We start from the raw sequence: 57,671 nt of genomic DNA, 5'->3' as shown, positions 1-57,671 counted from the left end.
CGTTCCGCTTTCTGATACCTTCTTCGCAATAGTTCGCCGCTGGGTAAACAAGAAACCGATATTTGCCCCAGACAAAGGGCATTTGCACCATCGTCTGCGCGACCTTGGCTTCAGCCACCGTCGTACCGTACTTATCATTTGGGGAGTAGCTGCTATATTCGGCGGACTCGCAATCGTGCAATCGGCTGTCGTACAGTCGAGTGCGGCGAACTGGATCACTTTTGCCGTCATATGTATGCTAATGTTTTTCTTGCAGATCGGAGCAGAAATAACCGGTATCGTGGACAAAACACGCAGGCCGCTTATTAATTTCCTAGCTCGAATGAGACTTAGACTCAAGCTGGATGCTGAATCCCGTTCCAAATAAATAAGAGCTCTGAATCCTTTAACGGAATCAGGGCTCTTTTTTTGTTGAAAATCGGTCAAATAGCTAAAAAATTGGGAGCCAAAAGCCGATAACAACTGTACAGAACTTTTCTGCGGTCAGAGCGCCTAACTGCAATTGCATCAGAGCTGACTAAAGAGGAAAAGGGAGGAAGGTTTATTCAAAGGTAAGCCGCATAGTCGTCAGGCCATTTATCATTCAAATACCCATGCTCGTCATATACATAAAGGAGGAACATTGTTTTGAAAAGATTACTATCATTAGCGCTAACGCTGGCACTGTTGATTACATTGTTGCCGCCGTTCGGAGCTTCACAAACGGTAACAGCTGCAACAGGAAGCTTCAGCTTTCCGACCGAGAAGGATTTATCTACAGAAGCTAGGGTAACGACGGATCCTCGATTAACGTTAAACGGATCGATTACGGGAGTGGACCCTTCGTCTGTTTCGTATAGCGTTACTCAAATTATTAATAACAAAGGCAATGATGATCCTTCTGATGATCAAATTGGCTCTAAGCGCGAGAATATTACGAGTAATATTTATATCAATGGCTATTCAATTCAGGTATATAACGTTGAGCTGTTCCCCGGTTTGAACCGCATTACTTTCAGAGGAGTTCAAGGCGGCGGTGAAGTGACCAATTCGATTTACATCGAATATCACAACGGGCCGGTATTTTATGATTTGGTTGCACAGCTTGACGGCAATAAATTTAATATTGAAGAAGCAGGCACTACGGTTGTTCACTCTGCAACATCAGCAGGTCGCCAATCTGCGGATATCAGTATTACGGGTTTTGCTCCTAACGCGCAGCAAGTGACGATGGACGTTAACGGGAGTAGTAAAACTTATTCCGTAAACAGTTCCAATAATTATCAATTTGCAGCATCACCGATCACTCTTCAAAAGGGTAAAAACCTTGTTACGATTAAAGTGAAAAATGCCAACCAAACGGTGGAAACAACTCGTGAGGTAGCCTTTTATAATGGAGAAGTCACCTTCTATGATGTAAACTTGAACGGTACGGCTAACTCAGTAGCTACGTCAGAGCCGCTCGAATACAATCCCAATCTATTAGTATCGGATACGACATCTACGACGATAACCGGTAAAATCATCGTTCCTAACTATTTGAAGGATGATTCCGTTCCAGTGGATGGGATTCTTGAGCCGCATCCGAATCCCAAGCTACCTATTCCGATTAAGTACACCATTACGGCTAATGGCATCAGCTTTTCGCAGCCTACTGCTCCTTCGCCAGTAGCAACACCAGTCGGTACGTACACTGGAAACGAAGCGTTTTTTATTTATGAGTTTGCAACGGCTATCGGTGCGAATCATCCGTTAGTTTTTGATAAGGATTACAATATCCAAATCACGGCGAAAAATGCCAAAAAAGACGCACAGGGTCAGCCGGCAGATGAGGGCACAGGTTATATGGGTTTCTCGTTGAAGGATGCTGGTAAGAAATTTATTGAGAACATTAACTACCTAAGCGGCTATCGCACCGGTAATGGAGAAGCTCTGACAGGAACTCCGCTTGAAGGCGTTAATCTTTACACCGTGCCATTTGCTATGGAGGTTCTTGTTGGTAATGCTAAATTGACCGAAACAGGAAATTTGGTATCTGTAAAGGATATTAAAAATGTTTCTGGTACATCTGCAACAGGCTTTGATTTAACTAGCGCTAGTAATATTGAAAATGTTTCATCCAGCCTCGTTAATAAGTTCGTAAATGTTAACGGCAAGGTGTACAAACGTGAGATCATAATTTTTAAAAAGCTTCCTTTCGAAGGTACGCAGACGGTTACGCTGGACGTTGGCGGAGTTACTAAGCAGGTTAAGTTTACGATGCTGTTTGGTCCTTATGTAAGCTATACGAGCGTATTTGATAACATGACAGTTTACGACGATACTAATAAGCTTAAGGCCGATCGTATTTCTGATGCAATTAGGGGTACATTGAGCGATTTCAAAGGTATTCTTAACAATATCAATAATACCTCTGAAATTCGTTACGATTTTAACGGTTCTGGTGCACAGACAGTATTCTTTTATATAAATAATACGCCGATTAAACTTACACAGGGAGATAGTGGTGTAACAAGCTTTACGATTAATAATACGACTGCTGAACGCACCAAGGCTTTTGATTCTTTATTCAGCGGCGAGAATGAAATTAAATTCGTGTTCCAGGGCAGCAAAAATTCCTATGAGAAAAAAATAAAGTTATACTTGATCCCGACGAATATCCCTGTGATACCGGTTGAGGGAACAAAGATCTATCCTTATGGCGCGCAATATAGCGAGCCTGTTCCGAATGATCCTAACTTCGTGAGCCGCGGCAGCGTCTATACAACGAACGAAGCATTCATGAACGTGTATGGAACATTTGACTTTATCGACTTTAATGCATCTGGTACTTCTGATGCGGATATTGTCAACAATATCGGTATCAAGATCGGAGATATGAAGAATCCAGACAATGGTTTGACACATCCGAGTAAATATATCCTCAAGATCGAGGGAGCTAATCTGAAAAGTCCGATCACTTGGGATTTAAGCAAAAAGCTGTATATTATGCGAGGGACTACGGTCCTCGGGTCTGTAAATAACGGGGCAACCGATGAGGGCAATCTTGCTGTACGCTACGATATTTTGACTAAAACATTTTCTTTCATTTTGCTGGGACAACAATTAAACCCCGATGGAAGCTCAAGCGTGTATACCTTTACGGTGTTCAATAATGGTGAAACAGGACCTAAAGCTTCATACCGCCTAGAAGTGGATCCAACTTCGCTTCCTTACAAGGTGCTTCGTCCGTTTTTGCCAGAAAAAAGCATTGTGAACCAAAACTATATTGAGGTCATTATTGATGCGCCCGGGGCGCAATCTATCATCATCAATAAACAGAATGCTGAGAAAATTGATTTTGATTCCGATAATAACCCTGCAACTCCTGAAGTGTTTTATAAAAATTCCTACCGGGTATTCGTTAACAACCTTAAAGTAGGTAAAAATAAAATAGATTTCATTATTTCAAGTGCGAACGATAAAGTGCAAAGCAGCATAGAAGTCACTTATGCACCGACGAACATCCCTGGAGCTCAATATCTTCAAGCGATGGCAAGCAGCCATAAGATTTTTGATGGCGCGCTTAATTTGAAGTTTGAAAAAGGGACAACGCTAGTCAGAACCGATTTTAACGTGCCTGCAAATTTGAAAAACCAAGTATTCACTGGTCATAATTTATTGTTTGCCATTGCAAACTCCGAGGATGGCGTAGTTGACCGCCGTGAGATTGAACCACCGCCACCTAACTTCAATATTATTTTGGAGAGCTTCGGGACAAGGTTTAGGCTTTCATATCCTACTCGCTTCACAAAAGCTAGTCCGGTTTATTGGATTGATGCAGGTTTGGCAGATGATCCTGCTACGGGTGCATACGATCCTTTGAAAATGGGTGTAGACCCTTATCAATTCCCGAACGCTAAGGGCGCTGGAGGAACAAAGATTCCTACTTATGATGATCGCCCTGACAATCGCGAGTTGGTAACTTCTAAGACGGGAACCTTGACGCTTGGCTTCGATCCGAACATGAAGGACAGCATTGGAACGATTATCACCGTTTATCGATATGATGTTAAAGCAAAGTATTGGGAAAATATTGGCGGTAAAGTAGATGTGAAGAAAAACACAATTACGGTTCCGTTCAATAAATTTGGTTATTATGTAGTTGGTAAAATGGTTTATTCCTATACAGATATGACGTCACATCCGTATGCTAGAAACTTCCTTGAAGCGATTTATGCCAAAGGAATTATGAATGCAGCTGGGTTTGATGATTTTGGTTCCAATATTTATATTTCTCGCGGTGAATTTGCAAGAATGATGGTTAAGGCGCTAGATATTCCGCTAAACTATGAGCTTAGCAAGCCGCATTTTGATGATGTACCGGCTATCGTTAATCCAGATGCATTATGGGATTATAGATATGTAGAGACAGCAGCGAGAGAAGGTATCATACGAGGCACGGGTCCACGTACGTTCCAGCCGAGCGCTGCTCTGACTAGGGAAGAGGCATCTGTTATTATTGCAAGAGCACTGGACATGAAACTAGCTACTGATTCCTCGAAGATCGATAAAGATCTTGAGAAAACATTTAAAGATGCTGGCAACGTCAATTTCTATGCGAAAAGTTCTGTGCTTGCTATTGCAAAGAAAAAATATATTCTCGGATCTCCTGTAGATCCAAGCAATCCAAAAGGTGGTTCAGTGTTTGAACCGCGTTCGAATTTGTTGCGCTCTGATGCTGCGATTATCGTAGCTCGAATTTTGGCGGATTTAGGTAAGCTTCCTAAGATCGGTTAAAAGTATAAGTTAGAAAAATCTGGTCGCAGGATTTTTTCTGCGGCCAGTTTTTTTACGGCATTAAAGCATTTGCCTCGAGAGAGAAAGTTTATCCATGGAAAATGTTTAGCATCGACGAGCTCTATGAAAACAAGCTATACTAACAAAGCAGGGAGTAGATTACAGTTAGATGTACATAATTAAGAAAAAACGAAAAAAGAAAAAACTTTTAAAGTTTTTTTAAGAACATCGCAACTTTTCATTGTCACGTGCGTTTAAATACATGACGTTGTAACAAACACATGATTTGATGCGCGAGACCTACTCATGCTGGAAACAAATTGGAATGAATTCTCAACTTCCTCTTTACGGTACGACCTGCCCATTGTATAATGTTAAAGTGGTGCCGTGACTCTAGCAATGTTCTCGCATTTTTTACAAGTTTCTACGACATGATTTTACAAATGGGTTTATCATGATTGTAGACATCATTTATATCAAATCTGTGCTCAACTCTGGAAAGGGGGTGAATCGGCTATGAGGGAAAAGAGCAATTCACTATTTAAACAAAACTCTCAACAACCGCACGTATTTAGAGGAGGAGAAATAAAGGTTATGAAGAAAAAAATAGCAGCATTTGTGCTAGCTACAGCGCTAGTACTACCAATTTCCGTTCCAGCTTTTGCTGCAACACCATCTGATGTTGTTGGCAAACCGGTACAATCAGCAGTTGAAGAACTAACTGCACTAGGAATCATTGCAGGTTATGAAGATGGTACATTCAAACCAGACAACACAATTACTCGCGCTGAACTTGCGAAAGTAATCGTTATCGGTTCCGGTAACGAAGGTGCAGCTAAATTGATGCAAAATGTTAAACCTACGTTCAAAGATGTTAAAGCGAACGTTTGGTACACAGGCTACATCAACGCAGCTGCAACTAAAGGTTTCATCTTGGGTGACGCTGGTACTAAGAACTTCCGTCCAAGTGATGCAGTTAAGTTTGAAGAAGTTGTTGCCGTATTGGTTCGTTCCCTTGGTTACCAAGAGAAAAAACTATCAGGCGTATGGCCTTATAACTACCTTTTGAAAGCAGAAGACATTGGCTTGTTCAACAACGTTGATCTTAACGTTGGCGCTAAAGCAGTTCGTGGCGTTGTAGCACAAATGACTTCTAACACTCTTAACGCTAAACTAGTTTCGTACAATGTTGATGGTAACGAAGTACTTTCGAACAGCGCATTGATTTCGAAACTTGGTAACACATCTTCAGCTGAGCTTCTTGCAGCTTCTGTTGTTGACGGCAAAGTTAAACTTCGCTGGACTCAGAAAAACACTGCAGGCAACGACGAGTTGAAAACTGATACTATCGCTACAGCTTCTAACTTTATCGTTACTGGCGGTAAATCACTAGTTGATTTGCTTGGTCACAACGTAACAGTTGTTAAAAACAAAGACGGTAAAATTGTTGCAATCACTGATGCACAAGACACTGCTGCTACTTTGACTGGTACTTTGGAAGCTGACCAAGTTGCTGGTTCCGTAAAAATCAAAGTAGGTTCAGATGTTAAAACGAAAGCTACTGTTGCTAGCACAGTTTACTTCGTAAACGGTCAAGAAACAGCACTTTCAACTGCAAGCACAGGCGACACTGTAACATTATACTTGGTTAACGATCAAGTTCGTGTTGCAACTGCTGAAAAATGGTCAATCAAAGATGCTCTTGTAACTTCGGTTGAAGAGAAAACTGCTTACCGTGATGCTCGTGTTAACACGAACCAAACTAGCGCATTCATCAATGATTCCACATCTGTAACTATTGACGGTAAAGTAGCTAAAGTTACTGACCTGAAAAAAGACGATGTAATCAGCGTTGTTTCCAAATCCGGTAACGTTGCTATCAAAGTTGTTGTAGTTCGCAACACGGCTACAGGCAAACTTGAATTTGTAGGTTCTTCAAATGGTACTGCTAAATACACTGTTGCTGGTAAAGTGTATGAAAAAACAGCTAATGCTGTAAATGGTGATATTGCTACATTGATCGCTACAAACGTTGGTAAAGAGTTTACTCTTCTACTTAATGCAGATGGCAAAATCGTTAAAGCGACTGCTCCAGAAGCAGCGGTTAACAAACCATTCGTAGTGGTTCTTGAAGCTAAACCAGCTCAACAACTTGAGAATGAAGAATTTATCCAAAAAACAAAAGTAACTTACTTCGACGTGAAAGCTAACAAAAACGAAGTGAAGTACACTGATTTTGCTCTTCTTGCAAAATTCCAAGCAGTTCAGGATCAATTGGTTGAGTTGGTATTCAATGATTCCAAGCTTACTGACGTTACTGCTAAAACAAATGTAAAAGATGCTGGTTACAATGTATCTAAAGTGTCTGCTACTGAAATCGTACTTGATACTCCTAGTGCTGCGAATCCAACAAAATACATCATCAATGCAAACACTGTTGTAATCGATGCTACTAAGCTTGGTGCAACTGATCTTGCTGATCGTAAATTGGTTGTTGGCACACTTGCACAAGTTACAAGAGCTGATAAAGTTTATGTAAATGCTAGCGGTGCAACTGCTAACTACATCATTTTGAAAACTGATACAGATGCAAATGCAGAAGCAGGTCCAGCAATCTACGGCTTGTTCGTATCAGCTGACAAACAATCTTCTGCTACTACTTCTACGTACACTGTAACATTGAACGTAAATAATCAAAATGTTACAACTGAAGTAATTGGCGCAGCGTTCAATAACCTGAATGACAATAACATTAATGGCGCTCTTAAAAACAAAATCGTTAAATTGGTTGATCTTGAAAACACAAGCAAACTATATGACACTGCAACTGTTGTAGGAACTGCACTTGAAACAATTACTATTGCTAACAACCAAAATGACAACACATTTGGAAGCGACAATGGTAACTACATCCTTACTCCTAACACTGTTGTATACGTAATATCTACAGATGGTACTATCTACACAGGTACCTACACAGATGTTAAGGATCAAAAGGGTACAATTGGCAGCTCGACATCAACAGCTTCTAGCGTGACTGTTGCTACTACTGGTAGCAAATATGACGGAGATTTCAATGAAGCTGCTGTAATCGTAATTAAAAGAAAATAGTAATCATGTTCGCATGATGAAAGAAGGCTGAGAGCTCGTCTCTCAGCCTTTTTTTTGTTCATACATCGTTCATATTAAAAGGTTATATTTTAATTAGGTATATTCATTTTACTTACGAAAGGAGAATATGAAGGAATTTATATTTAAGCGAAACTTATTGGTAAATGTTTGCGTCTAGATATGTATACCAAAAGATACGGAGTGAAATGAAAATGCAGAAGAGTTTTAAAAGAATGTCTATGATACTATCGTTCTTTCTTGCATTAGTGGTACTGGTAAGCGCAGTACCTGTATCAAAGCCAGTTGAGGCAGCAACGGCTTCCAATGTTTTTAAGAAGGTAAGTATTACAAAGTCATCCTATATTCAATTAACAGACGCGAATTTAATTCCAAGTGCAACCGGAGCAACTGCTAGCTTTACTTTTACCATTTATAATGGCGACAGCAGCGCAATTAACTTGGTCGATTATTGGGCCCGATTAAAGACAACGGGAGGAACAAAATATACGTTGACCTTACTTGAAGCCGACAAAAAAAAGAAGGCTTTACCAAAAACAACAACAACTTTAACTTATTATAGTGAAGTTGGATCAAAAGTTACATTGGATCAACTCGTTGTAAATATTATAAAATTTGATTTTAGCGTTTCTGGATATGAAAAAACGATTGGGCAGTATACTTTTCCAAAAGGATACTCTAACTTTGTTAAAGCAGGTGGCTATCAAGGTGTGCTAGTTAATAACTCTTTAGTCAACTTGCGCATTGATCAAATTAATATAACAAAGTCTGCAAAAAACTATAATGTAAATTTGACTTATGTAGCACGAAATACAGGGAAATTCGGTGTACCATTACCGCAATATAACTATTATGCCCAAACGCCTAAAGGCTTATATAAGCTGGCTTTAAGAAATAAAACAGATGAAACACTGACATTAGAACCATCCGTGCTTAATGCGGTTCAGCTAACAGGATCCATCCCTTTGTCTGTTGCGACAACTGGCTGGAAGCTTATAGTTACTAATAATGTTGGCGTTGAAACAAATAAAGTTGAAATACCGGTTGTCGTGTTTGATATTCCATTCAAAGTAACTACAACAACGTCTACTTCAACCAAAACAACATTTACGAATGATGATGGTACATATGAAGTGGAATTAAATGCCGTACAGAGATTTCCTTGGAATAATGATGACAATATCATTGCTGATTTAATTGTGAGAAACAATGGATCTGTGTATTTACCATTACCTGAATTATCAGGTTTGCTCCTTGTTGATGACAATATTAAGCTAAATGGCAAAGCGATTAAGAAAGTCGGCGACATTGGATTAGCCCCAGGCGCATCTACAACGATTAGTTATGTTGGATCGATTCCGTACAACTATTCATGGAAGAAGTTTAAACTGAAACTATCACAAAAAACGGGAGAAACAGTTACGGAAATTGGAGAGCTTACAAAATCAACGATCGTACCCGTTAAGCAAGTAGATTTAGGTTCTGTATTTGTTCAGCAAAATAATGGGGCTCCGTATAATGCTCTTGTTACTGATGTTAAAACATATAGTGGAGACAAAGCGGATATGTTCGCTGTATTCGTTGAGTTGACAAATAAACAAAAAAGAATTGGATCACTTCCATTACTGGCAGGGTACTTTAAAACTACAGATGGAAATCTTTATGAAGCCAAATTCACGAAAGCAACGAACACGATTAAATCAGAAAGTAAAGATCAGCTCATCGTATGGACAGAATTACCGCAAAATGTAGATCGCTCAGGTATTCAGCTTTTAATGGGTGAAGCATTTGACGATAATGGTTTATTGCAAGGAACTGCAACCGCAAAGGGATTCTTGCGAGCGGCGCAATTTACTTTGCCAGAAGAAAAGTCAGCTAGCAGCAGCTTTACGGGGTTGAAGGTTGGACCATATACCGTAGATATGAATTTCTTTAATGTATGGATGAACGGTACGAGAATGGATATCAAGGTTGGAGGTAATGTTCAAAAGGATGTTAATTTTGATGGATACACACAATCACAATTGGTATTTGAAATTGAACATGAGGAAACAAAACAGGTTCTTATTTCACAAGTGATAGATCTTGAAGGAAAAGCTGAAAAAAGCGTGAAGTGGAAAGTTGGAGCGAATTACAGTGATCCTGATAAAGAAATGGGAGACACATTGCTTTGGGAAAATTATCAATTAAATATCTATGAGACTTTTAACGGCAATAGAAAGAAATTAGCTACAATGCCTATTTCATTCTCATCATCAATTAACTGGCTAGACGGAAAGCACTAAACTTATAAAAAAACTGGTTTCTCCTACTTAAATCTAGTATCTTTATAGGAGATGAGAGATAGAGAGGAGACTTCCAAAAGTGAAGAAAAAGGTAATACGCGGTTTAGTTGCAGTTGTTTTAGTAGGAGCAGGCGTGTGGGTCGGCGTAAACTTTGCATCACCGCTTGAAGCGGAATCAAATGCGCTGACTCCGGGCTCTGTAGAAGATCCTGTTGTCACCAAAAGCTATGTGGATGAACAACTCGCCAAGTTAGGCGGTGGCACTCCTGGAGGCGGTACGACGACGCCTGTCGCGGACACCGCGCTGGAAGTTGTCACAGTGCCAGCTGGCAAGACGCTAATGGCTGGCCAAGGCACAGAGGTCATTGTACGTGTAGGCAAGGCAATTGCCTATAGCTCTGACGCAAGCGGTATAGCTGATCTAACTGGCGGTACGGATTTAACTAAAGGGAAAGCTGTTCCAACCAACCATTTATTGCTTTTCCCACGTGAGGGCCGCGGCATATTGCCAGATCCTAATCAAAAGAATGGTTTGACGGTATTGGTTAAAGGGAAATACAGCTTGCAATAATATGGATGGATGTTCAACATTTTACCCGAAATGACAATAGATTATACGCTTCAAAGAAGATGAAAGGATGCACAATACAATTGTGTTCCTACATTCTTTGGAGGTGTCATTTATGAGTCGTTCGAATAAAGTAGTAGTACCGACAAGTAAAGCAGCATTAAATCAACTGAAATATGAAATTGCTGCAGAATTTGGTTTAACCTCAGGCGGCTATGCAAGCGAAGGAGCGGACACTGAATTTGCTGGCGAACTAGGGGCATCCTCTGGTTCCGGAGGCCACAGCGTACACTGGTCAGCCTTATCGACGAGGCAAGCTGGTTCAGTGGGCGGAGAGATCACCAAAAGGCTGATAGCTCAAGCAGAATCAGTGCTTGGCGGTTATCAATAATTATTGGAAATTCCGGCGTCCATTGACACAAAGCGACATTTTCGGTATCATACTGTTTTAGAAGAGTTGTAAAACAACCTTTTCCTACGGGAAAAGGTTCATTTTTTGTGTAGAATGTCCGCACTTATTAATATTAAGGTTGTAGGAGGTTGATACGGATGTCGGTTAAAGGACGCCATTTGTTTACATCAGAATCAGTTACTGAAGGCCATCCGGATAAGATTTGTGATCAAATATCCGATGCTGTCTTAGATGCATTTCTAGAAGCAGATCCATACGCGCGTGTAGCTTGTGAGGTTTCTGTAGCAACAGGTCTTGTACTTGTTATTGGTGAAATTAGCAGCCGTGCTGATTTTATTGATATTTCTTCAATTGCACGCCGTACGATTAAAGAAATCGGTTATACTCGTGCCAAATACGGCTTTGACTCCAGCACATGCGCAGTATTGACTTCGCTCAATGAGCAGTCCGCTGACATTGCGCAAGGCGTTAACGCTGCGCTTGAAACTCGTGATGGCAAAGATATGAAGCAAGAAAACGAAGATATCGGTGCAGGCGACCAAGGTCTAATGTTTGGTTTTGCTACAAACGAAACACCTGAGCTTATGCCGCTTCCAATTGCGCTATCTCACCGTATCGCTCGCCGCTTGTCGGAAGTACGTAAAAACGAGACGCTTGCTTACCTTCGTCCAGATGGTAAAACGCAAGTTACAATTGAATATGCAGACGGTAAACCCGTTCGCGTAGATACTATTGTCGTTTCTACACAGCATGCGGAAGAAATCACGCTTGAGCAAATCCAACAAGATATTCTTGAGCATGTTATTAAGCCGGTTGTTCCAGTGGAATGGCTTGATGCTGATACAAAATACTTCATTAACCCAACTGGCCGCTTCGTAATTGGTGGACCTCAAGGTGATGCTGGTCTAACTGGCCGTAAAATTATCGTTGACACGTATGGCGGCTACGCTCGTCATGGCGGCGGCGCATTCTCCGGCAAGGATCCTACAAAAGTTGACCGTTCAGCAGCTTATGCTGCCCGTTATGTAGCTAAGAACATCGTAGCTGCAGGACTTGCAGACAAATGCGAAATCCAACTGGCTTACGCAATTGGTGTTGCTCAACCGGTATCAATTAACGTAGATACGTATGGAACAGGCAAAATTGGTGAAGATAAACTTGTTGATATCATCACTAGCAACTTTGATCTTCGTCCTGCTGGCATTATCAAAATGCTTGATCTACGTCGCCCAATTTACAGACAAACAGCTGCATACGGTCACTTCGGCCGTACAGACGTTGATCTTCCTTGGGAACGCGTTGACAAAGCGGAGAAGCTTAAAGCAGACGCTGGCGTTCAAAGCGGAGTTTAAGATTCGATATACAATATAAGAGCCTTTATAGGCTAAAAAAGCTGTCCACAAAGTAGTATGACTACTTCATGGACGGCTTTTTTGTTATTCATTCGGTACAAAAAAGTAGTTTAACCTAAATTTTTCATGCTTAGTAACCGACAAATAAGGTACGAGTGTAATTTTTTGAGGAGTGAATTGAAATGAATCGAACGAGCAAGCTATCTTCGTTTATCGCTGTTATGCTGTTGCTCCAATTAAGCCTAGCAGGCTGGTCATCGGCTCCGCAGCAAGCGGCAGCAGCAGCTTCCGGTCCCGTCGTACTTAGTTTGAGCCCAGCCGACGATCTAATTAACGTATCGATCTCCGCTGATTTAAAGATGACCTTTGATGAAAATGTAAGCAAAGGCTCTAGTTCAACGTCTATTAATATTTATGACTATGCAACAAGCAACTTGGTAGAGAGTATACCTCTATCGTCTAATCGTATTACTATTGATTCATCGCAACGTGTCGTGACAATAGATCCGTCTAATAATTTTGCTTTAAACACGAATTATTACATATTGGTAGATGCCGGTGCGTTTGTTAACCAATCCAATGGTGTTGGTTATGCCGGTATAAAAAGTGCCAGCAGCTGGAATTTTCGTACCGTTGCTGAAGTTGATGTAACCAGGCCTTCTCATACGGGCTTGGCGCCAACTGTCGCTCCAATTGCGGTGACTACACCGATTACGATTTCATTTAATGAGCCTGTTTATGTTGCAAGTGGCAACATACAAATTAGCTCGGTTGAGGACAGCCGTACTATTGCTGTTACATCCAACGCGGTAAGAGGCAGCGGGACGAACCTAATCGTCATTCAACCTCCTGCAGCGCTGCAGCCTAATACAACATACACCGTTACAATTCCAGATACTGCATTTCAAGATGCGGCGGGGAACCTATATTACGGCACATCATGGGTTTTTACAACGGACGCAGCACCGGTCAACGTAGCTGCACCATTTGTTCCTGCAGATAATGCTACTTCCGTACCAGTAAACTCAGAGCTGTTTATCACTTTTGATAAAGCTATACAAGCACGTGCGGACAAATATATTGAAATACGCAGAATTAGCAATAATACTACTTTTGAGCGTTTTAGTGCTCTTTCTTCGAGAATTACAGTAACCAAAAATCAAGTGAAAATAACGCCAAGCTCTAACTTTGAACCGAATACAGCTTATTATGTATTAATTGATGCTGGAGCCTTTACCCAGACAGATCCGAATGGATCTCAATGGTATCACGGTATTGCTGGAGCATCCGTTTGGAATTTTAGTACAGACCCAGGCTATGAAACCACTCCGCCTCTTGCAACAGAATTACTGCCGGTAGCGAATGGATCTATCACCAGCTTAAATTCTGTACTCAAAATTAATTTTAATGAACCGGTCTTCCCAAGCAGCGGAGTCATTGAAATAAGAGAAGCTGCAACAGGATCTTTGTTCCGTACTATTCCAATTACTTCGGAACGCGTGACTGGCGGCGGTACCTATCAGATAACGATAGACCCCAATAAAGCGATAAACGGAGAGTCTGAGAAAGCTTTCGTCAACAATACGAAATACTATATAACGATTGGCAATCGCGCTATTCGTGATGCAGCAGGTAATCATTTTGCAGGAATATCCTCATCGACATATTGGTCTTTTACGGTATCTCAAGACACAGTAAGACCAACTCTTTCTTTATTGAACCCGCTTAACAATGCGGTTTCAGTAGGGCTAAATCAAGCTTTTACAGCGACGTTTAGTGAACCGATAAAAAAAGGGGCAACGGGTTCAATCCTATTTAACCCTATTGGAGACAAATCACTGCAGCCGATCCCGGCAAACTATTATGTTGATGGCAACAATAATAATGTGTTAGTCATAGCGCCAACACAGCCATTTACTGCAAAAACTTCTTATTATGTAACGATTGATGCGAGTGCAGTAACCGATTTGGCTGGCAATAGCTTTGCTGGAATATTAAATGAATATCAATGGACTTTTCAATCATTTGGTTCTGATACGACAGCTCCTACATTAAGCAAGCTCGAGTGGAGCGGATCAACGATTACGATGACCTATAATGAAGATCTGAATGTGCACGCAGTACCTTCGACAGGAAGCTTTTATGCGACAGTTAATGGAGCGCCTCGTTCTGTTGTCGGTGTTCAAGTTCGCGGAGAAACAGTTATTCTAACGTTATCGAGCCCTATTGTGGCCGGACAAGTGGTGAAGCTCTCTTATTCCAAAGCAGCAGTTAGCCCAATTCAAGATACTTCAGGAAATGAAGCGATTAGTATTGCAAATCAGGACGTATCAGGTGCTAAGGATGTCTCAGCACCAACCATTGTAAGCGGGAATGCTTCGGGTACAGCGATTACTTTATCTTTTAACAAGGATCTAGCGACTGTGAATAGCTACGCCTATTTGCAATTTACGGTTAATGCGGGCGGAGTGAATTACAGTACAACTTCGATCTCAAGCACAGGCGGCAATATTTTGTTAACGATTAATGGCTCGATACAAAATTACCAGAACGTCTATGTGACCTATGCTCCGGGCACGTATCCCATTCGTGATACGGCAGGTAACTATTTGGCAGCATTTAATAACTACAGCCTCTATAGTACGCCAGACACAGGTACACCTAATCTTCAGTCCATTAGCGTGAGCAGTAATATCGTTACGCTGAGCTATAATAAAAGTTTAAATCCACAAAGCGTCCCAACAGTAGGGCAATTTTATGTACTGGTAGATAATATTGCACGCTCTGTTATTCAGGTTCGAATTTCTGGAAGCACGGTTTTATTAACCCTTTCATCAGCAGTAACAGGAAGCCAGATTACGGCAGTTTCATATTTGGCATCCGTAACGTTAATAACAGATCTTGCCGGCAATGCTGCACCTTCGTTTAACAATGTAACCACAGGTGGTGGAGGCAGCGGAGGGCAAAATGGCAACATTTATGGCGTCATTGCAAAAGGCTCTACGCTTACGATTAATTTTGCAGAATCATTAAATCCAAGCTACGTGCCGTCTACCGTTCAGTTTGCTGTTAACGCAAGTAATTCTGTTAAATCGATATCGAGGGTAGATGTTAGCGGATCGTCCGTTATACTAACGTTAACCTCTCCTTTTGCCATAGGAGAGACGGTTTCAGTAACTTACTATTCAACTGCGTCAGGACTTCGAACAAACAGCGGTTCAACGATCAATAGCTTTACGAACATAAACGCTGCGAACCAAACGACGATACTTGATGGGTTATCAGGTGACTTTGAAACGTCTGATGGCGGCGGCATCGGCTTGAAAACAACGGCAGCAACGACAATGTTTGACGTATCACCTGCTGGTGTTCAAGCCAACCGATATACCATTTCGAACGATAAGCTCCTTACAGCTTTTCAGACAGCACGCTCAGCTGGCTTAACTAGTCCGCGTGTAGCCTTTAAAGTGCCGGCATCAGAGAGAGCTGCTATTGTAGCTGTTCCAATCAATGCGCTTGACGCAGCGTATCGCTTGAATTCGAACTCGATATTTGCTGTTCAATATGGAGATGTCACATATGAGCTGCAATTAAATGCTGCAGATTATATGAAAATCAATACGTTACTAAACGGTAATAGCGCGACTGGTCAATTAATCATTCGCATTGACCAAGGGTTATCAACGCTAACTGGTAGTATCAGTACAAAAATTAATAGCTCAAATACGAGCTTGCTTGCAGGTCCTTATCATTTTGATATTAATGCTGTGAGTGGGTCGATTCAAAAGCCATTCAATGATTTTAGCGGTTATGTTTCAAGAACAATCCAGACGTACCAAAATGCAGATTTTAAAAATACTGCCGTAGTATGGTTCGATCCAACAACAGGAGGGCTCTCCTATGTTCCGACCGAGCTTACGACAAGCGGCGGGAAGACGACAGCAACTTTTAAAAGAAAAGGAAACAGCGCTTATGCGCTTGTTAGCAATTCAGCCAGCTTCTCCGATCTATCGAAGCATTGGGCAGCTTCTGCTATCCATATCATGTCGCGCAAATTCATCGTGGAAGGGCGCTCGGCAACGAAGTTTGAACCAGAGAAGGCTATTACACGAGGTGAATTTGCGACCTATATCGCCAAAGGGCTTGGCCTCAGCAGCGACAGGAGTGCAGCAGCTAAGTTCAAGGATGTAAATGTGAACACAGCGATGGGGGCGTATATTGGAGCCGCCTCAGCGGCTGGAGTCGTCGCTGGCAATACGGACGGCACCTTCAAGCCAAACAACCCGATTACACGTCAGGAAATGGCCGTTATGATGATTAGAGCGGCGAAGGTGGCTGGTCTAACGGTGCAGCTGCCAGAATCGGCCGCAACTTATCTCAAGAAGTATACGGATCGAGGCAAGGTTGGCGCTTGGGCGCAGACAGACATGGCGAAATCAGTGTACATTGGTGTGATTAGCGGTAAAACAGCAACAACATTGAGTCCGCAAACCAATGCAACTCGTGCAGAAGGAACGGTCATGCTTCTTCGTTTGCTGCAGAAGGTGAAATTCCTTTCATCGTAATAATTGAACCAAAGCAGAGCAGCTCGCCCAAACGGCGAGCTGCTCTTTTTATGTCATTCATTTCCACGATGTACATAGCTGATATCTATCACCCTATAGAAAGCGATAGCAGTCTTCTATCATGCGTAACTTTTCTACTACTCTTGTAGTCTATAACTAATAGATTAATGGATGGGAGAGTTGTAAATCTAATGAGTAAGTTTCAAAAAATCATAGATCGGCAGTCAGAAGGCTTAGGAAAACGGGTTATAATCGTCGTATTAGGTGGAGCATTGCTAGTACAGCCTTTAGCTTCAATCTTGCCTAGCAGCTGGCAGACGGCAGTCATTCAATTAGCAGAGGCAGCTGCCGACCCTACGCTTAAGCTGTCGCAGCAATCATTTATAACAGCAGGCGCCAAGCGCCTTGACTATGTATTCCAAACGACACGCGGCAGCTCCAAGGTGCAAACCGATGTGCATGTCATTGAAATCGATCTTACAAATCCCTACGTATCTATAAATGCGATGAGTGGAAAAAATAATAGCATAGGGCAATTAAATACGATACTTAATATGACAAAAGAAAACGGAGCCGTAGCTGGTATTAATGCAGACGTATTCGTAATGGGCAATGAGGGCGCCCCGCTTGGCGGGCAAATCGCAAGCGGCATGTTTATGTCGAGTCCTGCGAAGCTGAAGGGGATGTACGCATTCTCGGTTTCTAAAGACCGCAAACCGATGATTGACAACTATAGCTTCAATGGCCAGGTAACGGCAGCAGACGGCTCTACCTTCCCGCTGGAAGGGCTTAACCAATCTGCTTATATTCCGGAGACAACGGGCTCTAATTATAGCCATGTCAATATGATGTATATTTATACAAGTGCTTGGGGCGGTACAGAACGCCCGAAAAACTCAGGTTCCACGCCTACCGAAGTATTAGTTCGCAATGGCGTAATTGAGGAGATTTCAATTGATAAAGCAATTGCAGGCCAAGCGCCTGCTGATGGATACATACTCCGGTCGCATGGCCTTGCTGCTAATTATGTGAAGGAGCATTTACAGGTTGGGCAAGCGATCAATGCGGATTATGCGCTCGTTTCGCAAACGACGGGAGCGAAGGTTGATCCGAACTCTTTTGAAATGATGGCTGGCGGTCATACATTGTTAGTCAATGCGGGTGCAGTAGCTCCATTCTCACGCGATATTACAGGAGTAAGCGGCTCTTCCTATACATCTCGTTCAGCGGTTGGTTATTCACAGGATGGCACTAAAGTATATCTCATCACGAGTGAGCGCAGCGGCGGGAATACGGGTGTAAACTTGAAGGAGCTTCAGCAAATTATGCTGCAGCTAGGCGTATATAAAGGCGTCAATCTGGATGGCGGCGGTTCTACAACGATGATCGAGCGTCCACTGGGAACAAATGATTTGAAGCTATCGCATCCTACGCAATATGGCACCACCCAAAGAAGTGTTGCAAACGGCATAGGCGTATTCACAACTGCTCCAGCAGGTTCGTTGAAAGGCATTTCTGTGAGCGGCGCTAATGTTATGTTTATCGGTCAAAAATCGTCGTATTCATTAAAAGGCTATGACACGTACTATAACCCGTTTGAAGTAGACAATTCATCTGCCGTATGGAGTACCGAGAAAGCCATTGGCACGTTCAAAGGCAATGAATTTACTGCCACAAAGGCGGGTAAAACGAATCTCACTGTGAAATCAGGAGCGATCTCTACCAAACAAGAAATTGAAGTGATTGGACAGGAGCAAATTGCATCGCTCTCCATTGATACGAATGCAGGTGTGCTGGCAAAAGGAGCAACGATTTCTGTTCCGCTTACTGTAAAGCTGAAAAACGGAAATTCATATAAGCTTAGCGCTGACTCCGTGAAGTGGGAGTTTGTTGGATTTACCGCATCGAGAAACGGCGATAACCTAACTGTGCAGTCGGTTAACGCAGGTACAAGCACAGGTTATGCCATTGCTCGTTATGATGGTTTTCCGACAATGATTCCATTCACACAAGGGGAAGCAGTAAGCACCTTTGAGGATTTCGAAAAATCGACCTACCCCATTACATCACAGGTCACGCCTGCGACAACAACAGGAAGCGTAAGCTTGGTATCCGATTTCCAAGGACAAGCTTCTTCGAAAGCATTAAAGCTGGATTATGATTTCACAAACGGCACAGGAACTAAAGCATCGTATGTAGTATTTAATACAAACGGTCGTGCGATTGAGGGTTCACCTACTTCCATGACGGTTGATCTTTATGGCGATAACAGCTTGAACTGGGTGCGCGCAGAGTTCATTGATGCGGATGGCAAAGCACATCTTATCGATCTTGCAAAACAGCTTGATTGGAGCGGCTGGAAGAATGTGAAGATGAATTTATCCTCTGTAGGGATGAAATTCCCTGTTAAACTAAAAAGAATTTACGTTGTGACGATCGCCGAAGGGCAGGATGAGCGTTCTGCAACAGGTTCTATTGGACTAGATAATATGAAGCTGCAATATCCGCCTTCCGTAACGGTTGATTCACAAACTAAGGTCGTTATGACTGTAGGCAAATCTGCTGCGACGGTTAATGGAAAAGCGATTACACTTGATTCAGCACCAATCGTTTTGAATGGAACGACATTTGTACCTGTCCGGTTCGTATCCGATGCCATGGGAGCGAAGCTGTTATTTGACGGGAAAACGGGTCAAGTCACCGTTCTTCGCGGCAATAAGCTGATGGAAATGACACTCGGCAAAAAGGATCTTATTTTAAATGGCGCTCTGCAATCGTCAGATATTACGCCTATCGTTCGTAATAATCGGACGCTCATTCCGGTCCGTTTATTTTCAGAGAAACTAGGCCTAAAGGTCGGGTATGACGGGAAAGCGAAAAAGATTACCATCGATTAACGATGGACGAAATATATCCAATCTGTGGTATGATAGAGTAGATTAACCTTTAATATAGAAAGGTTGCCGATCTACAGTGGACCACCTTACAGTCGATATAAATCGAGTCATTAAAAACGCAATCGAAGTGATGGAAGACAGCAAATACCAGATTTATGAAATATGTGAATCCGCGCGCACGGAGCTAGAATCACTCGAGCAGGAGCTTGAAATTGTCCTTCAAGAAACGGTGAAGACAATTGACAAGGTTGACCAGCTGGAGCAAGACTATCGCCGTGCGCGTATAAGGCTGACAGAAGTGAGCCGGGATTTCGTGCGATACAAGGAAGATGACATTAAGTCTGCCTATGAGAAGGCTACACAAATCCAGCTGGATTTGATGGTGTACCGCGAGAAGGAATCCTACTTGAAAGCACGTCGAGATGATTTGCAAAAACGTGTTCGAAATGTAGAGAATTCCATCGAGCGTGCTGAAACGATTGCTTCGCAAATAAATGTCGTACTTGAATATTTATCGGGTGATCTTAATCAGGTTACTCGTATTCTTGAGTCTGCCAAAACCAGGCAGCTGCTGGGATTGAAAATTATTTTGGCGCAAGAGGAAGAGCGTAAACGGATCGCTCGAGAAATCCATGATGGTCCCGCGCAATCACTCGCAAATATCGTTCTTCGAACAGAAATTGCAGAACGTATGCTAATCAAGCAGGAATTTGTGATGGTGCAGGAAGAATTAGTAGATTTAAAAGGACAAGTGCGCTCCGGCCTTGAGGAAATTCGCAAAATTATATTTAATTTGCGCCCGATGGCGTTGGATGATTTGGGGCTTGTGCCGACTCTTCGAAAATTCACTCAGGATTTTGAAGAGAAAACAAAAATACATACCATATTCGAGCTTATAGGTAAAGAAACTCGGATGCCCTCTGCAATGGAAGCGGCGATATACCGCTTAGTTCAGGAAGCTTTTACCAATGCACTAAAACATGCGAGCGCTTCACATGTAATGCTCGAGATTAACTATCAGCCACAGCATATTTCACTCGTAATTCAAGACAACGGCGTTGGATTTAACAGCGATTTAATCGAGCAGGATGCTACTCGAAACGCACATTTTGGATTGGTAGGGATGAGAGAACGCATTGAGCTAATAGAGGGAAGGATGGATATAGACTCAAATCCCGGTAGAGGGACGAAAATTATAATAGATATACCTACTACTGCCGAATCTAGAAAGGAGTAAGATGATGATGATCCAAAGAGCTGCAAGCAATGTGAATACAATCAAAATTTTACTTGCGGATGACCACCAGCTGTTTCGTGAAGGACTTAAGCGGATTCTAAATATGGAAGACGATCTTGAAGTTATCGGCGAATGTGGTGACGGCATTCAAGTTTTAGAGTTTTGCAATCATACCATACCTGAGATTGTCCTTATGGATATTAATATGCCTATAGAGAACGGTGTCGTGACGACGGAACGATTAAAAAGTATGTTTCCTGATGTTAAGGTTATCATTTTATCTATCCACGACGATGAGAGCTATGTATTCGAAACCCTTCGTAAAGGGGCTACGGGTTACCTTCTGAAGGATATGGAGGCAGAATCGCTAATTAATGCCATTCGTTCCGTTGTCCAAGGTCATGCCTATATCCATCCTAAAGTGACAGGCAAGCTCATTAACCAGCTTCGCCGTATGACGTATTTGGATGAGATGGGAATTGTCTCAGGTGCTGCAGCTGCTCAGGAACCGGGAGTTAAGTTCGTTGCTGGCGATGAAAGCCCATTAACACGCCGTGAGGCAGAGGTGTTAAGGCTTATGGCAGAGGGCAAGAGCAATAAGCTTATTGGAGAGTTTTTATTCATTAGCGAAAAAACGGTTAAAAACCATGTGAGCAGCATTTTGCAAAAGATGGAAGTTGATGACCGTACGCAAGCTGTTATCCAATCGATCAAATATGGATGGGTTACACTGTAGCAGCCTTTTTGATCATTACTTACATATCGAGCAAAACCCCGTATCGGTTGATGCGGGGTTTTTTTGTTTGCAAATAATGTTGTGGAAAAGAAAAACACTCCTAAGCTGTATAAAACCAGCCTAAGAGTGCGTGGTGAAACATATAATCTTAACTATTTTCTTTGTTTTTGTTTGCGAAGAGTAATGAATCCCGCTGAAAGGGCAAATGCCCCGATGAGATAATAAGGAACCGGACTGCTTTCGCCTGTTTTTGGCAGAGTAGCAAGCGGGACTTGATCTTCATCTACAGCAACAACAGGATCGATTGGCGGCTCGCCTTCTCCACCTTCAGTAACTCCTCCAACAGGTGGATCTTCATCATCAATTTCAACAATAGGTGTTGCTTCAGGTGATGATGTAGGTGTTGTCGTTACTGTAGTTGTTGCAGTAGGCGTGCTCACAGGTGTGGAAGGTGGTGTATTGTTAGGTGTGCTCTCAGGTGTTGGAGTTGGTGTAGCTGTAGGCGTGCTCTCAGGTGTAGCAGTTGGTGTAGCTGTAGGTGTGCTCTCAGGTGTAGGAGTTGGTGTAGTTGTAGGTGTGCTCTCAGGTGTAGGAGTTGGTGTAGCAGTAGGTGTAGTCTCAGGTGTAGGAGTTGGTGTCGATGACGGTGTTGGAGTAGGCGTAGAGCAGGTTTCGCCTGCGTTCACAAGTGAAAGCTCTTTCTCCTTGCCCCAATGGATCTTCAGCGTATTAGGTACAGCTTGTGGATCAGTTGGGTTGACGAGCTCCGTATTCGTTGAAAAGCTTACGGAACCTTTTCCAGGTATTACGCCATTTCCTGTTTGAGTGGAATTTGGAATTTCCCATGAATAAGAAACCTCAATGTTACTCTCATTGGTTACTTTCCAAGCTCTTGTTTTATTCGGGTCGGCGGAGCAGGCCGTTTCAAGTTTGAGCTTAGCCGTATTAATAACTGCTTTTTGCACAGATTTATCTGTGGTTACTACGATCTGCTGGGTAGCCACTAAATCGGTGGTAAAGCCATCTAAGGTTAATTCTTTTAATGTATAGGTGCCGATAGGCAATTCGTTGAATTGCAAAATACCGTCACTATTGGTAACGCCGCTTTTGACTAATTTACCGTCTTTCCAAAGCTCGAAGGTAATGCCAACATGAGGAGCCCCTTCGACATCATTTAAATGTTTGTTGATGATGATACTACCCGTACAGCTGTTCGAAAGCTTTAGATTCCATGCTAAAATTTTGTCACCATGAGCGCCGGGACCCAATGTCTTAATTAAATCTCCGCTATAGATATCTAATTGATAAGGCAAGCATCGTGGAATGTTAATCGTAACGGAGTAAGTGCCTGCTTTGGGATATATAATAGACTGTCCCTCAAAAAATGTTTGCTTGTTGTATGGAATGGTTGTATCGCCGGGTCCAGGGGTCCAGTCAGCAGGGCCTTCATAGCCGGAGAAGCTGACTCTAACACAATCTTTTAACGTCTGGAACGTAGCGGTAGCTGTTCCGTTATTATTGACTACGATATTGGAATGCGTGGCAATGACATCCTTGCGATCCGATGAGTACTGTGGACAGCTATTCTCATCTACGAGTGCTGCAGCATTCGTACCTTGATTGCTATCACCTTCCGCCATGGCAAGGGAACTAAGCGACAATGAAAAAATTAATAACAGAGCCAGGGCTAAACTGATTTTTTTCCTAAAATAACGCATCTTTCACTCTCCTCTTAGATACGTAGTGGGGTTCCAAGAGGGCCGGTTACACTACTAGCTCCATATAATCCAAGTGTCCAATTGTAGATTATACTTCATCGCTTCCCTAGTTATTTTGATTGTGAAAATCCACTCTCCCTTTCTATATGCGTGCACCGGTTATATATGCATGCTTTCATATTAAAATGATAACATGTATTGGAAATTGCTCAAGGGTGTTTCTTTGTCAGAAAATGACTAATAATCATCATAAAGCAGGATATATTTTTGGCATAACACACATTTTGTCACCTTGTCCCTTGATTGCGGAACCAGTGGGCTCTTCATGGCATATAGTGTCACAAAGAGGAGGTGGCCGCCATGTTTGAACTTCTACTTCTTGTTATTGGCTGTTATGCTTTGGCTGCATTGTCGGTGCATCTGGCGTATCGAATTTGGCGAGGGCGCCAGCAATCCAGCAAGCATTATGTGCTCGTAGCTGACGTTCAGCAAAACAATATGGAATGGTATGTACGTTCGCTGTTTTCTTTCTCTCGGCGAATGGGGAAAAACGTTCGTTTGACGATCGTAGATCAAGGGGTTACAGAGGAAACACTGGCTATTGTTGAACGATTAGCTAGAAAGGGCGATGAGGTCAGGATTCACTCTAATGGATCTAATCCGTTGTCTGAAAGCGAAGGCAGTAAGCGTTCTCAAACAGAGGGTGTGGATGGAACTCAGCTGCTATGGCTGCTACAGGCAGAAGGAGTTGTGTCGCTTTCCGATCATGCGGTGCTAATTGATTTGCAAAATCCGACAGATTTGTCGAAAATGCCATTTTAGTATATACTCTAAGGTAATGAAATAGTCGGAGTGAAGCACACTCAATAACGCAAATGCGTTGTTGGGTGTGCTTTTTTTTGTTTACAGTGCTTGCAAACATCATTCACCTTTTGTCAGGGAAGGGAGAGGCCATAGTTAACATAACAGATGAATTATGAAGTCAGTTCTATAAAGTGTCGAGGGAGCGAATAGAAATGAAGGCACAATTGTATGTTGTGAAAGTGAAAGGCTGCTGGCAGGCTCGACTGACCATCAAGGCAATGGTGGATAAATACTTCTGGATGCATGGAACGTTTGGTGAAGCGGGATTCTTGAACAACGAGATCGCAGAGGAGGGATGGCTGCTAAAAGAAGAACTGCCGCTCGGGGATGCGTGCGTATCAGTGGAGCTTTGGGATGCGGCTATGAAACGTGGCAGCGTCGGCAGAAACGGTGCGAGTAAAAGCTTAAATGAAGGAGGACGAAATGCTGATTATGAGGCGATTGAGCTGTTGGCCGCATGTGCGGAGGAATCAAAAGCTGATGGGGCAGGTGGAGATGCAGCAGCTGGCGGGTTGAATAGTAGTAATCAGAAATCTAGCGAGCTGGTGAGAAATTATCGGAAATACAGTGGAGGAGTAGAGCAAGCAGTAAATAACGGCAAGATTTGTTTCGGGAGTCGTTGGCGTTTTTTGGGTAATCGAGGGAAGCGGAAAGGAGCGTTGGAGATAGAGAGGCTTTTTGGTTTAGTGGAGAGGTGGGAGAAGGTAGGGGGCGTTGTCGTTGGGGAAATCGGAGGAGCAGCGCTTGCGAATAATGGTGAAAAGCGTAGCAGCGCTAAGCGTGTGGGTGGCGAGGGAGCGCGAGTTTATAGCGCTGCAGAGCTGGGAGAGATCGCGGCAGGAGCGAAGCTTGCCGCGGGTATGCTGCAGGGACGTGCGCTTTTGCGAAGCGAGGCGCACGCCCTGTTGTCTAGCGCAAGCTGTCCCGGTGCCGCGTCAAGCTGGAGAGAATTGCTCCAGCTTGCTTCGCTGCTCGGGCAGGTGCGCCTGAGCGGATCAATCGCCGCCGTGGGTGGCGGGCGATTGGACGCTTTAGGGCGCCGCAGGCGGGAGCGCAGCTGTTTGCGCTGCGGGAGCGGCGAGGCGCAAATGCACCGCACGGCATGTGCAGCGTGCGGGAGGCACTGCGCCTATTGCATGGCGTGCATTGGGATGGGGCGAAGCCGGGAATGTGAGCTGCTTATTACGGGGCAGCGCGCGGGGTTGAATTGGACAGAGACGACGGTTCGCGGCTCTGGGAAGGGGTTGAGGCCGCTGACGTATGAACAGCGGCTTGATAAATGGGGGCTTAGCCCTGCGCAGACAGCTGCAGCAGCCAAGGCGCTGCAGTTTGTGGAAGAGCCGCCGATAGACGCGGCATCGTCAAAACTGGACAAGCAGCGCCAGATGAGAGAGTTTCTTCTTTGGGCTGTAACAGGAGCTGGCAAAACGGAGATGATTTTTCCGCTTGTGGAGTCTGTCCTGCTGCGCGGCGGGAAGGCGCTTATTTCCACACCGCGCCGTGACGTGGTAATCGAGCTTGACCCGCGTATTCGGAAAGCTTTTCCTAAAGCTTCAGTTGTAACATTATATGGTGGTAGTGAGCAACGCTGGGAAAGTGGAGATATTACGCTTGCTACAACGCATCAGCTGATGCGGTTTTATCAAGGCTTTGATCTCGTTGTAGTTGATGAACTGGATGCGTTTCCTTTTGTGGGTGACCCATTGCTGCATTTTGCAGCAGATAAGAGCTGTGCGCCAGGCGCTGCTCGTTTGCTGCTGTCTGCTACGCCGCCTAGCGAGCTGCAAAGAGCAGCAAAACGAGGGAAGCTGCCTCATGCAAGAGTACCTGTTCGATATCATCGTCATCCGCTTCCAGTGCCCAAGCTTCTACAAACGCCTACAGTAAAGCAGATGCTCCAGCACCGCAAGCTGCCGTCAAAGCTGTTAGCGGCCATGCGGTCATCGCTTGATCGAGGTGCTCAGCTGTTTGTATTCGTGCAGCAAATTGCTCAAACCGAGCCTATGGCGGCTTTATTGCGTGCTGCTCTTTCACATGCTGCTGTTGCGGCAACCTCTTCACAGGATGAAGGACGAACAGAGAAGGTTCAGCGTTTTCGCTCGCGGGATATACGAGTACTAGTCACAACTACCATTTTAGAGAGAGGCGTAACGATTCCTAAAAGCGATGTCTATATTCTCGACGCAGATGGAAGGTTATTTGACGAGGCTTCACTGGTTCAAATGGCTGGAAGAGCAGGCCGCTCTGCGGATGATCCATTCGGTCGTGTGTACTTTTGCAGCCATGATCGCAATCGCCCTCAGTTGCAGGCGGTACGCCATATTCAAACGATGAACCGCATGGCTCGCAAGCAAGGCTACCTGCTCCCCACACCCAAAGGAGGCTCGCCAAAATGAACGTCTCGCCAAGAGCATGGCTCCAGCGTCTACAATCCGCTTTCACCACATCCGCGCAGCTGCTCGCTCCAACGACTGCCGCATGTCTCCTATGCGGCAAACCGCAAAGCGAGGCTCGCAGCGCGAGCAGCTACAACCATGCGAAGCTGACGACCCAGCTTCGCAAATCCCTTTGCGGAGCGTGCCTCTCCGCAATACCATGGCTGACCCGCATCGCCTGCCGTAGATGCGGGCGCGGCATCCCATGCGAAGACTGCATACGTCGCCCGCATGGCGCATTCATATGCAACCGCAGCGCGGTTCATTATAATCAAGCGATGCGAGCCATGCTCGCCTTGTATAAATACAGGGGCAATGAGCAGCTTGCTCCTTTGCTCGGGGATATGCTTCTGCCTGCATTCGAGGCGATGACCTTTGAAATTATTCAACAATCTATCGTGGTAAGCAGCAGCCGCCGCAAACCAAAAATATCAATAGCAGACTGCTGGGATGCTATTACCTACGTTCCTGTAAGTGAAGAACGAGAAGCTGATCGGGGGTTCAACCAAGCTCAGCAGCTAGCCAGCCATATCGCGAGGCGTTTTCAGCTTCCGATTATGGAATTGCTCATTCGTTCGCGACATTCAGAGAAGCAAAGCTTCAAAACACGCTCCGAAAGAATGCGGGATACACAATCTCTTTTTGAAGTGAATACGAACAATTTGAGCTTATTAGCCTCTGAATCCCATAGCAAAAATCATCTAATTGATAGAGCTGTTCGTATACTTTTAATCGATGATATCTACACAACTGGAAGTACAGCAGAAGCCTGCTCTAAGGCTTTGCACCGTTATGCGGAGCTTCCGCTCGATATCTATATTTTGACTTGGGCTCGTTCATAATTCAGCTAGGCTGATAGATCTAATAATTAGATTGATAGTGAAAAAGTTAATGCTATCGATTAGAATGTAACTAATAGCTAGTATGGTTTTACAAAAAAAGGAGGGCTCAGAGCGATGAACCTAGATAATTGTCCTCGCTGCGGTAAGCTTTTTGCAAAAAACTTTAGAGACGTGTGTCCGGCATGCATGCGAGAAATTGATAAAGAATATGAGCTTTGTGCAAACTATTTGCGTGAATTTAGAGGCTCAATTATTACTGAGGTATCTGATGCTACGGGTGTTTCGATTAAACAAATTACAAAGTTCATACGCGAGGGACGCATCTCCATTATGAATGCACCTAATATGTCATACCCCTGTGAATCTTGCGGAACTCTGATTCGTGATAATCATCTTTGCGACAATTGTCGCAATCGAATTGAGAAGGACAAGAAGCAGATGTTCCAAGACATATCGCGAAAAGAAGATTTAAAAAGTGCTTACAAACAAACGGGCGTTTATAAAGGCTTAGAAAGATATAATGATAAATGATTTAAGTTAATATTTTGATGACTATAAAATTTCACTTGACTGAAGCCGATAATACTTGTAAAGGTAATCGGCTTTTTTAGTTCCTGTAAATAATGAGGTGGGTAAACAATGAAAATAAATGAGACGAATCGTATCGGAGCGCTTAATCCTTACCAGAAGCATTCGGAAGCTAGAGTAGGCGGAGCAGACAAGGCAAAGCAGAAGGACGAGGTTCAAATCTCTGCTGCAGCTAAGGAATTGCTATCGACAAGCAAAGCAAGCGGAGCGGACAGAACAGAACATATTGAGCAGCTGAAGCGTTCGGTAGCAACAGGCAACTATCATGTGGAAGCTGGCAAGATTGCCGAGAAGCTGCTTCCCTTCCTGAAGGAGTAATCCTCTAAATGAATGAGTACATCCAGCAAATCATCGTGATTTTGCAAGAGCTTTTAGACGAGCACCTGCAGCTTATTGAATACGGCAACGCGAAGACGTCGGCTATTACAGTGAACCAAGTAGAGACGCTCTCGTATATTTCCAGCAAAGAGAAGAAGAGTCTTCAGCGGATCATGGATCTGGAGCAGCAGCGTATCTTTTTGATAGGGAAATATATGCTTGATCAGAAGCTGACTGCCCATCGTTCGTTCAAAATGGAGAAGCTCATACAAGCTGTATACCAAGCGAATGAGAAGCAGCAGCTTCAGGCGATATGGAATGAGCTGTCGGCAGCACTTAAGAAACTTCAAGATATTAACGAATTCAATCAACAGCTCGTAAGGATGACTTTGGAGCATTTGCATTTTACGCAAGATTTGCTGCTTGGTCCGACTGAGGAAGAAGCGACCTATCATCGTGCTGTTCAAGGCATGGCCTTAAATCGTAATGGCCGATTTAATATGAAAACGTAACAAGAGAGGACAATATACGATGGCATCCACTTTTCATGGCTTAGAAACGGCAAGGCGCAGCTTATTTACCACTCAGTCTGCTCTGAATACAACTGGACACAACATTTCAAACGCGAATACGGCAGGCTACTCACGCCAAGTGGTGAACATGACTGCATCAAGACCGATAGACGCGGTTGGTTTCTCCAAATCTACAGCAGCTGGTCAGCTGGGTACAGGCGTTGAGGCTTCTTCCATCACTCGGATTAGAGAGAAGTTTCTGGATAATCAGTATCGCAATGAATATAAATCACTTGGTAATTTCTCAGTTCAGCTCGACACGCTCTCTAAGCTCGAGGGTATCGTTAATGAACCAAGCGACACGGGCCTTAGAACGGTGATCTCGAACTTTTGGAATTCGTGGTCAGACCTCAGCAAAAACCCTGAGAATGCGGATGGCCGCAAAGTCGTTATGGAACAAACGATGGCATTGGTGGATTCTTTTAATTACACAGCTAAGCAGCTCAGCGATTTAAAAGCTGATTTGACGGAAAATGTAGAGATTAACTTAAATACGGTTAATTCGATTACAACGAGCATCGCCCAGTTAAATGGCGAGATTAGACGGGTTGAAAGCTTAGGTGATAACGCAAATGATTTGCGGGATCAGCGTGACCTGATTACAGATCAGCTTTCGGGATTAATCAATATTCGCGTAGAAGACCAAGAGAGCGGCTATCGCATTACGATGGGCGGTACGGAGCTGGTGCAAGGAACAGCTACTGCTTCTCTGGATTCAGCAGCTGTTACTACAGCGGTTGCTAATGGTGATTTAAATAGCGGCGCTATTTATGGAACGATATATGCAAGAGATCATTACGTCGAGGGGTACATCGGAGAACTCAATAATCTCGTTCAAACGATGGCGAATGGCGAGTTTGAGGTTACGCTGCCTAAAGGATCTGTTTTGCCAGAAGGAACAGTGTTGAATAACGTAACCTATACAGGCACAAATCGTACACTGAACGAAGATACAAAGGTTACGGTAAAAGGTTTGAATGGTTTGCATCAGCTTGGCTATTCGTTGGCTGGACAAGAAGCGGGTTTGCCTTTCTTTACAGATGCAAACGGCAGTACTGCTGGATTGAATGCCGGCAACATCACGCTTAATCCTGCAATTGTTGCAAATTCAAATTTGATTGCGACATCTATGCGGGTAGCTACGAATGCAGATGGTTCAGAGTCAGTTATAAGCGGTAACAACTCTTTGGCTGTCCTTTTCTCACAAATGAGGGATACTCGTTTCGACTTCGACGCGGGGACAGGTGAAAATAAAAACACGGTGGATGCTTATTTCCGTTCTGTTGTGGGCCAGTTAGGTGTACAAGCTGCGGAAGCAACTCGTATGCAAGCGAATCAACAAATTATCGTCGACCAAGTTGAATCCCGCAGACAATCGGTTAGCGGAGTTTCGCTAGATGAAGAAATGTCCAACATGATTAAGTTCCAGCATGCATACAATGCAGCTGCTCGAAATATGACGATGATTGATGAAATTTTAGATAAAGTTATTAATGGGATGGGCCGTGTAGGTCTGTAAAACATGGAGGTGTAAGGGATGTCATTTCGCGTAACACAATCGATGATGAATACACAGTTGCTTCGTAATATATCGAACAATATGGGGCGTATGAACAACCTACAAAACCAGCTTTCCACGGGTATGAAGATCAATAAGCCCTCCGACGATCCGGTTGGTATTACTTTTGCTCTTAGATACAGGAGTGAGATAGATTCTAACACGCAATACTCCGAAAATGTAAGCTCTGCATTATCTATGCTGGAATATACGGACACTTCTATAGGTCAAGCGGGAGATATTATGCAGCGTTTTAGGGAATTGTTAGTTAAGGGCGCAAACGGGACGCTCGAACAAACAAGCCTTGACGCGATTAAAGTCGAAATATCACAGATGTACAATCAAATGGTTGAAATTGGTAATAGTCAATTTAACGGTAAACAAGTATTTAATGGGGAATTGACGGGTGATAAGCCTTATCCGACGCTGGGTGCAGACGGAAAAGTGGATTTAGTAGCTGATCCACCTTTGTTAAAAGCATATCAAGTAAACTCAGATACTGGTTCCATTAAATATGAACTATCCGCGGGTATGAAATTGGGAATAAATATAACGGGTAATGAAGTTTTTGGTAACGCGATATCTCCAAATGCAACTCAAGCAGAGATTGAAAGCAGTGACAACGTGTTCTTATTGCTTCAACGTGCACATGATATGTTGGGTTCAAGTGATCAAAAAGGAATTTCCGCACTAATTAGTCAGGTAGAGACTCGTATGAATACGATGCTTTCGAAGAGAGCTGAAGTCGGTGCAAAGGTCAATCGAGTTGATATCATTCAAAATAGACTAGCGGATATCGAAATTAATCTAAAAACGGTTCAGGCAAAAACGGAAGATGCAGATATGGCAGAAGTGATTACAAATATGAAAACAGAGGAAAACGTTTACCAAGCTTCCCTATCAGTAGGAGCACAGCTTATACGTCCAAGCTTGGTTGATTTCTTGAGATAGGTGGAGCTTAACATGCAAATTCCTCAGATTCAGATACGTACGCAGGATGCAGCTCTTTTTATCGATGCTGATTTGGGAAAACAACGAATTGAGCAGCCAGCTCCTACAATAGAGATGGAACAAATTCGCCCGGAACAGCATTTTCAGACGACAAAAGGAAGGCTCGAAATTAATCAGGATCGCGTTTATGATGCTTTAGCGCTTGGAAACAATTTAGAGACGATGAGCAAAATATATTCAATGGCTTCCGATATCGCTTTAAAGGGCATTGCACGTATTGTGCAGAAGGGCGATCAGATGGCATCGATTCATTTGGGAGGGAATCCGATAGCAGAGATGGCCAGGGAGTGGCAAAGAACATTTCCTGAGTTTGATTTTGTCGGGGAAGCTTCCTATGATAATATTGATATTGAATATATACCTGGTGAACTGACTATTGATACGACTCCTGGAAGAGTGAATTATAACGTGCAAGTGAACAAGCCCATTATTGAATATGAGCGCGGCAAATTAGATATATATATGAGTCAATATCCTAAAGTGGAGATTACTCCACCACAAATTGACCAACTTATTTAGAGATCGTTAATGTTAAAACTATGGATCAATTGCGTAAAACGCATAGGGTCTATAGTTTTTATTTTTAATAAAATAGTTATCCTATTAGGGGGTTATAATGTGAGTACAGAACAAACTAGCTATAAGTTTGAGCAGGGCATTCCAGGCTTTGAGCACTTGACTCAATTCATATTCGAAGAGGTAGGAGATAATCTGCCGATGAAGCTAATGAAGGCTGGTGATGAACCATCCATATCTTTATTGGTCGCAGACCCGTTCTTATTTTATCCAGAGTATGAATGGCAGCTCCCCGATCATGTTAAAGAAGAACTGGGAATCACCAGTGAAGAAGAGGTCGAGATTTGGTCTGTACTGACCATAAACACAGACTTTGCGAATGCAACAATCAATTTACTTGCCCCGATTATTTTGAATCGTAGAATGCTGCTCGGGAAACAGCTCATTCTCCATGATAATACATACAGCTCGCGTGCTCCGCTCAATCAAACCTAGGGAGGTAGAAAAGCTATGCTTGTTTTATCACGTAAAAGCAATGAGTCCATTATGATTGGAACAAACGTTGAAATTATTGTTCTAGGCGTAGAAGGGGACAATGTGAAATTAGGGATAAGGGCGCCTAAGGAAGTAGATATTCATCGTAAAGAAATATATATGGCTATTCAAGCTGAAAATCGTGCAGCAGCTATTAATTCTTTATCTATAGAGGACGTTACAAAGTTTTTTAAAAAATAATCGTATATTTAATTATAAGCTATAAACAATTGAAGTAGGATTCCGATAAATATAGTAGCGCGATAATAGAGCGGCCGACCTATTATTGTAAGCTTCCGCAAGGATGCGGAAATACGAAAATTTCAAGGAGGAAATACTAATGATTATTAACCACAACATTACAGCTTTGAACACGCACCGTCAATTGGGTGCTAACCAAGCAGCAACAAGCAAAAACATCGAAAAATTGTCTTCTGGTTTGAAAATTAACCGTGCTGGCGACGATGCAGCAGGTCTAGCAATTTCCGAAAAAATGCGTGGTCAAATCCGCGGTCTAGAAATGGGTTCAAAAAATGCTCAAGACAGCATTTCCTTGATCCAAACGGCTGAGGGCGCATTGAACGAAACTCACTCCATCTTGCAACGTATGCGTGAACTTTCTGTTCAATCTGCGAATGATACAAACACAGATGCTGACCGTAAAGAGCTTCAATCAGAAGTTAAGCAATTGGTATCTGAACTTGATCGTATCGGTAACACAACGGAGTTCAATACAAAGAAATTGCTTGACGGTTCTGCAAAAGGTGTAAGTGAGGCAGTAGCTGGTTTTGCTAAAATCAACAATAACTCAGGTGTTACAATTGCAACGACAGTTGCAGCTGATTTAAATGCTGCTGCTGCTACGGGCTCAGGTAAAGATGGCGCGTACATGATCGTTAAAACTGGTGGAACATCTACTGGTAGCACGTTCTCTGTTGTTGGACCGGATGGTAAAGCTGTTGGTTCAACAGCTATCGTAGTTGCATCATTGTCCATTACTTTCAGTTCAGGAAGTGGTATCTTCACAGCAGATCAAACGATTGCTATTTCTGATGCGACTGCTAACATGAAAGTCGGAGAAAGCATGACGTTTGTATTCGGTAAAGCTGAAGTTGCTGCTAACGATCTTGCTGGTTCGATCATGACACAAATCGGCGCAAATGCGGGTCAAACAGCATTTATCTCAGTTAGTGACATGCGTGCATCTGCTTTGGGTGTTAAAGATATTGATATTTCTTCTAAATTCGGTGCTGCTACAGCAATTGAAACGGTACAAAACGCTATGCAAAAAGTTTCTTCCCAACGTTCAAGCTTGGGTGCTATTCAAAACAGACTTGAGCACACGATTAACAACTTGGGCGCTGCATCCGAGAACTTGACTGCTGCTGAATCTCGTATCCGTGATACAGACATGGCTAAGGAAATGATGGCACAAACGAAAAATAGTATCCTTGCACAAGCTGCACAAGCGATGCTTGCTCAAGCCAATCAACAGCCGCAAGGCGTGCTTCAATTGTTGAGATAATCAATACGATTGAGTAGCAATAAACGAAAAATCCAAAAAATCTCTCGAATTTTTCGGGAGATTTTTTGGCATAATATAGGTTGTTTGGCAGCAATTTAATTATAAGGAGCATCCAGCATGGTGAAGACTCTATTGGATAAGAACATTGAACTATTATCTGCAAATCCTGGTCATTGGATTGGTCAGCCGGAAGAAGAAGATATTCAACATACGATTATGAATGATCAACAAGATCATGAATTTGATGAATCGAATAAGCCTAATCCTAACAAACGGGAACTCATTATATGTGTAGGTATTAATTCCATTGACGAGATTGAAACTGTAATTCGAACCATGAGCAAAGAGTCATACCTTATTATCGTTGAGCCTAACTTTTCATTTTTTCATCATGCATTATATAATCAAGATTTAGGGTTGTTTAATAATTCACGCGTAGTACTTTTTGCTGATGATTTGAATAAATTTTCTTTTTTCTTAGAAAATTTGTTTTCATCCATACTTGTCTATTACATGAAGAGTATTAAATTTTATTTCACATCGCATTACAGGAATAATGAGGTAGATGTAAGTATAGCATTGGTTAAAAAAGTAACTGAAACTGTTAAGTATAAAGCACTTGTATTAGGTAATTCGGTTGAAGATAGCTTGATTGGTTTTAATCAGACGATGACTAACATTAGTTGTCTGCTGAGATCGAAGGACGTTTCACATTTGAAAAATGCTTTTGTGAATAAGCCAGCGATTATTGTAGCCGCAGGTCCATCCTTAAATAAAAACATAGACCAATTAAAGAAGATAAAAAATAAGGCTATCATCATTGCAGTTGATACGATTTCCAGCAGGTTGTGTGATGAGGGAATTATACCTGATTTTATTTGCTCAATTGAGAGGCAAGAAGAAACGTATACTTATTTTTACCAAAATAAAGAGTATCCAATTGAAACTACCTTGGTAGGACCAATGGTTCTCTATCCAAAGATATTCGAGGAATTTAAAGGTGATATTATTGTCCCTATGAGGGAGAATGTCGGTGAGTTTAATTGGATTCGCGATGTGTTCGATGTCCATGGGGAAAATTATATTAAAACAGGTATATCATGCGCTCACGTTGCCTTTGGATTTGCTACACATATTGGTGCATCACCGATTGTATTAGTGGGTCAAGACTTAGCATTTGGAAGTACGACGGAACAGTCTCACGCGGGCGGTACGATTTATGACGATGCAGAGCTTACAAATTATACTTTCTCTGAAGTTGAAAAATTGAAAGTTGAAGGTTATTACGGCGATAGTGTAACTTCAACAGACATATGGATCAACTTTAGACTGTGGTTCGAAAAGCAAATATTCGATAATAAATTATTCGTCATTAATGCTACCGAAGGGGGGGCAAAAATTGCGAATACGACCCAAATGAGTCTTGAGGATGTGTTGCAACAGTATTGTTCAGAACAATTGCAACCGGTTAAGGATGTACTCAAGGATAAGCAAGCGTATCCGCTTTCTAAAGAACAAATGAAAACAGTGATAAAAGGACAAGTACAGTTCTTCTCTGAGATAAAATTGAAATTTGAAAACCAGAAAACTAATATTTCAAAATTAAAAATTGCTAACTCTCCTTCAGATAAAGAAATGCAAAAGATACTAACTAAACTACAGAAAAGTGATGCACTATACGGAATTGTAACGGGTAACTGGTTGTTAAGACACAATTTGCAACCTGCTTTACTTACAGCGTTTTGGAAGCTTTATGATATTGAGAATATTCTATCTTCAGAGAATTTTAGAAGAAACAAAGAAATACAAATTGAATTTCTTACAATTAGTGTTTTTGTCATCACAACCATTATTTCAATACTCGAAGAAAGCTTGAACAAATTCAAATAGTGTAACCGGGGTGAAGGCATTTGAATACATATGGGAAAGTACTTGTAACAGGAGCAGACGGTTTTATAGGCTCACATGTAACAGAGAGATTGATAGCGTTAGGATATGAGGTAAAAGCATTTGTTTATTATAACTCATTTAACTCTTGGGGATGGCTGGATCATTCCTCACATAAGTCAGATTTTGAAGTTTTCGCTGGGGATATAAGAGACCCCTATGGAGTTAAGGAAGCGATGAAAGATTGTGATAAAGTGCTTCATTTGGCTTCGTTAATCGCAATCCCGTATTCCTACCATTCACCGGATACTTATATAGACACAAATATCAAAGGTACACTAAATGTGCTGCAGGCTGCACGTGAGCTTGATATAGCTAAAGTGGTTCATACATCAACGAGTGAAGTTTATGGTACTGCCCAATATGTACCGATTGATGAAGATCACCCCCTGCAAGGGCAGTCGCCCTACTCGGCTTCTAAAATCGGTGCTGACCAAATGGCATTAGCGTTCAACCGTTCCTTCGAGACTCCTGTAGCGATTATTCGCCCCTTTAATACGTATGGGCCACGTCAATCTGCACGCGCTGTGATACCGACTATTATTACACAGCTTGCTTCCGGCGCGAGGACAATCAAACTAGGAGCCCTGAGTCCAACGAGAGACTTTAACTATGTACAAGATACTGTAAATGGGTTTGTTTCCATTCTGAATAGTGATAAAGCGCTTGGCGAAGTCATTAATATCGGAAGCAACTACGAAATTTCAATTGGTGAAACAGCTTCTATAATTGCGGAAGTTATGGGAGTGGACATCGAAATTGAAACAGACGAAATTCGTCATCGTCCTGAGAAAAGTGAAGTGGAACGACTCTGGGCAAATAATCAAAAAGCGAAAGAACTACTCGGTTGGGAGCCTAATTATGGGGGAATCGATGGGTTTAAGCGTGGTTTGAAAGAGACCATTGAATGGTTCGCAAATCCAAAGAACTTATCACAATATAAGGCAGATGTATACAATATATGATCAATCAATGGAAAAGCATCGCCCAGAGTATAAAGGACATTCACGGAAATGCACCATTCACTCCATTACACGAACCAACCTTTAGTGGGAAAGAACTGGAGTACGTAACAGATTGTATTCAATCGGGATGGGTTTCATCTGTTGGCAAATATGTCGATGATTTCGAGATTAAATTAGCAGAATACACAGGTGTGGAACGAGCTGTTGCTGTTGTTAATGGAACAGCCGCTCTACATATCGCTCTCAAGATTGCTGGTTTACAAGCTAATGATGAGGTTTTCATTCCAGCGCTAACCTTTATTGCAACCGCCAATGCCGTTTCCTATTTACAGGCAGTTCCTCATTTTATTGATGTTTCGGAACGGACAATGGGAATCGATCCCGTGAAACTTGAACAATATATTCAAGAGATTGGTGAGATGAGGAATAGCCATCTCATTAATAAACAGACTGGGCGTATCATTCGTGCTGTCGTTCCTATGCATACATTCGGACATCCTGTAGATATGGATTTACTAATTAATGTTTGTGAGCGTTATAACCTTATTCTTGTCGAAGACGCGGCAGAATCACTAGGCTCTTATTACAAAGGAAAGCATACTGGAGGGTTCGGGCTTGTTGGAGCCCTTAGTTTTAACGGTAATAAGATTATGACTACCGGTGGCGGTGGTGCCATATTAACCAATGACGTGAAGCTTGCTGATTATGCAAAATTCCTTACGACAACAGCTAAAATGCCACATCGTTGGGAATACCGTCATGATGAAATCGGATATAATTACCGAATGCCAAATATCAATGCTGCTCTTGGTTGTGCGCAATTGGAGAAGATGGATACATTTGTTGCTTCGAAGAGACGATTAACAAAGCAATATGAGCAATTGTTCGAGCCTGTTGAAGGAGTACAATTATTTGTAGAACCGCCATCAGGGAAAAGTAACTACTGGCTGCAGACGCTGTTAGTGGATGAGAGTAAGCACTCTCGTGATTTCGTTCTTGATGAATTGAATAGCGAAGGCGTGATGGCAAGACCGATCTGGACTCCCTTAAACGAATTAGCTCCATACTCCAATTGTCCAAAGTCGGATCTCTCTATAACTAACCAATTAAATAAACGAGTCATTAACATTCCATCCACTCCATTAAAAGGAGGAAATAAGGATCAAACGTAAAATATGTGTCGTCACAGGTACAAGAGCGGAATATGGGTTGCATTACTGGCTAATGAAGGAAATTAACTCGGATCAAGATTTAGAGTTACAAGTCATTGCGACGGGGATGCACTTGTCCCCTGAATTTGGTCAAACGTATAAGCAAATTGAAGCTGATGGTTTTGAGATCAATGAGAAAATAGAAATATTGTTATCTTCGGATACGGCGACAGGTGTTTCTAAATCAATGGGCTTGGCTATAATCGGATTTGCAGATGCGCTAGTACGTTTAAATCCAGATTTGATTATCCTGTTAGGTGATCGATTCGAAATGCTTTCGGTTGCACAAGTAGCACTAATACAAGGCCTACCAATTGCTCATATCCATGGTGGTGAATTAACCTTTGGTGCTTATGATGATGCGATTCGTCACTCCATTACAAAAATGGCAACTTGGCATTTTGTAAGTACAGAGGAGCACCGAAAACGGGTTATTCAGCTTGGAGAGACACCTGATCGAGTATGGAAAGTTGGTGCCCCAGGAATTGAAAATATTAAAAAGCTTCCTCTTATGGACAAAAAAGAGCTATATGCAAATTTATCACTAGATAAAGACAAGTCTTTTTTTCTCATTACCTACCATCCGGAAACAAATGGTGAGAGCGATGGTATTCATGCTCTTCTTGCTGCATTAAAGACATATTCCGATGTGCATTTAGTATTCACTAAAGCAAATGCTGATAATGGCGGTAGATACATCAATGAAGAGATTGAACAATTTGTTCGAACACATATAAATGCAAGATTAGTTGATTCGCTTGGTCAGATTCGCTATTTAAGCGCAGCAATGTATGCGGATATCGTCATTGGCAACTCATCTAGCGGGTTAATTGAAGCTCCGTATTTAGGGACTCCTACTGTTAATTGCGGTGATCGACAAGCGGGACGCCAGAGGCCATCATCTGTGTTCGATGCTGCACTGAATGAAGCTTCTATTATAGATGCTATTGAGGCCGCTCTACGATTTCAAGAACCTTATGATCATATATTTGGCACAGGGAATGTATCTACAAAGATTATAAGTATTCTTAAAGAGTTACCTTCCTACTCAGTTCAGAAGGAGTTTTACGATATATGAGCCATCAAACGTATATTATTGCAGAAGCTGGTGTAAACCATAACGGTTCATTTGATTTAGCTTGCGCGCTTATCGATGTTGCAGTGAGTTCGGGAGCAGATGCGGTTAAATTTCAAACATTTAAGACCGAGAATTTGGTAACGAAACAAGCGAAGCAGGCTTCTTACCAAGTGGAAAACATCGGTGAGGAGACTTCACAATATGCAATGCTGAAAAAGTTGGAGTTGTCCTACGAGCAATTTAATCAGTTGAAGTTATACTGTGATGAAAAGAAGATAGAATTTCTATCTACCCCGTTTGATAAGGAAAGCGTTGATTTTTTGGTAGATAAGATAGGCATACATATGGTTAAAATCTCATCAGGAGAATTAACAAATTTTCCTTTTGTTCATTACATTGCTACTAAACAAAAACCGATTATATTATCGACAGGCATGGCCACAATGCAAGACATACACGACGCGCTATCATTCATTGCTTATGGATTGGCATATCCTTCAGGAATTGTGGACTTAACCGCTGTCAGAGCATTTTATAAAACGGATGAAGCGAAAAAGTGGTTGAAACAATATGTAACCGTCTTACATTGTACGACTGAATATCCAACGCCATTCTCAGCCATTAATTTGACTGCGATGGATCAGCTAAAAAGCGATTTACAAGTAGATATCGGTCTCTCTGATCATTCAGAAGGCATCTATGTCCCAGTTGCAGCTGTAGCTCGTGGCGCCAAGATAATTGAAAAGCACTTCACGCTAAGTCGTTCATTACCAGGACCAGATCACCGTGCATCCTTGGAGCCTGAAGAATTAAAACAAATGGTAGCTGCCATTCGAGTTGTAGAAGAGTCATTGGGAGATGGCCATAAAAAGCCTACAGAAAATGAATTAAAAACCAAAACCGTCGCTCGAAAAAGCTTAATTGCTTCAACATCGATCAAGAAAGGCGCAACCTTCACGGAACAGAACATAATCGTTAAACGACCGGGAACTGGCATGTCACCTCTTCAATATTGGTCATTGTTAGGTACAACCGCTACGAAAAATTATAATGAAGATGAAATGATCAATGAATGATTAGACCGCTTCCACATAAGCCTCTCTAGTTGTTGGGGCTCAATTCTTGGTAGGTAATACTATTCAATTTTTCACTGTAATTGCCGATAATACATTAGTAAACACATCTTCGAGTGTCATCATGACTGGTACATTGGATTGCAATGTCACTATTTATAATGTGGCGATTGGAAGACATGTATGAATGGTTTCTGGGTCACTCGGTTTAAAGTCGGTCAATGATTATGGCAAAGTGTAAGGTGTGCCTACTAAGGAAGTGTGAAGATGAAAAATTGGAAGCCGATTCTAATTCCCCCATCAATGGAGATTATTGAAACGATGAAAGTTATTGATAATTCTTCATTGCAGTTCGCAGTGGTTGTTGATGAGAGTAATAGATTACTTGGAACCGTAACCGATGGTGATATTCGGCGTGGCATATTAAAGGGAAGACCCCTTGATTCCCCCATCCAGCTCGTAATGAATGAGACGCCAGTGTACGAAAAGGCAGGGCAGAAGACATTCCATTACAAAGAGTTGATGAGAAAAAGACGATTAAAGCAATTGCCAATTGTCAATCATGAAAAGAAAATTCAATATATTCTGTTTTCGGATGATATTGATGGAGTATTACAGAAAGAGAATGTAGTTGTTCTAATGGCTGGAGGCCTTGGTAACCGTCTAAGGCCGCTTACAAATGACATTCCAAAACCGATGCTAAGAGTGGGTGACAAACCCATTTTAGAGTTAATTATTGAGAACTTTAAAAAGTTCGGCTTCACAAAGTTTATTCTGGCAGTCAATTATAAAAAAGAAGTGATTAAAGACTATTTTGAAGATGGCGCTCATTTAGGCGTAAGCATTCAATATATTGAAGAAAATAAAAGGCTTGGAACAGCAGGTGCTCTCTCCTTGTTAACAGAAAAGCCCAATGCTCCTTTTTTTGTTATGAATGGTGATTTGTTAACCAAAATAAACTTTGAGCAGCTGATGGATTTCCATAATGAAACGAAGTCAATTGCAACCATGTGTGTTCGGGAGTATGAATATCAAATTCCTTATGGTGTCATCAAAACGGAGAGTCATCGATTGTTATCCATTGTTGAGAAGCCCATACATAAAAGCTTTGTCAATGCTGGGATTTATGTGCTTGATCCAGCAGCGTTGAGCGAAGTTCCCCAAGAGCAATTTTATGATATGCCAGAGCTTTTCGAAAAAATAATGGATCAACAAAAAGAAATTGCTGCTTTTCCGTTGAGAGAATATTGGCTGGATATCGGAAGAATGGACGATTATGAAAAAGCAAATGTGGATATTAAGCTAAACTAAACTTAAAAATGATTTTGTGGTAAGTACAGAAGTGAAAATGAAGACTTATTAAATTTAATAAACATGATGATTGGGAATTGAAATATCCGATTAGGAATGAAGCTTATGATTAATAATAAGAAGTGTCTAGCCATCATTCCTGCAAGAGGTGGTTCTAAGGGTGTTCCACGAAAAAATATAAGAGAAATAGCCGGGAAGCCGCTCATTGCTTGGACGATTGAAGAAGCGAAAAAATCGAAATATATCGATCGTCTTGTTTTATCTTCCGAAGACTCAGAGATTATGGAGATTGCACGCATTCATGGTTGTGATGTCCCCTTTGTACGTCCTGCCCATCTTGCGCAGGATGAAACATCAAGCATGGATATGGTTTTTCATGTTCTGAACGAATTACCTGATTATGATTATGTGGTTCTACTTCAACCTACTTCACCTTTGCGAAGCATAGAGGATATTGATGGTTGTATTGACGTTATGCTGGGGCTTGATGCCCCTTCTTGCGTTAGTATGACAGAACCAGAAAAATCACCTTATTGGATGTATACACTTCAAGAAAATCATAGATTGCAACCTCTTATTCCAGAGGAGCCAACAGCATCACGCCGTCAGGATTTAAGGAAGGCCTATGCTTTGAACGGGGCGGTATATGCGGCTAGTGTTGATTTGTTAGTTGAAGCCAAATCGTTTGTAACCAATGACACGGTGGCGTATATAATGCCAAAAAACCGATCATATGACATTGATACAGAAGAGGATTTTTTAATTTGTGATTTGTTGATGAAAAACAAACTTAGTCATCAATAAGTCAGCCATCGGGATATTTGAGATACGATTCTGTTGGTGGTATCGGATTGAGAAGAAGCAATAACAGAGTTACAGAGAGGAGAATATCCTCGAATAAGTATAGCCATTATAAATAAGAAAATTTAGGAGGGATATTATGGTAACGCCAATTCGTATGGGTGGCTTAGTCTCAGGTATGGATACAGAGTCAATCGTCAAAAATCTCATGAAAGCTCAGAGCGCACCGCTAAATAAACTTCTTCAGAAGAAGCAAACAGAAGAGTGGAGACGCGACCAATATCGAGAAATGAACGCCCTCCTATCCGATTTGAAAAATAAATCCTTTGATATGAAGCTACAATCAAATTATCAGAAGAAGGTATTAACATCTAGTAATGATTCGATAGTTTCTGTAAAACAAAAGGGGACTCCGAGCGCTTCTGTATATAATGTAGAATTACAGGTAGCCCCCGTAGCAGCGCAGAATGAAACTTCGAAGTTTACGATCAAAGACAGTTTAATAAATGGGACTGCATTAGTTGCAGAAGATTTTTCCTTTACAATTGGTCCAGACCCTATTAAAGATCGTATTGATGTAACCATCACTGATACCATACACAGCGTTGTAGCAAAAATTAATTCATTATCATCACAAACCGGTATCACAGCAAGCTTTATGAAAGATGATAAATCTATAACGTTCACTTCGAATGGAAAATATCCAGCTATTAATATTAGTTCTGAATTTCAATCTAAGTTGGGTAAAGACCCAGCGGGTACCCCGCAAAACAAACCTGCTACACCTGGTACACCAGGAAGCGTACTTATTAACGGAGTTTCATATGTAATCAATAGTAATACCTTCACATTTGATGGTGTTGAATTTAATATTAAAGGTCCGGGAAAAGCGGAAATTAGTCTCAAACCCGATGAAGACGCGGTTTTTAAATCAGTTAAAGAATATGTAGACAAATATAACGAAATTATTGATAAGATAAACGGTAAGTTAAGTGAACGCACCTACAGAGATTATAAACCTTTATTAAACGAAGAGAAGGAATCATTATCCGATAAGCAAGTTGAACAATGGGAACAAAAGGCCAAGAGCGGCTTACTGCGCCAAGATGCTTTGTTATCTAATGCATTATCTCAAATGCGTCTAGCTTTATCAGCGAATGTTACTGGCGCTGGAATGGATGCAAAATATGATAATCTAAGTGAGTTTGGAATTACAACGGGTGATTATTCAGAAAAAGGGAAGCTTTATATTAATGAAACGAAGCTAAAAGAAGCCATTTCTATAAATGGGAATGCTATAATGGATCTGTTTACTAAAAAGAGTACTTCAACAGATGCTACTACTAAATTTTCCGAGAGTGGCTTGATCGAGCGTTTATACGATCAAATTAACGGTACGATGGCTAAACTTACAGAGAAAGCTGGAAGTTCTGGATCATTTTCAGACAAGAGTATTCTTGGTCAAGGTCTAACTAGAATTAATACAGATATTAGTAAATGGGAAAAACGATTAGAGGACATAGAAAGTCGTTATTGGAAGAAGTTCACCGCAATGGAAACTGCGATGAGTAAAGCGAATGCCCAAGGAAATTGGTTATCACAACAACTAGGTTAAGTTAGCTGGATTTTTTTTAAAAATCATTTTTTAACAGCTTCAGAAGGAGTGGGTTACATACTATGAATACTTCTCTAGATTCTCTGCTTAACGATTTTTTATCATATACATTTACGTTGGAGCAGAGAATATTAGAAGATAATAGTGAGCCTGAAGAATGGGTAGAACTTCTGGATAAGAGACAAGAGGTGATTGATCTTGTGTCAGAAGCATTGGAACACGGATGTTCTTTTACCGAGATTCAGATACAAACCTATCTTCAACCAGCATATGAAGTTGATCAAAGAATTTTTCCAATAATGAATCGTAAGAAACAGAATTTGGGATCTGAAATAATGAACATGAAGAGAAGCCAAGCTGTTAATCAGCAATATGGGGATTATGGTAACTCACACTCTCCATACGGTGCATTTTTCGATAAAAAGAAATAATAGTGGGCAGAGGCTCTCTCTTAGGAGAGGCCTATTTTTATTTATTCATATTGTGATATACCCAATAAAATATACAAGATTTCTTCTAATGCAAAAGAGAATAGTTACCGATATATTAACTAGGACTATTGATGCGGAAGGAATGATAGGTAATGAACACTAATATACCGGCTACAGTGACGAGTAATCCGTCGATTAGAGTTGCTACTAGTATGGATTTAGCTAATACTGGGGCAGTGAAAGAGAGTTCAAGTACGGTAAGTGATTCTCAACAACTTTCGAAATTTTCAAGTTCTTCGGAACTGAAAAAGGCAGAGGCCCGCGGTGAGCATGTCGCAATTAGCGAAGAACAGTTAGTTAAGGCCATCGATAGAGCAATTAAGGCTATCGAGGGAAAAAGCACAAACTTAGAGTTTTCTGTACATAAGCAGACCAATATCATTTCAGTGAAAGTATTAGACAGTGCATCGGGTGAAGTCATTCGTGAGATTCCTCCAGAGAAAACGTTGGATTTTGTCGCTAAAATGTGGGAAATGGCTGGTATACTTATAGATAAGAAAGGCTAATTCATTATTGTAAGATGATGAACTCACACAGCGCATAAATGATAAATTAATTTAGTTCTAGGAGGATAAACAATGCAACTTCAACAACGTAATAAGTATCTTCAAAACACAGTTCAAACGGCAACTCCAGGACAACTACTTATTATGCTCTACGATGGCGCTATTCGTTTTTGCCGTCAAGGAATTGAAGCAATTAGAGAACAACGTTATTCAGATGCAAATACAAGTCTACTACGGGTTCAGGATATAGTTAGTGAGTTTGTTATTACAATCGATCGTTCTAATCCTATATCAGAAAACTTGCTACACTTATATGAGTATTTTAATATGCGATTAATTGAGGCGAATATGAAGAAGGATGTAGAACCGGTTGAAGAAGTGCTTTCTCATCTGATTGATTTGAAAGAAACCTGGATTCAGGCAGCTAAACAATATAACCAACTAGCGGCACAAACGAGTGGAAACACGTTCAAACAAACACAATCGACAGTTATTTAACTTGACTCTTGCAAAATTAACGATCCGAGCCTAAAGAAGGCAAGATGTCCTTTTATTTTTACTTACTGAAAATTTTCCAAGTCCCTTACAGAGTTGTTAAGTGGACAACCAGAGACTGGTTGAAATCGAATAAAATCCCGTAAAGAAATATTTTATTAATGGCGGTATCTATGTGTTCCAACCCGAACTGCTTGAGCGTATTCCACCAATTACGTTCTTCGATATGTCTAGTTTGTTTCAAACTATTATGGGAGAAATAAGAGGCAGTTGTATTCCCGATAAGAGAATATTGAGTTGATATTGGACGATTAAATGACTTTGAACGAGCAAATGGCGATTATGTCGAGATATTCGAATCTCTTGTGAAAGGATAATAAAAATGATGAAACAAGACGTAAAAGGGAGATACAATCTGCCTGAACAAATTTTGTATTGCAAAGAATGCACGATTTCGAACCAAAGACCCCGGATAACTTTCGACGAGAACGGAGTTTGCAGCGCTTGTAATTATGCCAGGTATAAGCGCACAAATGTTGACTGGAACCAGCGTGAAAAGGAATTAATAACATTGCTAGATAAACATCGTAAGAGTGATGGTTCTTATGATGTCATTGTGCCTTGCAGCGGTGGCAAGGATGGAGGTTTCGTAGCGCATCAATTAAAATACAAATACGGCATGAACCCATTAACGGTAACATGGGCCCCCCACTTACCAACCCAAATAGGTCGTGAGAATCTGGATCAATTCATAGCATCAGGCTTCGACAACGTATTAGGTACTCCAAATGGAAAAGTTCATCGTTTGATGACCAAACTATCATTTCTGCATCTTGGTGATCCATTCCAGCCTTTCATTTATGGGCAGACGAATTTTCCTCTAAAAGTTGCCATTCAGAATAATGTTTCTCTTATTATGTATGGGGAGAACGGCGAAGTAGAGTACGGCGGGGACATGAAGAATGCATTTAAGCCAAACCGCGAAATTGCAGATCATGACAAACATTACTTTTCGGGGCTTCCGCCAGAATTTTGGTCAGAACATGGTGTGTCGGATCAAGATATTTTTCCCTATAAGGCACCTAGTTATGAAAGTATCATTGCAAACCGGACGGAAATTCATTTCTATGGTTACTATAAGTTTTGGGATCCACAAGAAAATTATTACTATTGTTCCGAAAACACTGGATTTAATGCCAATTCTGAACGTTCAGAAGGTACATATTCCAAATATGCAAGCTTGGATGACAAGATAGACGGATTTCATTATTATTTGGGCTTCATTAAGTTTGGGATAGGGCGCACGACATCGGATACCGCGCATGAGATCCGTGACGGTAAGATCACTCGAGAAGAAGGAATTGCTCTAGTCAAGAAATACGATGGAGAGTTTCCAAAAAAATATTACAAGGAATTCCTAGAGTATTGCGGAATTACGGAAGAACAATTCGAGAAAGTCGTTGATAGCTGGCGAGCAGATCATATTTGGGGAAAAGAAGCGAATAACTGGAGATTGAAACGTGCTATATGGCAATAGTAAATCTTCAGTAGGACGGTGATTTGTATTGGGGAATACAAGGATAATAGCGCGACTCGATATCAAGGGTGACAAGTTAATAAAAGGGGTTCATTTAGAAGGATTGAGGGTTGTTGGAGATCCTCAGAAATTTGCACAACGATATTACCAGGCGGGCATTGACGAAATTATCTTTATGGATTCGGTTGCTAGTTTATACGAGCGTAATAATTTAGCGGAAATCGTGAAATATACAGCTGAAAATGTATTCATTCCCTTTACAGTTGGGGGCGGCATACGTTCTTCTGACGATGTCCAGCGATTGCTGAGAGCAGGAGCTGATAAAGTTGCTGTCAATACAGCGGCTACCCGTGAACCGGAGTTAATTACAGAGATATCCCGTCGTTTTGGATCCCAATGTATGGTTTTGTCTATAGAAGCAAAACGGATCGGGGATGCGAAGTGGGAAGCTTATATTGAGAATGGGCGTGAGCCTACAGGACTGAATGTTGTGGAATGGGCGATTGAAGCGGTACGGATGGGAGCCGGGGAAATCTTGCTGACTTCCATTGATCAAGAGGGAACTAAGAAGGGCTTTGACTGTGAACTAGTGAAAGCGGTAAGTTCACAGGTCCCCGTTCCTGTAATTGCTAGTGGCGGGATGGGTGAAATGGGGCATTTTGAAGCGGTAGTGAAAGATGGCTTTGCGGATGCAGTTGCTATGGCAGACGTACTACACTATGATCGGATTTCTTTAGTCGATCTTAGGTTATATGCAGCGAAACAACAAATAAAAGTTAAACATGTTAGGGCACTGGAGAGACAAAGATGAATCGTGTAACTGTAGTAGATTACGGTTCTGGCAATATATTAAGCGTCAAACGAGCATTAGAGTTCTGTGGGGCTGTTGTAGAAGTAACAAGTAACCCACAAGTCCTTAATCAATCAGAACGCATATTGTTGCCGGGAGTAGGAGCGTTTGGAAGCGGCATGCGAGCGTTAAAAAATCACGGATTGGTGGAGGCACTTCAAGGATTTTCTCTTAGCGAAAAGCCATTAATGGGTATATGCCTAGGTATGCAATTGCTATTCGAAAGCAGCGAAGAGTTTGGTTATAATGAAGGTTTGGGTGTGATTCCGGGCGTCGTTGTTCCCATTCCACTCAGGACAATGACAGGTATTAATCATAAAGTACCGCATATGGGATGGAATGAGCTGAGACGTGGTAAAGAAACGTCAACATGGAAAAATACGATTCTGGAAGGGACGGAGGAGGGGAGCGCTGTCTACTTTGTTCATTCCTTCATGGCTAGGCCCCGTTCTGAACAGGTGACCCTCTCATTTACTCAGTATAACGGATGGGATATACCAGCCATCGTCAAACTTTCCAATGTCTACGGGTGCCAGTTTCATCCAGAAAAAAGTGGCGAGATCGGGCTTCAAATTCTAGAACAGTTTATTCAACTGAAGTAGGATAATATATATGATTGAAGCGAATATGAAGTAGGATGTAGAACCGGTGGAAGAAGTGCTTTCCCATCTGATTGTTTTGAAAGAAACCTGGATTCAGGCAGCTAAACAATATAACCAACTAGCGGCACAAACGAGTGGAAACACGTTCAAATAAGCCCAATGACAGTCATTTAATCGATCTAGTAGATTGAGTAGCCGCCCTTAGGGCGGCTTTGTTTTTTTTATTCAAGTCTCTTACGGTTGGAGAATGAGTATAGCCCTGGTAAAAAAATAATCAATGAGCATTGCTTTTCCGATAGTTATGATAATGTTATAACTCTTCATATCAATTAACTAACACGCTAACAACATAGAATCAATATACCGAGGAACCGAGACGAAATTGGACGACCACTTCATTCATAATATGGAAACGGTCTATGGAGTTCCAAGTACTTACTGGCATAATATTTCGTCTGATAACGATTTTTATACGAAGGTAGGGGAACTGTTAGAAAGCAAAGGAATATCCAAGTTAGACCATCAATGTCAAGCTTTAAAGATCACGGGACGGCAAGAGTACCAGTCCTTTGGATTTTTACCTGCTCTGGATAACCTAACTGTGCTAGGTGAAGTTCTCAAAAATTACCCTGCAGTAAATAAGAAAAAAATAATTGCCTACGGTTCTTCATACGGCGGATATATAGCTATGCTTTGTGGCAAATTTGCACCCCATACATTCTCAGTCATCATTGACAACTCAGGATTTTCACGTTCAGAAATGAAATATATTGTAGGTAGAGAAATATTAGAAACTGATTTAGCTGTTACTGTTAATTTCCGTAACAAACTTTATACTGTGCCATTCGCATATAACAATCCTTGGACGATCAAGGATGAGACATCACCCTACTATTTTGGTGATTCTAATAAGCAGATTCGTAATCTGTTAGTTAGAGAGCATAGGGTTAAATCGGATACACGATATTATATTTTTCATTGCGAAGAGGATCAAATAGCTTCCGTGGAAGACAAAGATAAAGTGACTGCGCTGTTGATTAATTATAATTCTACCTACTATAAACGAGTCGGAATGAATGACCTTGACGGTGCGCTTTTTAAAACATATGCACACGCAATGGATGCATCCCTTCGAAAACTGTTTGATCATGTTGCTGAACAAGACAAGGAATATGGATTGGTGAAAGAAACGAGTGAAAATGAATTTAGTAATAATGAAGTCAACTCATTAAATTGTGGTATCAAAAATTATGTTTTTAATTTCAAAAACGATTTTACAATGAAAGTCACTATAACAGATAACATAAAAACAGAATATAATTTAATAAATTCATATCAGATAATGAGCAAATTATTGGATGTTTGCGAGTCAATAGATGAAGGTTTTAACTTTATCGTTACTAAGATAGCGGACAGAGATTATAATGAAACTTTTGGAGTTATGCAGGATATACTAGATGCACACACAGCTATAAATTTACAAATAGATACGTTTTCCAGATTCCTAGGTGAAAATAACCTGCCCTCAGTTAATGAGCAGTTCAAAAACTCTCTTTCAATGACTGTTGTACATTTCAATAATGAAGACTGGGATTTGTTGGATAACCAGTTATCGCAACAAGTTATACCCTACTTTTTAGCGTGGAAGAAAGAACTGCACCATATTATCACACCCTATATCACCCATTAAGCGTCGATATAGCCCTCCCATATAACAAATGTTTTGTGGTCATGGTCTGAGCAACTTAGCACGTATTCGGACATATCCCACAACCCAGTCTCGAATTCATGATCCTTCAACAAAATCGTATCGCATTCCTCTAAATTTAGTAGTGACAATATACATAAGAAGTCGGGCATTACAATCACCCGTCTTCTTTGTGTTTCCTCAACATAAATAAAGAAACAAAGGTTAATTAATTTGTTTGTAACTAGCTAAGGAAAACAGCCTACATGCTTAATGCTATTTAAAATATTTTTTGAGCAGATACCGCAGATTAAAGATTCGTATGACGCTCACCTTTAGGGCATAATAACTAGGAATCGACATCATCCGATAAGTGTGAGTAGTGCGATTAGACCTTCGTGTATCCGCTTACAATAAATTGTTTGACAATTCAATAAAGTGGGTGTTATAGTCAAATTGTGGGTTATACAAAGCGATGCCTCACAGTATTTGAAGATGAAGGGAATGTTTGCACATGCAAGGTAAAGTTAAATGGTTTAACGCAGAAAAAGGTTATGGATTTATCGAGACTGAGCAAGGCGGCGACGTATTTGTTCATTTCTCCGCTATCCAAACTGAAGGTTTCAAAACTCTTGAAGAAGGCCAATCCGTCGAATTCGATATTGTTGAAGGCGCTCGTGGTCCACAAGCAGCTAACGTAGTTAAACTGTAATTATCCGGCTGATCCAGCCAACCTATAATTTGGATCATTAAACAAGTAACTTACACCAAGCTCCGGGAAACCGGGGCTTTTTTTTGTTGTCTGAAGTGAAATAGGTGTCCGTGACTAAGTTGTGACAAGTCTAGTAGTTCTATAGTTTTATTTATCTGAATATTCTAAATTGATAAAAAACTATTTTGATTTGAACGCCTACATATGCTATAATAAGACTATGTAAAGGAGGAGTTCCCCATGAACTACAACATTCGAGGTCAACACTTTCAAGTGACAGACGCATTGAGAGACTACGTCGAAAAGAAACTCAGCCGATTGGATAAATATTTTGAAGCACCAATCACCTCCGATATTAACGTAACACTATCCGTCACCAAAGGTAAACATGCAGTTGAGGTGACCATACCGCTCACCGGTGTCATGCTAAGAGCCGAGGAGAAAAGCGAGGATATGTACGCATCGATCGATCTGGTTGCGGACAAACTCGAACGACAAATACGTAAACATAAAACAAAAGTGAATCGAAAGTTCCGCCAAGGTAGCGGTGTACGCGTCTTATTCAAGGAAGAAGGCTCAGCAGTAGGCGTTCTAGAGGAAGAAGATGATTTGGAGCTTGTACGTACGAAGCGTTTTGCACTTAAGCCAATGGATGTGGAAGAAGCGATTTTGCAAATGAATATGGTCGGACATAATTTCTTCGTCTTCTCGAATGTGGACAACAAAGAGGTCAGTGTTGTGTACAAACGAAGTGACGGGAAATACGGTTTAATTGAGCAAGGCTAGCCATCATTATACACAACATTGAAGAGCCTTTTCTCCTTTATGGAGAGAGGCTTTTTCTTTTACAATCATCCTCGTTGCGGCGGTGTCGACAAACTGATACAATTTAATGCAAAGAGGCGTTACTACGAAAGGGGAATTCCATGCTCGGATTAGTGAAAAAGATATTTGGTGACCATAACGAGCGCGAGGTAAAGCGGATCCAACGGACGGTAGATGAAATAAATGCGATTGAGTCAAAATTCACTGCTTTATCTGACGATGCGCTTCGCGCGAAAACTGAGGAATTCAAAGCAAGAATTGAAAAAGGCGAGTCATTAGATAAAATATTGCCTGAAGCTTTTGCAACAGTTAGAGAAGCATCCAAGCGTACACTTGGCATGCGTCACTTTGATGTGCAGCTGCTCGGCGGTATCGTTCTTCATGAAGGTAAAATTGCGGAGATGAGAACGGGTGAAGGTAAAACGCTCGTTGCAACACTTCCGGTTTATTTAAACGCATTGCTTGGCAAAGGCGTGCATGTTATCACGGTCAATAATTATCTAGCGCAACGTGATAGCGAGCTTATGGGACAGCTGTATGGCTTCCTAGGCATGACTGTCGGATGTAATCTTCACGGCTTGTCGCATGACGAGAAGCAAGAAGCATATGCATGCGATATTACGTATGGTACAAATAATGAATTTGGTTTTGATTATTTGCGTGACAACATGGTGCTATACAAAGAACAAATGGTTCAGCGTCCTCTTTATTTCTCCATTATCGATGAAGTGGATTCCATTCTTGTCGATGAAGCGCGGACTCCGCTTATTATTTCTGGACAGGCTGCTAAATCAACAGAGCTCTACTTCGCCGCAGACCGCTTTATTGGCCGTTTGAAGCCTGAAGAGGATTTCACGATCGACATTAAGCTTCGCAGCGTTATGCTGACTGAGGCAGGCGTTGAGAAGACGGAGAAGGCATTCCAAATCGAGAACCTATTCGATCATGCGAATGTAACGCTCAACCACCACGTACAGCAAGCGCTAAAAGCGAACTTCATTATGAAGCGCGATGTGGATTATGTTGTGGAAGAAGAAGAAGTTGTCATCGTTGATGAATTTACTGGTCGTCTAATGTCTGGACGTCGTTATAGCGATGGTCTTCACCAAGCGATTGAAGCGAAGGAAGATCTGAAGGTTCAGAACGAGAGCATGACGCTTGCGACAATTACTTTCCAAAACTACTTCCGTATGTATCGCAAGCTTGCTGGTATGACGGGTACTGCGAAGACAGAGGAAGAAGAGTTCAAGCGTATTTATGGACTCGACGTTATTCAAGTGCCTACGAACCGTTCCATGATCCGTAAGGATATTGCAGATGTTGTCTACAAATCCGAACTCGGTAAATTCAAAGCGGTAGTAGAAGAGATCGTAGAACGCCACAGTAAAAATCAACCAGTGCTCGTAGGTACAATTTCTATCGAGAACTCGGAGAAATTATCAGATATGCTGAAACGCAGAGGCGTTACGCACAAAGTGCTCAACGCGAAGTTCCATGCGGAAGAGGCAGAAATTATTTCGCGCGCTGGTCAAGCAGGCTCCGTAACGATCGCAACGAACATGGCTGGTCGTGGTACCGATATTTTGCTAGGTGATGAGGTTGCTGAACTAGGCGGCTTGCATATCATTGGTACAGAGCGCCATGAAAGCCGTCGGATCGATAACCAGCTGCGTGGTCGTGCTGGACGTCAAGGCGATCCAGGTTCATCACAGTTTTATCTATCGCTTGAGGATGAGCTGATGCGCCGCTTCGGTTCTGAAAACATTATGGGCATGATGGATAAGCTGGGACTGGATGAGGATCAACCGATTGAGAGCCGGATGATTTCTAGAGCGATTGAATCTGCTCAGAAACGCGTTGAGGGCAATAACTTTGACATTCGGAAAGTTGTTCTACAATATGATGATGTCATGAACCAGCAGCGTGAGGTTATCTATAAGCAGCGCCGTGATATTCTTGGTTCGGAGAACATCCGCCAAGAAGTTATGGAAATGCTTAAGCCTGTCATCGAACGTATAGTTGAAGCTCACTGTTCGGAGGATATTCCGGAGGAGTGGGATCTTCAAGCAATCGTTGATTATGCGCAAGCGAACTTCCTGCAAGAAGGATCTTTGACCAAGGAAGAGATTTGGGGCAAAGAGAAGGAAGAAATCATCGACTATATTTATGCTGAAGTCGTTGCTTCCTATGATGAGCGTGAAGCAGAGCTTGGGGAAGAAACGATGCGCGAATTCGAGAAGGTCGTTGTGCTTCGTGCGGTAGATAGCAAATGGATGGATCACATCGATGCGATGGATCAGCTCCGTCAAGGTATCCACCTGCGTGCATACGGCGGTACGGATCCGCTTCGTGAATATCAATTTGAAGGCTTCGAGATGTTCAAGGAAATGATCGAGAGCATCCACGAGGAAGTTGCAAGATACATTATGAAGGCACGCGTAGAGAGCAACCTGGAGCGTCAAGAAGTAGCTCAAGGCCAAACGACTACAACAAGCGGCGGCGGAGAAGCTATGGAGAAGCGCCCTGCTAAGCGTGAGGACCGTGTAGGTCGTAATGATGCATGTCCTTGCGGCAGTGGCAAGAAATACAAGCAGTGCCACGGCAAGTAAGGAACGGCATCAAACAGCATGGCATAAAATAAAGAATGAACCATTATTTTGAGGTGAAGCGGAAGCTATGATAGACATAACGGTTAAACAAGACCTGCGTGAGATGGCCAAGCGGCTCCAAGAGCTTAGGGGGTCCCTTTGACTTAGATCTTAAGCAAGAAATGATTGCTAATTTCGAGGAGAAGATGACTTTCCCTGATTTTTGGGATGATAATGACAAAGCGCAAAGCGTTATTTCTGAGCTTAATGCGGTGAAGTCAGTTGTGGATCATTACGACGGGTTGAACAGCGAGCAGGAAGATCTTCAGATGATGCTGGAGCTGGCGGAAGATGAAGGCGATGAGTCGCTTGCATCAGACGTCGTGAGCGGCGTGGAGAAGCTCATGCGCAAGATTAGCGAGTTCGAGCTTCAACTGCTGCTTAATCAGCCTTACGATAAGCTTAATGCGATTCTTGAGCTTCATCCTGGCGCTGGCGGTACGGAGTCTCAGGACTGGGGTTTAATGCTTTATAGGATGTACACGCGCTGGGCGGAGAAGAGCGGCTTCAAGGTTGAGCTTCTTGATTACTTGCCCGGTGATGAGGCAGGCATTAAAAGTGTCACCATTTTGGTGAAAGGCTTTAATGCTTACGGGTATTTGAAGGCAGAGAAAGGCGTACACCGTTTGGTTCGCATTTCTCCGTTTGATTCTGCTGGTCGTCGTCACACGTCGTTTGCTTCCTGTGATGTAGTCCCAGAAATCGATGACAGCATTGAGATCGAAATCCGAACTGAAGATCTGAAGGTGGATACGTACCGCGCGAGTGGAGCAGGCGGACAGCACGTCAATAAGACGGAGTCGGCTATACGTATTACCCACATCCCTTCAGGCATTGTGGTTGCTTGCCAGCAGGAGCGTTCACAAATTCAGAACCGGGAACGTGCGATGAAGATGCTTCGTTCTAAGCTGTATGATCGGAAGATCGAGGAGCAGATGAAGCATTTGGCGGAAATACGCGGAGATCAATCGGAAATCGCGTGGGGAAGCCAAATCCGTTCTTATGTTTTCCATCCCTATAGCATGGTGAAGGATCACCGTACTTCTGTAGAGACAGGTAATGTCGGCGCGGTTATGGATGGCGACATCGACCCTTTTATCGATGGATATTTGCGTCATCAGATTCGTCACGATTAATTTTCGACCATATACAAATGGATAGCTTCAGTGAAGAGTTCCAACACGGTAAACGTGTGGAACTCTTCTTTTTGCGATAATCGGCTTGCGAGGAGATAAAAAGGGATGAAAGAAAGCACGGCGAAGCGGAGAAAAGGTGGACGCAGTTATAGTCCGCGAACCCAATCCGTATGGAATATTGTTCAGCTTCTGATTGGTTCAGCTATCGTAGCGATTAGCTTCAATATGTTCATGGTACCCAATGGAATCGCTTCTGGGGGCGTATCGGGTATATCTATTCTCGTCCAAAGAGCAGCAGGCATTACTCCTGCTGTCACGCAATGGGCGATTAATATACCGCTGTTTATCGCGGGTTTGTGGCTGCTTGGCAAACGATTTGGCGCAAAAACAGCGCTAGGATCGATTATTTTGCCTCTATTTGTGCTGCTGTCAAATGGCTGGCCATCACCTACGGACAATCCGCTGCTTGCGGCTATTTATGGCGGTATCGGGGTTGGTCTGGGGCTCGGACTTGTTTTTCGAGGAGGAGCTTCGACAGGCGGCTTGGATTTAGCTGCGCAAATTTTACATCGCTACACAGGCCTTCCGCTTAGCTTAGCGATCGTTTGTTTCGACGGCTGCGTCATTATAGCGGCTGGAATAATCATTTCTCCTGAGGTTGCGCTATACGCTTTGATCGGTTTATTCGTGACAAGCAAGACGATTGATTTTGTACAAAGCGGATTGCAGCTATCTAAGGTAGCATTTATAATCAGCGACCATTCGGATGATGTTGCCGAAGCGATTCTGAATGATCTGGACCGTGGTTTGACGCGGCTTGATGGTCATGGCGGATATACTGGCGTAGGGCGAACGGTATTAATGGTAGTAGTCGGTCAGAATGAGGTGCCCAAGCTAAAACAAATTGTGAAGTCTATTGATCCTGGCAGTTTTGTGATAATTAGCAATACAGCAGAGGTAATTGGCCAAGGCTTTAAGCTGGACAGCTAACAAAATAATATCCAAACGATACCATTAACGAGTTTTTTGTGCTAAAATAAAACGAGAACATTTGTTCTTGTTATGTTGAAAGCATCTCTCAAACAATTCATAAATTGAGCAAAATTATCATCAATTGTTCGTTGTATTAATATGAATTCGAATGTATAATAATACGAAACAATGTGCGTATTTCCATCAACTTCCGAATGTTGTACAATTATAAGTTGTGGAAGAAAACATCCTTTCCGCGTGCGGAAAGAGCAATAGATGAAGCTGCATAGCAGGGGAAAGATAGCTTGCAGCATCTAGTTTCGGGGAGAGATTAACATGAGCATAAAGGTGAAAATAGCGATTATCGGTTCAACTGGCTATGGCGGTGTAGAACTCATTCGATTGCTCGCATCCCATCCGCTGGCAGAGGTGACATCGGTCATTTCGTCATCCAGCGCAGGTACGTCAATAACAGAAGGATATCCACACCTCATTGGCATTAGCGAAGAGCTGCTTGATGATGTCGATCCTGCAGCGATTAAAGCAAAGGCAGATGTTGTATTTCTAGCTACACCTGCTGGCGTAGCAGCTAAGCTGGTTCCAGCTTTGCTTGAAGTTGGTTTGAAAATTATCGATCTATCAGGAGATTTCCGCTTGAAGTCGCCAGCTTTATACGAGCAGTGGTATAAGAAGCCAGCAGCGGATGAGGCTTACTTGAAGCAAGCCGTGTTTGGCCTTGCTGAAATATATGGAGATCAAGTGAAGGATGCTCCATTTATTTCTAATCCG

Annotated in this window: 45 protein-coding genes and 1 riboswitch (2 of these 46 only partly in view); of the genes, 44 read left to right on the top strand and 1 reads right to left on the bottom strand. The window is 42.1% G+C overall.

Features of this window, described 5'->3' with window-relative positions; genetic code table 11:
• From BK120_RS04015 to BK120_RS03965, 11 genes are all read left to right on the top strand, one after another.
• A protein-coding gene (locus BK120_RS04015) for a glycosyltransferase family 4 protein (RefSeq protein WP_054025418.1) crosses the window boundary here: on the top strand, positions 1–367 show its end. 776 nt of this gene lie to the left of the window's left edge; only the last 367 of its 1,143 coding nucleotides appear in the window; its start codon lies off the left edge, out of view; the stop codon is at positions 365–367.
• Between the two features lie 260 nt (positions 368–627).
• Positions 628–4,758: an S-layer homology domain-containing protein gene (locus BK120_RS04010; RefSeq protein ID WP_076266213.1), complete on the top strand. Its 4,131-nt coding sequence runs from the start codon at positions 628–630 to the stop codon at positions 4,756–4,758.
• Positions 4,759–5,274: 516 nt separating this feature from the next.
• Entirely contained in the window at positions 5,275–7,869 is a 2,595-nt protein-coding gene (locus BK120_RS04005; protein WP_083681608.1) for an S-layer homology domain-containing protein, read from the top strand.
• Between the two features lie 233 nt (positions 7,870–8,102).
• Positions 8,103–10,172, top strand: coding sequence for a hypothetical protein (locus BK120_RS04000; RefSeq protein ID WP_076266211.1), 2,070 nt, complete (start codon positions 8,103–8,105; stop codon positions 10,170–10,172).
• Between the two features lie 79 nt (positions 10,173–10,251).
• Complete coding sequence (locus BK120_RS03995; protein ID WP_076266210.1) at positions 10,252–10,743, top strand: hypothetical protein; 492 nt, start codon at positions 10,252–10,254, stop codon at positions 10,741–10,743.
• Positions 10,744–10,855: 112 nt separating this feature from the next.
• Entirely contained in the window at positions 10,856–11,131 is a 276-nt protein-coding gene (locus BK120_RS03990; RefSeq protein WP_076266209.1) for an alpha/beta-type small acid-soluble spore protein, read from the top strand.
• A 158-nt stretch (positions 11,132–11,289) separates the two neighbouring features.
• Positions 11,290–12,504, top strand: a complete 1,215-nt coding sequence (gene metK, locus BK120_RS03985; RefSeq protein ID WP_076266208.1) for a methionine adenosyltransferase — start codon at positions 11,290–11,292, stop codon at positions 12,502–12,504.
• A gap of 182 nt (positions 12,505–12,686) precedes the next feature.
• A complete protein-coding gene (locus BK120_RS03980) occupies positions 12,687–17,069 on the top strand; it encodes an Ig-like domain-containing protein (RefSeq protein ID WP_076266207.1) in 4,383 nt (1,460 codons plus the stop codon).
• Between the two features lie 191 nt (positions 17,070–17,260).
• Complete coding sequence (locus tag BK120_RS03975; protein ID WP_083681606.1) at positions 17,261–19,966, top strand: stalk domain-containing protein; 2,706 nt, start codon at positions 17,261–17,263, stop codon at positions 19,964–19,966.
• A gap of 76 nt (positions 19,967–20,042) precedes the next feature.
• Positions 20,043–21,203 carry a sensor histidine kinase gene (locus BK120_RS03970; protein WP_076266205.1) on the top strand — a complete coding sequence of 387 codons (1,161 nt, stop codon included), beginning with the start codon at positions 20,043–20,045 and terminating at the stop codon, positions 21,201–21,203.
• A 7-nt stretch (positions 21,204–21,210) separates the two neighbouring features.
• Positions 21,211–21,939 carry a response regulator gene (locus BK120_RS03965; protein WP_076266609.1) on the top strand — a complete coding sequence of 243 codons (729 nt, stop codon included), beginning with the start codon at positions 21,211–21,213 and terminating at the stop codon, positions 21,937–21,939.
• A 152-nt stretch (positions 21,940–22,091) separates the two neighbouring features.
• Here BK120_RS03965 and BK120_RS35145 read toward each other — a convergent pair whose 3' ends face one another.
• Positions 22,092–23,657, bottom strand: a complete 1,566-nt coding sequence (locus tag BK120_RS35145) for a SpaA isopeptide-forming pilin-related protein (protein WP_076266204.1) — start codon at positions 23,655–23,657, stop codon at positions 22,092–22,094.
• Positions 23,658–23,688: 31 nt separating this feature from the next.
• Positions 23,689–23,772: riboswitch (cyclic di-GMP riboswitch) on the bottom strand.
• 245 nt (positions 23,773–24,017) lie between these two features.
• Between BK120_RS35145 and BK120_RS03955 the strand changes: the two genes are divergently transcribed.
• The 33 genes from BK120_RS03955 to argC form a co-directional block, all read left to right on the top strand.
• Positions 24,018–24,479: a glycosyltransferase family 2 protein gene (locus BK120_RS03955; RefSeq protein WP_076266203.1), complete on the top strand. Its 462-nt coding sequence runs from the start codon at positions 24,018–24,020 to the stop codon at positions 24,477–24,479.
• Positions 24,480–24,673: 194 nt separating this feature from the next.
• Positions 24,674–26,917: an ATP-dependent helicase ComFA gene (locus BK120_RS03950; RefSeq protein WP_076266202.1), complete on the top strand. Its 2,244-nt coding sequence runs from the start codon at positions 24,674–24,676 to the stop codon at positions 26,915–26,917.
• Positions 26,914–27,798: a ComFC family protein gene (locus BK120_RS03945; protein ID WP_076266201.1), complete on the top strand. Its 885-nt coding sequence runs from the start codon at positions 26,914–26,916 to the stop codon at positions 27,796–27,798. The genes BK120_RS03950 and BK120_RS03945 overlap by 4 nt, the downstream gene beginning before the upstream one ends.
• Before the next feature lie 114 nt (positions 27,799–27,912).
• Positions 27,913–28,329: a TIGR03826 family flagellar region protein gene (locus BK120_RS03940; RefSeq protein WP_076266200.1), complete on the top strand. Its 417-nt coding sequence runs from the start codon at positions 27,913–27,915 to the stop codon at positions 28,327–28,329.
• A 108-nt stretch (positions 28,330–28,437) separates the two neighbouring features.
• Entirely contained in the window at positions 28,438–28,704 is a 267-nt protein-coding gene (gene flgM, locus BK120_RS03935; protein WP_076266199.1) for a flagellar biosynthesis anti-sigma factor FlgM, read from the top strand.
• A gap of 8 nt (positions 28,705–28,712) precedes the next feature.
• Positions 28,713–29,216 carry a flagellar protein FlgN gene (locus BK120_RS03930; protein WP_076266198.1) on the top strand — a complete coding sequence of 168 codons (504 nt, stop codon included), beginning with the start codon at positions 28,713–28,715 and terminating at the stop codon, positions 29,214–29,216.
• A 19-nt stretch (positions 29,217–29,235) separates the two neighbouring features.
• On the top strand, positions 29,236–30,795 hold the full coding sequence (gene flgK / locus BK120_RS03925; RefSeq protein ID WP_076266197.1) for a flagellar hook-associated protein FlgK: 1,560 nt from the start codon (positions 29,236–29,238) through the stop codon (positions 30,793–30,795).
• A gap of 18 nt (positions 30,796–30,813) precedes the next feature.
• Entirely contained in the window at positions 30,814–31,785 is a 972-nt protein-coding gene (gene flgL, locus BK120_RS03920) for a flagellar hook-associated protein FlgL (protein ID WP_076266196.1), read from the top strand.
• 12 nt (positions 31,786–31,797) lie between these two features.
• On the top strand, positions 31,798–32,364 hold the full coding sequence (locus tag BK120_RS03915) for a DUF6470 family protein (RefSeq protein WP_076266195.1): 567 nt from the start codon (positions 31,798–31,800) through the stop codon (positions 32,362–32,364).
• 99 nt (positions 32,365–32,463) lie between these two features.
• Positions 32,464–32,856, top strand: coding sequence for a flagellar assembly protein FliW (gene fliW / locus BK120_RS03910; RefSeq protein WP_076266194.1), 393 nt, complete (start codon positions 32,464–32,466; stop codon positions 32,854–32,856).
• A gap of 15 nt (positions 32,857–32,871) precedes the next feature.
• Positions 32,872–33,096 carry a carbon storage regulator CsrA gene (csrA, locus tag BK120_RS03905; protein ID WP_076266193.1) on the top strand — a complete coding sequence of 75 codons (225 nt, stop codon included), beginning with the start codon at positions 32,872–32,874 and terminating at the stop codon, positions 33,094–33,096.
• A gap of 139 nt (positions 33,097–33,235) precedes the next feature.
• The gene (locus BK120_RS03900; RefSeq protein WP_076266192.1) at positions 33,236–34,420 is read left to right on the top strand and encodes a flagellin N-terminal helical domain-containing protein; all 1,185 of its coding nucleotides are present in this window, start codon (positions 33,236–33,238) and stop codon (positions 34,418–34,420) included.
• A gap of 117 nt (positions 34,421–34,537) precedes the next feature.
• Complete coding sequence (locus tag BK120_RS03895; RefSeq protein ID WP_076266191.1) at positions 34,538–36,310, top strand: motility associated factor glycosyltransferase family protein; 1,773 nt, start codon at positions 34,538–34,540, stop codon at positions 36,308–36,310.
• A gap of 20 nt (positions 36,311–36,330) precedes the next feature.
• Positions 36,331–37,332, top strand: a complete 1,002-nt coding sequence (locus tag BK120_RS03890; RefSeq protein ID WP_076266190.1) for an NAD-dependent 4,6-dehydratase LegB — start codon at positions 36,331–36,333, stop codon at positions 37,330–37,332.
• Positions 37,329–38,504, top strand: coding sequence for a LegC family aminotransferase (locus BK120_RS03885; protein WP_076266189.1), 1,176 nt, complete (start codon positions 37,329–37,331; stop codon positions 38,502–38,504). Before BK120_RS03890 ends, BK120_RS03885 begins: the two co-directional genes overlap by 4 nt.
• A 52-nt stretch (positions 38,505–38,556) precedes the next feature.
• Complete coding sequence (gene neuC / locus BK120_RS03880) at positions 38,557–39,621, top strand: UDP-N-acetylglucosamine 2-epimerase (RefSeq protein ID WP_256710790.1); 1,065 nt, start codon at positions 38,557–38,559, stop codon at positions 39,619–39,621.
• The gene (neuB, locus tag BK120_RS03875; protein WP_076266187.1) at positions 39,618–40,697 is read left to right on the top strand and encodes an N-acetylneuraminate synthase; all 1,080 of its coding nucleotides are present in this window, start codon (positions 39,618–39,620) and stop codon (positions 40,695–40,697) included. Before neuC ends, neuB begins: the two co-directional genes overlap by 4 nt.
• A gap of 264 nt (positions 40,698–40,961) precedes the next feature.
• Positions 40,962–42,005, top strand: a complete 1,044-nt coding sequence (locus tag BK120_RS03870) for a nucleotidyltransferase family protein (RefSeq protein WP_076266186.1) — start codon at positions 40,962–40,964, stop codon at positions 42,003–42,005.
• A gap of 105 nt (positions 42,006–42,110) precedes the next feature.
• Positions 42,111–42,809, top strand: coding sequence for an acylneuraminate cytidylyltransferase family protein (locus BK120_RS03865; RefSeq protein WP_076266185.1), 699 nt, complete (start codon positions 42,111–42,113; stop codon positions 42,807–42,809).
• Between the two features lie 136 nt (positions 42,810–42,945).
• Complete coding sequence (gene fliD / locus BK120_RS03860; protein WP_076266184.1) at positions 42,946–44,421, top strand: flagellar filament capping protein FliD; 1,476 nt, start codon at positions 42,946–42,948, stop codon at positions 44,419–44,421.
• Positions 44,422–44,483: 62 nt separating this feature from the next.
• A complete protein-coding gene (locus BK120_RS03855) occupies positions 44,484–44,852 on the top strand; it encodes a flagellar protein FliT (RefSeq protein WP_076266183.1) in 369 nt (122 codons plus the stop codon).
• Positions 44,853–45,004: 152 nt separating this feature from the next.
• Entirely contained in the window at positions 45,005–45,418 is a 414-nt protein-coding gene (locus BK120_RS03850) for a flagellar protein FlaG (RefSeq protein WP_256710789.1), read from the top strand.
• Between the two features lie 72 nt (positions 45,419–45,490).
• Positions 45,491–45,916 carry a flagellar export chaperone FliS gene (gene fliS / locus BK120_RS03845; RefSeq protein WP_076266182.1) on the top strand — a complete coding sequence of 142 codons (426 nt, stop codon included), beginning with the start codon at positions 45,491–45,493 and terminating at the stop codon, positions 45,914–45,916.
• Between the two features lie 379 nt (positions 45,917–46,295).
• Positions 46,296–47,450 carry an N-acetyl sugar amidotransferase gene (locus BK120_RS03840; protein ID WP_083681600.1) on the top strand — a complete coding sequence of 385 codons (1,155 nt, stop codon included), beginning with the start codon at positions 46,296–46,298 and terminating at the stop codon, positions 47,448–47,450.
• Positions 47,451–47,478: 28 nt separating this feature from the next.
• A complete protein-coding gene (gene hisF / locus BK120_RS03835) occupies positions 47,479–48,261 on the top strand; it encodes an imidazole glycerol phosphate synthase subunit HisF (protein ID WP_076266181.1) in 783 nt (260 codons plus the stop codon).
• On the top strand, positions 48,258–48,902 hold the full coding sequence (gene hisH, locus BK120_RS03830) for an imidazole glycerol phosphate synthase subunit HisH (RefSeq protein WP_076266180.1): 645 nt from the start codon (positions 48,258–48,260) through the stop codon (positions 48,900–48,902). Before hisF ends, hisH begins: the two co-directional genes overlap by 4 nt.
• Before the next feature lie 382 nt (positions 48,903–49,284).
• A complete protein-coding gene (locus tag BK120_RS03825) occupies positions 49,285–50,592 on the top strand; it encodes a DUF2920 family protein (protein WP_076266179.1) in 1,308 nt (435 codons plus the stop codon).
• Positions 50,593–51,103: 511 nt separating this feature from the next.
• Positions 51,104–51,301: a cold-shock protein gene (locus BK120_RS03820; RefSeq protein WP_028608231.1), complete on the top strand. Its 198-nt coding sequence runs from the start codon at positions 51,104–51,106 to the stop codon at positions 51,299–51,301.
• 240 nt (positions 51,302–51,541) lie between these two features.
• A complete protein-coding gene (gene hpf, locus BK120_RS03815) occupies positions 51,542–52,087 on the top strand; it encodes a ribosome hibernation-promoting factor, HPF/YfiA family (protein ID WP_076266178.1) in 546 nt (181 codons plus the stop codon).
• Positions 52,088–52,227: 140 nt separating this feature from the next.
• Entirely contained in the window at positions 52,228–54,735 is a 2,508-nt protein-coding gene (gene secA / locus BK120_RS03810) for a preprotein translocase subunit SecA (protein ID WP_076266177.1), read from the top strand.
• 67 nt (positions 54,736–54,802) lie between these two features.
• Positions 54,803–55,910, top strand: a protein-coding gene (prfB, locus tag BK120_RS03805) for a peptide chain release factor 2 (protein ID WP_144376680.1) whose coding sequence is annotated in 2 segments (ribosomal slippage) — positions 54,803–54,874 and positions 54,876–55,910 — 1,107 coding nt in all. Because the reading frame shifts where the segments join, the coding sequence is not laid out codon by codon here.
• A gap of 105 nt (positions 55,911–56,015) precedes the next feature.
• Positions 56,016–56,900: a YitT family protein gene (locus BK120_RS03800; protein WP_076266175.1), complete on the top strand. Its 885-nt coding sequence runs from the start codon at positions 56,016–56,018 to the stop codon at positions 56,898–56,900.
• A gap of 318 nt (positions 56,901–57,218) precedes the next feature.
• On the top strand, positions 57,219–57,671 hold the start of the coding sequence (gene argC, locus BK120_RS03795; RefSeq protein ID WP_076266174.1) for an N-acetyl-gamma-glutamyl-phosphate reductase. It continues 597 nt past the right edge of the window; 453 of the gene's 1,050 nt are visible here — the first part of the coding sequence; its start codon is at positions 57,219–57,221; the stop codon falls past the right edge of the window.

The organism is Paenibacillus sp. FSL A5-0031 (assembly GCF_001956295.1).
Classification (GTDB): Bacteria; Bacillota; Bacilli; order Paenibacillales; family Paenibacillaceae; genus Pristimantibacillus.
The sequence above is the reverse complement of the archived record's forward strand: the minus strand, read 5'-3'. Positions and strand labels throughout refer to the sequence as shown.

Bases quoted from the DNA above. Each gene is read 5' to 3' on its own strand.
- BK120_RS03820 (WP_028608231.1), top strand. From the start codon at position 51,104: ATGCAAGGTAAAGTTAAATGGTTTAACGCAGAAAAAGGTTATGGATTT.
- BK120_RS03900 (WP_076266192.1), top strand. From the start codon at position 33,236: ATGATTATTAACCACAACATTACAGCTTTGAACACGCACCGTCAATTG.
- BK120_RS04000 (WP_076266211.1), top strand. From the start codon at position 8,103: ATGTCTATGATACTATCGTTCTTTCTTGCATTAGTGGTACTGGTAAGC.
- hpf (WP_076266178.1), top strand. From the start codon at position 51,542: ATGAACTACAACATTCGAGGTCAACACTTTCAAGTGACAGACGCATTG.
- BK120_RS03955 (WP_076266203.1), top strand. From the start codon at position 24,018: ATGTTTGAACTTCTACTTCTTGTTATTGGCTGTTATGCTTTGGCTGCA.
- BK120_RS03950 (WP_076266202.1), top strand. From the start codon at position 24,674: ATGAAGGCACAATTGTATGTTGTGAAAGTGAAAGGCTGCTGGCAGGCT.
- secA (WP_076266177.1), top strand. From the start codon at position 52,228: ATGCTCGGATTAGTGAAAAAGATATTTGGTGACCATAACGAGCGCGAG.
- BK120_RS03870 (WP_076266186.1), top strand. From the start codon at position 40,962: ATGAAAAATTGGAAGCCGATTCTAATTCCCCCATCAATGGAGATTATT.
- BK120_RS03865 (WP_076266185.1), top strand. From the start codon at position 42,111: ATGATTAATAATAAGAAGTGTCTAGCCATCATTCCTGCAAGAGGTGGT.
- BK120_RS03930 (WP_076266198.1), top strand. From the start codon at position 28,713: ATGAATGAGTACATCCAGCAAATCATCGTGATTTTGCAAGAGCTTTTA.
- hisH (WP_076266180.1), top strand. From the start codon at position 48,258: ATGAATCGTGTAACTGTAGTAGATTACGGTTCTGGCAATATATTAAGC.
- neuB (WP_076266187.1), top strand. From the start codon at position 39,618: ATGAGCCATCAAACGTATATTATTGCAGAAGCTGGTGTAAACCATAAC.
- BK120_RS03975 (WP_083681606.1), top strand. From the start codon at position 17,261: ATGAGTAAGTTTCAAAAAATCATAGATCGGCAGTCAGAAGGCTTAGGA.
- BK120_RS03940 (WP_076266200.1), top strand. From the start codon at position 27,913: ATGAACCTAGATAATTGTCCTCGCTGCGGTAAGCTTTTTGCAAAAAAC.
- neuC (WP_256710790.1), top strand. From the start codon at position 38,557: ATGAAGGAAATTAACTCGGATCAAGATTTAGAGTTACAAGTCATTGCG.
- BK120_RS03965 (WP_076266609.1), top strand. From the start codon at position 21,211: ATGATCCAAAGAGCTGCAAGCAATGTGAATACAATCAAAATTTTACTT.
- BK120_RS03885 (WP_076266189.1), top strand. From the start codon at position 37,329: ATGATCAATCAATGGAAAAGCATCGCCCAGAGTATAAAGGACATTCAC.
- BK120_RS03895 (WP_076266191.1), top strand. From the start codon at position 34,538: ATGGTGAAGACTCTATTGGATAAGAACATTGAACTATTATCTGCAAAT.
- flgM (WP_076266199.1), top strand. From the start codon at position 28,438: ATGAAAATAAATGAGACGAATCGTATCGGAGCGCTTAATCCTTACCAG.
- csrA (WP_076266193.1), top strand. From the start codon at position 32,872: ATGCTTGTTTTATCACGTAAAAGCAATGAGTCCATTATGATTGGAACA.
- BK120_RS03855 (WP_076266183.1), top strand. From the start codon at position 44,484: ATGAATACTTCTCTAGATTCTCTGCTTAACGATTTTTTATCATATACA.
- fliD (WP_076266184.1), top strand. From the start codon at position 42,946: ATGGTAACGCCAATTCGTATGGGTGGCTTAGTCTCAGGTATGGATACA.
- BK120_RS03840 (WP_083681600.1), top strand. From the start codon at position 46,296: ATGATGAAACAAGACGTAAAAGGGAGATACAATCTGCCTGAACAAATT.
- flgL (WP_076266196.1), top strand. From the start codon at position 30,814: ATGTCATTTCGCGTAACACAATCGATGATGAATACACAGTTGCTTCGT.
- BK120_RS35145 (WP_076266204.1), bottom strand. From the start codon at position 23,657: ATGCGTTATTTTAGGAAAAAAATCAGTTTAGCCCTGGCTCTGTTATTA.
- BK120_RS03980 (WP_076266207.1), top strand. From the start codon at position 12,687: ATGAATCGAACGAGCAAGCTATCTTCGTTTATCGCTGTTATGCTGTTG.
- BK120_RS03945 (WP_076266201.1), top strand. From the start codon at position 26,914: ATGAACGTCTCGCCAAGAGCATGGCTCCAGCGTCTACAATCCGCTTTC.
- metK (WP_076266208.1), top strand. From the start codon at position 11,290: ATGTCGGTTAAAGGACGCCATTTGTTTACATCAGAATCAGTTACTGAA.
- BK120_RS04005 (WP_083681608.1), top strand. From the start codon at position 5,275: ATGAGGGAAAAGAGCAATTCACTATTTAAACAAAACTCTCAACAACCG.
- flgK (WP_076266197.1), top strand. From the start codon at position 29,236: ATGGCATCCACTTTTCATGGCTTAGAAACGGCAAGGCGCAGCTTATTT.
- BK120_RS03915 (WP_076266195.1), top strand. From the start codon at position 31,798: ATGCAAATTCCTCAGATTCAGATACGTACGCAGGATGCAGCTCTTTTT.
- fliS (WP_076266182.1), top strand. From the start codon at position 45,491: ATGCAACTTCAACAACGTAATAAGTATCTTCAAAACACAGTTCAAACG.
- BK120_RS03800 (WP_076266175.1), top strand. From the start codon at position 56,016: ATGAAAGAAAGCACGGCGAAGCGGAGAAAAGGTGGACGCAGTTATAGT.
- BK120_RS03850 (WP_256710789.1), top strand. From the start codon at position 45,005: ATGAACACTAATATACCGGCTACAGTGACGAGTAATCCGTCGATTAGA.
- BK120_RS03990 (WP_076266209.1), top strand. From the start codon at position 10,856: ATGAGTCGTTCGAATAAAGTAGTAGTACCGACAAGTAAAGCAGCATTA.